The 57,671-nt window shown below is 62.7% G+C and carries 50 protein-coding genes and 1 tRNA gene (1 of these 51 only partly in view); 24 read left to right on the forward strand and 27 right to left on the reverse strand.

Features of this window, described 5'->3' with window-relative positions:
- The first annotated feature begins 25 nt into the window (after positions 1-25).
- Positions 26-313, forward strand: coding sequence for a DUF7344 domain-containing protein (locus Hhyl2_RS18390; RefSeq protein WP_483552253.1), 288 nt, complete (start codon positions 26-28; stop codon positions 311-313).
- A gap of 165 nt (positions 314-478) precedes the next feature.
- Here Hhyl2_RS18390 and Hhyl2_RS18395 read toward each other — a convergent pair whose 3' ends face one another.
- Together Hhyl2_RS18395 and Hhyl2_RS18400 are read right to left on the reverse strand one after the other, a co-directional pair.
- Entirely contained in the window at positions 479-709 is a 231-nt protein-coding gene (locus Hhyl2_RS18395) for a HalOD1 output domain-containing protein (protein ID WP_483552254.1), read from the reverse strand.
- Between the two features lie 636 nt (positions 710-1,345).
- Positions 1,346-2,548 carry an alpha-amylase domain-containing protein gene (locus Hhyl2_RS18400; protein ID WP_483552255.1) on the reverse strand — a complete coding sequence of 401 codons (1,203 nt, stop codon included), beginning with the start codon at positions 2,546-2,548 and terminating at the stop codon, positions 1,346-1,348.
- A 133-nt stretch (positions 2,549-2,681) separates the two neighbouring features.
- On the opposite strand from Hhyl2_RS18400, the gene Hhyl2_RS18405 reads away from it, so the two are divergent.
- Entirely contained in the window at positions 2,682-3,383 is a 702-nt protein-coding gene (locus tag Hhyl2_RS18405) for a YqjF family protein (protein WP_483552256.1), read from the forward strand.
- A gap of 48 nt (positions 3,384-3,431) precedes the next feature.
- Here Hhyl2_RS18405 and Hhyl2_RS18410 read toward each other — a convergent pair.
- Positions 3,432-3,501 (reverse strand) — tRNA-Gly (locus tag Hhyl2_RS18410).
- A gap of 204 nt (positions 3,502-3,705) precedes the next feature.
- On the opposite strand from Hhyl2_RS18410, the gene Hhyl2_RS18415 reads away from it, so the two are divergent.
- Entirely contained in the window at positions 3,706-4,590 is an 885-nt protein-coding gene (locus tag Hhyl2_RS18415) for an aldo/keto reductase (protein WP_483552257.1), read from the forward strand.
- 4 nt (positions 4,591-4,594) lie between these two features.
- Positions 4,595-5,308: a class I SAM-dependent methyltransferase gene (locus tag Hhyl2_RS18420; RefSeq protein WP_483552258.1), complete on the forward strand. Its 714-nt coding sequence runs from the start codon at positions 4,595-4,597 to the stop codon at positions 5,306-5,308.
- 42 nt (positions 5,309-5,350) lie between these two features.
- On the opposite strand, the gene Hhyl2_RS18425 is transcribed toward Hhyl2_RS18420, so the two are convergent.
- Positions 5,351-6,079 (reverse strand): DUF7260 family protein, encoded by a 729-nt coding sequence (locus Hhyl2_RS18425; RefSeq protein WP_483552259.1) that lies wholly within the window; start codon positions 6,077-6,079, stop codon positions 5,351-5,353.
- A 275-nt stretch (positions 6,080-6,354) separates the two neighbouring features.
- On the opposite strand from Hhyl2_RS18425, the gene Hhyl2_RS18430 reads away from it, so the two are divergent.
- Positions 6,355-7,752, forward strand: coding sequence for a PQQ-dependent sugar dehydrogenase (locus Hhyl2_RS18430; RefSeq protein WP_483552260.1), 1,398 nt, complete (start codon positions 6,355-6,357; stop codon positions 7,750-7,752).
- On the opposite strand, the gene Hhyl2_RS18435 is transcribed toward Hhyl2_RS18430, so the two are convergent.
- Entirely contained in the window at positions 7,753-9,081 is a 1,329-nt protein-coding gene (locus Hhyl2_RS18435) for a M28 family peptidase (RefSeq protein WP_483552261.1), read from the reverse strand.
- A gap of 79 nt (positions 9,082-9,160) precedes the next feature.
- Between Hhyl2_RS18435 and Hhyl2_RS18440 the strand changes: the two genes are divergently transcribed.
- From Hhyl2_RS18440 to Hhyl2_RS18475, 8 genes are all read left to right on the forward strand, one after another.
- Entirely contained in the window at positions 9,161-9,637 is a 477-nt protein-coding gene (locus tag Hhyl2_RS18440) for an N-acetyltransferase family protein (RefSeq protein WP_483552262.1), read from the forward strand.
- 42 nt (positions 9,638-9,679) lie between these two features.
- Positions 9,680-11,479 carry an acyl-CoA dehydrogenase family protein gene (locus Hhyl2_RS18445; RefSeq protein WP_483552263.1) on the forward strand — a complete coding sequence of 600 codons (1,800 nt, stop codon included), beginning with the start codon at positions 9,680-9,682 and terminating at the stop codon, positions 11,477-11,479.
- Positions 11,480-11,560: 81 nt separating this feature from the next.
- Entirely contained in the window at positions 11,561-12,451 is an 891-nt protein-coding gene (locus Hhyl2_RS18450; protein WP_483552264.1) for a DUF4129 domain-containing protein, read from the forward strand.
- Positions 12,448-14,376: a DUF7269 family protein gene (locus Hhyl2_RS18455; protein WP_483552265.1), complete on the forward strand. Its 1,929-nt coding sequence runs from the start codon at positions 12,448-12,450 to the stop codon at positions 14,374-14,376. Before Hhyl2_RS18450 ends, Hhyl2_RS18455 begins: the two co-directional genes overlap by 4 nt.
- Positions 14,376-14,891 (forward strand): DUF7519 family protein, encoded by a 516-nt coding sequence (locus Hhyl2_RS18460; RefSeq protein WP_483552266.1) that lies wholly within the window; start codon positions 14,376-14,378, stop codon positions 14,889-14,891. The genes Hhyl2_RS18455 and Hhyl2_RS18460 overlap by 1 nt, the downstream gene beginning before the upstream one ends.
- A 45-nt stretch (positions 14,892-14,936) precedes the next feature.
- Entirely contained in the window at positions 14,937-15,068 is a 132-nt protein-coding gene (locus Hhyl2_RS18465) for a hypothetical protein (protein WP_483552267.1), read from the forward strand.
- A 289-nt stretch (positions 15,069-15,357) separates the two neighbouring features.
- The gene (locus Hhyl2_RS18470) at positions 15,358-15,504 is read left to right on the forward strand and encodes a DUF7512 family protein (RefSeq protein WP_483552268.1); all 147 of its coding nucleotides are present in this window, start codon (positions 15,358-15,360) and stop codon (positions 15,502-15,504) included.
- Between the two features lie 4 nt (positions 15,505-15,508).
- Entirely contained in the window at positions 15,509-16,537 is a 1,029-nt protein-coding gene (locus Hhyl2_RS18475; RefSeq protein ID WP_483552269.1) for a sulfite exporter TauE/SafE family protein, read from the forward strand.
- A gap of 105 nt (positions 16,538-16,642) precedes the next feature.
- Here the strand turns inward: Hhyl2_RS18475 and Hhyl2_RS18480 are convergent, their stop codons facing one another.
- Complete coding sequence (locus Hhyl2_RS18480; RefSeq protein WP_483552270.1) at positions 16,643-16,873, reverse strand: hypothetical protein; 231 nt, start codon at positions 16,871-16,873, stop codon at positions 16,643-16,645.
- Between the two features lie 161 nt (positions 16,874-17,034).
- Between Hhyl2_RS18480 and Hhyl2_RS18485 the strand changes: the two genes are divergently transcribed.
- Positions 17,035-21,264, forward strand: a complete 4,230-nt coding sequence (locus tag Hhyl2_RS18485) for a pentapeptide repeat-containing protein (protein WP_483552271.1) — start codon at positions 17,035-17,037, stop codon at positions 21,262-21,264.
- A 22-nt stretch (positions 21,265-21,286) separates the two neighbouring features.
- Here the strand turns inward: Hhyl2_RS18485 and Hhyl2_RS18490 are convergent, their stop codons facing one another.
- Positions 21,287-21,820 carry a phosphate-starvation-inducible PsiE family protein gene (locus Hhyl2_RS18490; RefSeq protein ID WP_483552272.1) on the reverse strand — a complete coding sequence of 178 codons (534 nt, stop codon included), beginning with the start codon at positions 21,818-21,820 and terminating at the stop codon, positions 21,287-21,289.
- A 178-nt stretch (positions 21,821-21,998) separates the two neighbouring features.
- On the opposite strand from Hhyl2_RS18490, the gene Hhyl2_RS18495 reads away from it, so the two are divergent.
- From Hhyl2_RS18495 to Hhyl2_RS18515, 5 genes are read left to right on the forward strand one after another with little or no spacing between them, the layout of a single operon-like run.
- On the forward strand, positions 21,999-23,111 hold the full coding sequence (locus tag Hhyl2_RS18495) for a hypothetical protein (protein ID WP_483552273.1): 1,113 nt from the start codon (positions 21,999-22,001) through the stop codon (positions 23,109-23,111).
- A 5-nt stretch (positions 23,112-23,116) separates the two neighbouring features.
- Positions 23,117-24,181 (forward strand): hypothetical protein, encoded by a 1,065-nt coding sequence (locus tag Hhyl2_RS18500; RefSeq protein ID WP_483552274.1) that lies wholly within the window; start codon positions 23,117-23,119, stop codon positions 24,179-24,181.
- 3 nt (positions 24,182-24,184) lie between these two features.
- A complete protein-coding gene (locus Hhyl2_RS18505; RefSeq protein WP_483552275.1) occupies positions 24,185-24,814 on the forward strand; it encodes a hypothetical protein in 630 nt (209 codons plus the stop codon).
- Entirely contained in the window at positions 24,811-26,442 is a 1,632-nt protein-coding gene (locus Hhyl2_RS18510) for an ATP-binding protein (protein ID WP_483552276.1), read from the forward strand. Before Hhyl2_RS18505 ends, Hhyl2_RS18510 begins: the two co-directional genes overlap by 4 nt.
- A gap of 6 nt (positions 26,443-26,448) precedes the next feature.
- Entirely contained in the window at positions 26,449-29,322 is a 2,874-nt protein-coding gene (locus Hhyl2_RS18515) for a hypothetical protein (protein ID WP_483552277.1), read from the forward strand.
- Here Hhyl2_RS18515 and Hhyl2_RS18520 read toward each other — a convergent pair.
- The 14 genes from Hhyl2_RS18520 to Hhyl2_RS18585 all read right to left on the reverse strand — a co-directional run bounded on the left by Hhyl2_RS18520 (position 29,285) and on the right by Hhyl2_RS18585 (position 51,142).
- Positions 29,285-31,972, reverse strand: coding sequence for a COG1361 family protein (locus Hhyl2_RS18520; RefSeq protein WP_483552278.1), 2,688 nt, complete (start codon positions 31,970-31,972; stop codon positions 29,285-29,287). The genes Hhyl2_RS18515 and Hhyl2_RS18520 overlap by 38 nt on opposite strands.
- Complete coding sequence (locus Hhyl2_RS18525; protein ID WP_483552279.1) at positions 31,965-33,011, reverse strand: hypothetical protein; 1,047 nt, start codon at positions 33,009-33,011, stop codon at positions 31,965-31,967. The genes Hhyl2_RS18520 and Hhyl2_RS18525 overlap by 8 nt, the downstream gene beginning before the upstream one ends.
- Before the next feature lie 2 nt (positions 33,012-33,013).
- Positions 33,014-36,190, reverse strand: a complete 3,177-nt coding sequence (locus Hhyl2_RS18530) for a hypothetical protein (protein WP_483552280.1) — start codon at positions 36,188-36,190, stop codon at positions 33,014-33,016.
- Positions 36,191-36,195: 5 nt separating this feature from the next.
- Positions 36,196-37,425: an FtsZ/tubulin family protein gene (locus tag Hhyl2_RS18535; RefSeq protein WP_483552281.1), complete on the reverse strand. Its 1,230-nt coding sequence runs from the start codon at positions 37,423-37,425 to the stop codon at positions 36,196-36,198.
- A 2-nt stretch (positions 37,426-37,427) separates the two neighbouring features.
- Entirely contained in the window at positions 37,428-39,506 is a 2,079-nt protein-coding gene (locus Hhyl2_RS18540) for a hypothetical protein (protein WP_483552282.1), read from the reverse strand.
- Positions 39,503-40,573, reverse strand: a complete 1,071-nt coding sequence (locus Hhyl2_RS18545) for a hypothetical protein (protein ID WP_483552283.1) — start codon at positions 40,571-40,573, stop codon at positions 39,503-39,505. The genes Hhyl2_RS18540 and Hhyl2_RS18545 overlap by 4 nt, the downstream gene beginning before the upstream one ends.
- Complete coding sequence (locus tag Hhyl2_RS18550) at positions 40,570-40,821, reverse strand: hypothetical protein (RefSeq protein ID WP_483552284.1); 252 nt, start codon at positions 40,819-40,821, stop codon at positions 40,570-40,572. Before Hhyl2_RS18550 ends, Hhyl2_RS18545 begins: the two co-directional genes overlap by 4 nt.
- Positions 40,818-42,011, reverse strand: coding sequence for a cell division protein FtsZ (locus Hhyl2_RS18555; protein ID WP_483552285.1), 1,194 nt, complete (start codon positions 42,009-42,011; stop codon positions 40,818-40,820). Before Hhyl2_RS18555 ends, Hhyl2_RS18550 begins: the two co-directional genes overlap by 4 nt.
- Before the next feature lie 247 nt (positions 42,012-42,258).
- Positions 42,259-43,842, reverse strand: coding sequence for a hypothetical protein (locus tag Hhyl2_RS18560; RefSeq protein ID WP_483552286.1), 1,584 nt, complete (start codon positions 43,840-43,842; stop codon positions 42,259-42,261).
- 5 nt (positions 43,843-43,847) lie between these two features.
- Positions 43,848-45,548 (reverse strand): cell division protein FtsZ, encoded by a 1,701-nt coding sequence (locus tag Hhyl2_RS18565; RefSeq protein ID WP_483552287.1) that lies wholly within the window; start codon positions 45,546-45,548, stop codon positions 43,848-43,850.
- 12 nt (positions 45,549-45,560) lie between these two features.
- Positions 45,561-47,417 carry a hypothetical protein gene (locus tag Hhyl2_RS18570; RefSeq protein WP_483552288.1) on the reverse strand — a complete coding sequence of 619 codons (1,857 nt, stop codon included), beginning with the start codon at positions 47,415-47,417 and terminating at the stop codon, positions 45,561-45,563.
- A gap of 125 nt (positions 47,418-47,542) precedes the next feature.
- Positions 47,543-48,667 (reverse strand): hypothetical protein, encoded by a 1,125-nt coding sequence (locus Hhyl2_RS18575; RefSeq protein WP_483552289.1) that lies wholly within the window; start codon positions 48,665-48,667, stop codon positions 47,543-47,545.
- Positions 48,668-48,669: 2 nt separating this feature from the next.
- Positions 48,670-49,602 carry a hypothetical protein gene (locus Hhyl2_RS18580; RefSeq protein ID WP_483552290.1) on the reverse strand — a complete coding sequence of 311 codons (933 nt, stop codon included), beginning with the start codon at positions 49,600-49,602 and terminating at the stop codon, positions 48,670-48,672.
- A gap of 1 nt (position 49,603) precedes the next feature.
- On the reverse strand, positions 49,604-51,142 hold the full coding sequence (locus Hhyl2_RS18585) for a hypothetical protein (RefSeq protein ID WP_483552291.1): 1,539 nt from the start codon (positions 51,140-51,142) through the stop codon (positions 49,604-49,606).
- Positions 51,143-51,334: 192 nt separating this feature from the next.
- Here Hhyl2_RS18585 and Hhyl2_RS18590 point away from each other — a divergent pair, with 192 nt between their 5' ends.
- Positions 51,335-51,586: a hypothetical protein gene (locus Hhyl2_RS18590; protein ID WP_483552292.1), complete on the forward strand. Its 252-nt coding sequence runs from the start codon at positions 51,335-51,337 to the stop codon at positions 51,584-51,586.
- 130 nt (positions 51,587-51,716) lie between these two features.
- Here the strand turns inward: Hhyl2_RS18590 and Hhyl2_RS18595 are convergent, their stop codons facing one another.
- On the reverse strand, positions 51,717-52,055 hold the full coding sequence (locus Hhyl2_RS18595; RefSeq protein ID WP_483552293.1) for a DMT family transporter: 339 nt from the start codon (positions 52,053-52,055) through the stop codon (positions 51,717-51,719).
- A 126-nt stretch (positions 52,056-52,181) separates the two neighbouring features.
- Between Hhyl2_RS18595 and Hhyl2_RS18600 the strand changes: the two genes are divergently transcribed.
- Entirely contained in the window at positions 52,182-52,979 is a 798-nt protein-coding gene (locus Hhyl2_RS18600) for a TrmB family transcriptional regulator (RefSeq protein ID WP_483552294.1), read from the forward strand.
- Between the two features lie 29 nt (positions 52,980-53,008).
- Here Hhyl2_RS18600 and Hhyl2_RS18605 read toward each other — a convergent pair whose 3' ends face one another.
- On the reverse strand, positions 53,009-53,932 hold the full coding sequence (locus Hhyl2_RS18605) for a hypothetical protein (protein WP_483552295.1): 924 nt from the start codon (positions 53,930-53,932) through the stop codon (positions 53,009-53,011).
- A gap of 267 nt (positions 53,933-54,199) precedes the next feature.
- Here Hhyl2_RS18605 and cutA point away from each other — a divergent pair, with 267 nt between their 5' ends.
- From cutA to Hhyl2_RS18620, 3 genes are all read left to right on the forward strand, one after another.
- Positions 54,200-54,505 carry a divalent-cation tolerance protein CutA gene (cutA, locus tag Hhyl2_RS18610; protein WP_483552296.1) on the forward strand — a complete coding sequence of 102 codons (306 nt, stop codon included), beginning with the start codon at positions 54,200-54,202 and terminating at the stop codon, positions 54,503-54,505.
- Positions 54,502-54,663 carry a hypothetical protein gene (locus Hhyl2_RS18615; protein ID WP_483552297.1) on the forward strand — a complete coding sequence of 54 codons (162 nt, stop codon included), beginning with the start codon at positions 54,502-54,504 and terminating at the stop codon, positions 54,661-54,663. Before cutA ends, Hhyl2_RS18615 begins: the two co-directional genes overlap by 4 nt.
- Before the next feature lie 70 nt (positions 54,664-54,733).
- Positions 54,734-55,171: a DUF302 domain-containing protein gene (locus tag Hhyl2_RS18620; RefSeq protein WP_483552298.1), complete on the forward strand. Its 438-nt coding sequence runs from the start codon at positions 54,734-54,736 to the stop codon at positions 55,169-55,171.
- Between the two features lie 41 nt (positions 55,172-55,212).
- Here the strand turns inward: Hhyl2_RS18620 and trxA are convergent, their stop codons facing one another.
- The 4 genes from trxA to Hhyl2_RS18640 form a co-directional block, all read right to left on the reverse strand.
- Positions 55,213-55,617 (reverse strand): thioredoxin, encoded by a 405-nt coding sequence (gene trxA, locus Hhyl2_RS18625; protein ID WP_483552299.1) that lies wholly within the window; start codon positions 55,615-55,617, stop codon positions 55,213-55,215.
- 113 nt (positions 55,618-55,730) lie between these two features.
- A complete protein-coding gene (locus Hhyl2_RS18630; protein ID WP_483552428.1) occupies positions 55,731-56,990 on the reverse strand; it encodes a M20 family metallopeptidase in 1,260 nt (419 codons plus the stop codon).
- Positions 56,987-57,385, reverse strand: coding sequence for a helix-turn-helix domain-containing protein (locus tag Hhyl2_RS18635; RefSeq protein ID WP_483552300.1), 399 nt, complete (start codon positions 57,383-57,385; stop codon positions 56,987-56,989). The genes Hhyl2_RS18630 and Hhyl2_RS18635 overlap by 4 nt, the downstream gene beginning before the upstream one ends.
- Before the next feature lie 87 nt (positions 57,386-57,472).
- On the reverse strand, positions 57,473-57,671 hold the end of the coding sequence (locus Hhyl2_RS18640; protein ID WP_483552301.1) for an anion permease. Its footprint extends 971 nt past the window's final position; only the last 199 of its 1,170 coding nucleotides appear in the window; the start codon falls outside the window, past its right edge; its stop codon occupies positions 57,473-57,475.

Here is a 57,671-nt window from a genome sequence, read left to right on the forward strand (position 1 = left end):
CGATACCGCAGTTCCGACTGATTGGATGGATAGCATCCCCAAAGCCGACCGTCACAGGCTGTTGGCGGTCGACCGGCGACGGACAGTGCTGCGCATCCTCAGTCGTCGAGCGCTCCCGCTCGATCTCGAACAGCTGGCCACTGCCGTCGCAACACGGGAACTGGAGACGGACACGCCCTCCGACGCTGCCGTCGAACGAATCTCTATCTCGCTGCATCACTGTCACCTGCCACTGCTGACTGCCAATTCGCTCGTCGAGTACGACGGGGACACACAGCGAGTGACCGTCTGCAAGAACCACAGTAGCCGTTGAAAATCACTGCACACCCGCTCGCACGACGGTAGTGCGCTCGGTGTATCCATCGTTTCAATTGGTACTATCGGCCGTCCCACCACGGCGGCGTCGTATTCGGTCTCGATACTGACGCGGGTCTCACATCGTTACCGTCGACCAACGACAGTTGTTCTCAAGCGGGAGCTACGGCGTCTTCGGGTCGACGTCCACCGACCCTGTGCTGTCGACGGTGACCCAGTGGTCCTCGACTGTGAATCTGAGAACCCACTGGCTACTGTCGTGATTGTCGAGGGCCGCAAGCGCGTTCGTGTCGACGTAGTCGTACAGCGGGTTCGGCAGTTCCAGTGGGTCGAGACCCTTCGCCCTCGCTATCGCCTCGACGACCTCGACGATTATCGACTCGTCACCGGGCATCGAATGGACGTATAACTGCCAGCCGGATACGGTTTCGACCGAAACAGTTAGGTTGTCTGACAGAGGGTAACGTAGCAGTCCGGAGATGTCTTCCGTGAGACCGAATTCCGACACCGGACCGGAGGGCTCGATTCCTCCGGTCGGCTACGGTACTCCCTATGAACTGTCCTCGCGAGATACCGACTCATCTCTCCCGTCTCACCCACGGCTACAGGTCACTGACCACCATCACGATTCGTCGCCGCTGTCTCGATGTAGACGACCCGATCGGACGGGAACTGGCAGCTGACGTCGGGCCCCCTCGTCCGTCTCGAGGGGTACCTCCCACATCTGTGTCGCATCGTCGTACCCGTACGCCGCCGGATGGTACTCTCTGATACCGTTCGCTGCACTTGGGTCCTCGACGACTATAGTAGCCATTGAAAATCAATGCACACTCGATCGCACGACGGTAGTGCGATCGGTATGTACATCGTTTCAATTGGTACTATCGCTTCACGTGTGGATGTGGGTGTATGCAGTGTTATCTCTGGGGGGTCGAGCGCAGTCCGTTGCGGCCTCCCGATGCAGGCAGGATGGCAGTCTCGGCACACACGTCGCTGTCGGATACGAAGACGAGTGTGCTGGTAGTCGCCTTCACGGCACGTAACAGACCCACCCGGTCGGTGGGATCCGAAGCTGAACTCGTCCCTGTCTATCGGTCACGAGTTCGGTACCTCGGTCGGTCACGGGATTGAGCGTCTGCGAGACCCAGGACGTCTCGACCTCGACCGACGCCCACGCCGAACTCCGATTGAGTCCGACCAGCAACGTTCCCTGCCGTTCGAAGACGTACTGGTCGCGCTCGGCGTGGCGTGTCTTTGCCGGACCGCTCGCGTGGGTGCGACGGATCTCCAGCAGCGTCCGGAGGAGGTCGTCGTCGACCCCGATCCGGGCGCTGTAGACCCGTGGCACTCCCTCGTTCAAGAGCACGTAGACGTACGCCAGCCGCTCGTACTCGGGCGGAGGGCTGTCGTGGTTCGAGACGAACGTCACCGTCTGCCGGGGGTGTCTGGCGACGAGTCCAGCCCCGTCGAGGACTCCGAGATCACCACCGTCTGTGAAGGCCTGTTCGCGCATGATGAAGTACAGCGGGTAGTCCATGACGGTCATCCCCGTTTCGAGGTATCGTTCGCAGTAGGCCACCGAGCCGTGCAGGACCTCGCCGATCGTATAGAGGCCCCGCGAGGCGGCCCAGGGGTTCGCGTACTCCTCGAAGAACCACGGCGGCATATGTTTGACCGCGTCCCAGCGGAGTCCGTCGACGCCCACGTCGGCGTACTTCTGGACGTATGCTTCGAGGTGGCGCCGGACGTGCTCGGACTCCTGTCGGAGGTCCGGCAGCCCCTCCAGATCACGGTTCTCCAGTTCCCAGTCGTCCTCGTCGTCTCTGATCGGGCCACCGTGATGGAAATCGCCCCAGCCGAAATGTGGGAACGCGTCGAAATCGACCGACGCGGCCATGTGATTGAGGACGGCGTCGCCGACGACGTCCAGTCCGTGGTCGTGGGCCGTCTCGATGAGGGCCCGGAACTCCTGCTCGGTCCCGAAGACGCTGTCGAAATCCAGGTGGTCGATCGGTTGATACCCCCGCGGTGCTGGATCGTCCCAGGTTCGCTTGCTCCGCTGTGCCGGCGGGACCTGTATCGCGTCGTAGCCCGCGGCGGCGATGGTCTCGATGGACTCACGGATTGCCACCCAGGGGGTATGGTAGTACTGATAGATGGCACCGGCGCCGATGTCGACGGCGTCGTCACTCGGTGGTCCGCCCCCGACTGCGTCGGCCCCGTAGCTCGGCATCGTACCTCGGACTGTGCGGGCGAGCACCGAATCAGTTCCGGCGCTGTGGCTGCTACCGAACGCCCTGTCGAGACTGTCCGCCGCCACCCGGTACCGGCCGAAGCGATTTCCGTCACCGACACCGAGACATCGTATGGTCCTTCCGCTGGAGATGGGGTGGCGGCATCTGTTGTTCGAGAACTGGCCCGTCGATCCCGACGTGATGGACGCACACCTCCCGCCCCGTCTCTCCCCGGACGTCTACGACGGGACCGCGTGGCTCTCTGTCGTGCCGTTCACAAACGTCGCGGTCCGACCGAAGGGCGTCCCCGAGCGGCTGGGAGTCCGGCTCCCCGAACTCAATCTCAGGACGTACGTCACCTACGACGGGGTCCCGAGCGTCTACTTCTTCAGTCTCGACGCGCAGGGAATCGCCGCGGTGCTCGGCGCGCGCGTGTTCCACCATCTCCCGTACTTCTACGCACGTGTCTCGCTGGACTGGCACGATGGGCGCGTGCGGTTCCGCAGTCGACGACTGCATCCCGGCGCTCGTCCCGCCGAGTTCACTGGTTCGTACTGGCCTACAGGAGCACCATTCGACGCACCCACCGACACCTTCGGGGAATTCATCGCCGAGCGCTATCGGTTCTACACCGAGGCCCAGGATGGGTCGTTGCGATACACCGACGTCGAACATCCTCCGTGGACGCTGTATCCCGCAGCGGCCGACGTGGAGACGAACACGCTCCTGTCGGCACACGGGTTCTCGGTCCCTGCGACCGAGCCGACCTACCTCTACAGTCCGGGGCTCGACGTCGTCGCGTCGAAGAGCAAGCGGGTCCGGTCCCGGCAGTGACGGCTCGCCGCTCGTGGGAATGAACAGCCGACGAGAACCGGACGGGAGTGCGCTGGGCAGGATTCGAACCTGCGGTACAGCCCTGGCGGGACTGTGTGTTACGCTACACCACCAGCGCGTATTGTGAGACCACTCGGAGAGATAGTATTGTTACCAGTGCATTACCGGCACGTAGCGGTCTGCTACTCGCTCCTGGCGAGTGGAACCACTCACCAGGACCACGGTTCCGGATAGGCTTCCAATCCCCGACAGTGCGTCTCCAGGACGACCTTGGCACGTCACGGCCCGGTGGCTTATGGTTGCAGCGACGGACCGACTAACTATGGAGACCCGACCGCTCGGCGACACGGGACAGGAGAGCAGTGTCATGACGTTCGGCGCCATCGCGCTCAACTGGCTCGAACAGGAGGGCGCGGACCAGCTGGTCGAACTGGTGCTGGACCACGGCGTCGACCACTTCGACGTCGCGCCGACCTACGGCGACGCGGAACTGAAACTCGGACCGAAACTCAGACAGTATCGTGACGACATCTTCCTCGGTTGCAAGACCCAGGAACGGGACTACGACGGTGCGAAACGGAAGCTCCAGCGCTCGCTCGACAGGCTCGGTGTGGAGACGATCGACCTCTACCAGATCCACGGGCTCGAATACGAGTCGGAACTCGACGAGATCACTGGCGAGGACGGTGCACTGGCCGCCATCCGCGAGGCCAGGGAGACTGGCCGGATCGATCACATCGGGCTGACGAGCCACGGGAACCCCCAGTTGATCATGGACGCCATCGACCGCATCGACGATCTGGAGACGCTGATGCTCCCGATGAATCCGGTCGTTGTCGGGAAGGACGACGCCGAGCACGACTATCAGGCTGTGCTGGACCGCGCAGACGAGAAGGGAATCGGGACGCTCGGGATCAAGGCCTTCGCGAAGGGGCGGTGGCCCCCGACCGAGGAACTCCCGGAGGCCGACAGACCGTACGCAAACTGGTACGAACCGGTGGACACGCCGGCCGAGATCACCGAGCGGTTCGACTTCGCGGCCTCGCGTGGCCTGACGAGCGTCGTCAGCCCGGGCGATCCGAAACTGGTGGCGATGGTGCTCCACGCCGCCAGTCAGTACGACGGCATGGACGGGGCCGCCCAGCGCTCGCTCGTCGAGCGACTTCGGCACGAGGAGAGCCCGGTCCCGGAACAGCTCCACCACTGAGCACATGGACGTTCCGGAGACTGTCACCGCTGCACTCGAGGACGTCCCGGTGTCGGGCCGGACCTGCCTGGAAGCCGGCGCTGGCGTCGGGAACATGACTGCGGGGCTCCTGGCGGCGGGTGCCGAGCGCGTCGTCGCGGTGACGAACGACCCCGACCACGCGCGGTCGGTCCGGGAACGGTTCGACGAGTCATCCCGTCTCCTGGTCCTCGAAGCGGACGTTCGTACGTTGCCACTCGCGACGGCGAGCATCGACGTCGTCACCGCACACGCTCTCTGTAACGTCCTCTCGCCGGCCGCGCTCGACGCGGCAGTAACCGAACTCACGCGAGTGGCGCGGCCCGACGGTCACCTCGTCGTCGACGATTACGACCCAGTTCCGTCGGATGCAGCCGTGCGATCACTCTTCGCTCTGGAGAACGCCACAGCCCAGATCGCGACGGGACGACCCGCTCTCTCGTTCTATCCTGCACGTGGACTCCGTCGGTGGTTCGAGGGGGCTGGCTGGCAGTGCCAGCGTGAGCGGACCGTACTGGAGCCGGTTCCATGGACGCGACAGCACCTGCAGGCCCACGCTGCAGTGGTCGAGGAACACGCCGCCGACGTCTCCGGGGCGCTGGGGGACTCGTTTACAGACATGGCGGAGGACCTCGTAGAGGAGATCAGCAGCGAATCGACCGGGCGGATGTACTCGCTGTGGTTCGCGCGTGGGCTGTGATTTTCAATGGCCGCTATAGATCACTGCCGTCCGCACGTCCGGTCAGTCGACGACGACGGCGTCGTGGAGTCGCGCGACCGCTGTCAGAACCGGGAACGTCCACGGCTGGTCGGCGTAGATGTGGGTACAGAGCGACCGCCCCTCGACCGACGACGAGAGTCTGCCGTGGACGACCGTCTGTCGCTCCCGGACGATGTCGTTCAGTTCGGCTTCGAACTCGGCCCGGTACCAGTCCTGGATGACGACGTCGTCCAGCGAATCGATGATTTCCTCGATGGCACTGGTCGCCGCCGAGAGCGAGGTGTCTTCGGCTTCGAGAACGCCGATATAGGAGCTCCTGTCCTCGATGGCACGCTCGATAGCGGCCAGCAGGGCGGACTTCTGTACCTGCGTAACCGTCGTCGAGGTCGAGTGGACGATGGCGGCAGCGGGGTCGCCGAGTTCCGCGAGCATGTTGCGGGGCAGTGACTCCGCGTACACCTCCTCGTAGTGAGGGACGCTCATGACCGTCGATCGGTACGCGTCCTCCAGCAACGTGACCTGATCCGGTCGGTCGGTGACGCCGACCGGCGACCGCGTGGCAGACGACGCCGGAACTGGGCGGACGTCGGCGACCGCGGCTTGGAAATCCCGGAAGGCCTCCCGCTCGGCCTCGACCTCCTCGCGCTCTCTCGTCAGACGAGCCTGTGCGTCCGACAGCGGGTCCAGAACGTGGTGTCTGAACACCCTCAGGTACTGTCGGGGACCGCCTGGGAGGGTGGTTTCGACCATAAATGTGACATGGGGTAGCACATGACTAAAATGTTTGTTTTACATATCGGCCCAAGAATTAATATTACTTATAATAGCAGACTAAAAACAATATTATTACAGCTAAGATATATATCGTCCGGCGTTTCTCCTGGGTCGGATGGCCCACACATACGACTACCTCTCCGGGGCTCTCCGAACCGGACGATACCCGATTCGACGGATGAACCGCCGGGCTGTTGAGCAGCGTGCGACGATGCCTCACCGTATTTCTGTGTGCGCTCCTAACGTGATACATGGTCGACTCCACTCGCCGACGAGTCCTCGCACTACTCGGCGCCGGTCTCGGGAGCGGTCTGGCAGGGTGTACGACGTCGCCGTCGTCCGAGACGCCGGCGGACGGGGAGACACCCACCTCGATATCGACACCCTCCCCCACTGACGATCACTCAGACGACGGGTCGAGCGGTTCCGAGCCAACAGACACGACAGCCGTTACTGCCGAACCGCCGGCGGCCGTCGCGCTGGAACCGATCTCGACTGCGCTCGACGCGCCGCTGGACGTGGTCTTCGCCCCGGAGCAGGACTATCGGTACATCGCACAGCAGGGTGGCGTCGTCGCGAGACACGGGCCCGACGGCCTGGCGTCGGAACCGTTCCTCGACCTCCGGAACACGGTCTCTGCAGGCGGTGAGAAGGGGTTGCTCGGCCTGGCGCTCCATCCCAACTTCACCGAGAACCGACGCTTCTACGTCCGATACAGTACGACCGACCGGCCCGGACTCCCGTCCGGGTACAGTCACACGTTCGTCCTCTCTGAATTCCGTGCCACGGGGGACGGAACCCGCGCACGGCGGGCCTCGGAGCGGACGCTTCTGGAGATTCCCCAGCCACAGAGCAACCACAACGCCGGCGCTATCGCGTTCGGGCCGGAGGGATACCTCTACGTCGGTGTCGGCGACGGCGGCGCAGGTAACGATCAGGGTCGTGGCCACGTCGACGACTGGTACGATGCCGTCGGCGGCGGCAACGGCCAGGACGTCGCGGAGAACCTCCTCGGCAGTATCCTCCGGATCGACGTCGACGGACGGGACGGTGAGAGGGCGTATGCCATCCCCGACGACAACCCGCTCGTCGGGCGCGCGGGCCTGGACGAACACTACGCATGGGGACTGCGCAACCCCTGGCGGTTCTCCTTCGACGACAGACAGTTTTTCGTCGGCGACGTGGGCCAGGGACGCTACGAGGAGGTCAACCTCGTCGAGCGCGGCGGGAACTACGGCTGGAACGTCAGGGAGGGGCGCCACTGTTTCCAGGCGTCGGAATGCCCCGCACGCACCCCCGACTCTGTTCGGGGTGGCGAACGGCTACGTGCCCCCATCATCGAGTACCCACATCAGGGAGCATCGGTCAGTGGCTACTCCGTCATCGGGGGCTACGTCTACCGCGGTACCGCCCTGCCGGGATTGCGAGGGCGGTACGTCTTCGGCGACTACGTGGCGCAGGGACGGCTCTTCCTGGCAGAGCGGCGAGCGGATGGTGAGCAGTGGGACGCCTCGACCCTGCCGGTTGCCTCCGAGGATACCGGGCGACTCGGCCGCCTGCGGTCGTTCGGCCGCGGGCCCGACGGTGAACTGTACGTCCTGACAAACGGCGGTTCACAGACGGGGTTCCACAAGATCGTCCCGGCCTGACTACGTGTCGTAGGGCCAGTCACCCGTCAGGCGCATCCCCGGCGCGGTGTCTTCGGCGTCGAGACGAGCGGCCACCGCCGATGGGTCGCGCCGGGCCGGGCTGAACCCGTCGTCGGCGAATCTGACAGCCACCTCGGTCAGGAAGACTGCCTGTTCGCGGAGCGTCCGGACGTCGAGTTTCTCCAGCGTGTCGGCGTGGGTGTGTGCCCATCCACGGCCAACCCCGTCCGTCTCGCTCATGACGTGACAGCCGGGGACTCCCCACTGGACGAACGGCCAGTGATCGCTGTGTGGCCCCTGTCTAGGTGTCTTCGCGACCTGGTGGCGGAGGTCGTCGCTGACCTCGTCGACTGCGTCGGCGATGGCGTCGAAATCGTGGGTGTGGAACTCCAGCGTCCGCCCTCTGACGACGCCGTCGAAGTTCAGAACCGCCCGGACCGTATCGAGGTCGATGCTGGCTGCGAGCTCTTCTGACCCCTGGAGACCGACCTCTTCGGCCCCGAACGCGACCAGTTCCACCCGCGTATCGAGTTCGTCTTCCCGGGCGGCCAGGGCGCGGGCTACTTCGACGACCATCGCGGTGCCCGCCCCGTTGTCGAGCGCACCCTCCGCGATGTCGTGGGCGTCGACGTGGCTGGTCACCAGGACTCGGTCGTCCGTCTCCGGGCCGAGTGCTGCGTGGACGTTCTGGCTCGTCGCGCTGGGCGTCTCGCAGTCGACTCGCACCGAGAGGGGTCCCCCATCGTATCGCCGCGAGAGTGTCGCTCCGGTCTCGCTTGCGACACCGACTGCGGGAATGGCCCCCAGCGGGTCCGCCCTGGTCCCGACGCTCCCTGTCGGTGGGAGCATCCCCTCGACGTGGTTCCGGTAGACGAACGCGGCGGCACCGGCCTCGACGGCGCGATAGTACTTCTCACGTCGATGGATGTACCGGTCGAACCAGTCGGGGACGTCAGAGCGGGTCATCACGACCTTCCCTGCACAGTCGGTCTTCGTGAAGTCCTCCGGGAGCCCGTACCCGAGGTCGACGAGTTCGCCGCTGGCGTCGCCGGCGGGTGAGCGGGGGAGCGCGATGACCTCCCTGTCCGCACTGGCAACCGTCGACCCGTCGGCGACGATCTCGCTCGTCCCCCTCTCCCATCCCTGGATGTCGAACGGCTCTACCCGTGCGTTCCGGCCGTACTCGGCCAGCGTGTCGCGTGTGGCCTCGGCTGCCGCTCGCTCCCCGTCGGTCCCGGCCATCCGGTTTCCGATGTCGACCAGGCGTTCGAGGTGGGACCATCCCACGTCGCTCGTTATCGTCTCGCCGATCCAGGTCGTGTCGGCCATGGCTGGTCGTGCGGTCCCTGCGTGTATCAAACCACTGGGCGGGCCAACGGTTTTCCCGACCGCAACCCACTGCCGTCGTATGATCCGACCGTATCGCGACGGCGACGACATCTGGGCGCTGAAACGCCGGTTCGAACTGGAACTGGGCAGTGGCACCGGCGACGAGGGGAAAGCGGCGCGATATCGGCAGAAACTCGACGATGGCTACAGGGAATCGTACGAGCAGTGGGTGACCCGGTGTGTCGAGGAGAACCCGCGCACCGTCCAGGTCGCGGTCGACGGGGACACACTGCTGGGCTACGTCTTCGTCCTTCCGGCGTCGTTGGCGCACGTCTGGGACGCGGCCGTGCTCAACGAACTGTACGTCGTCGACGAGGCGAGAGGCACCGGTGTCGTCGACGACCTGCTCGAGACGGCCCTGGACGTCGCGCGCGGGCAGGATCTCCCACTCGACCGTCTCGTCCTCGACGTCGACCCGGACAACGACCGTGCCCGGGCCGTCTACGACCGGTGGGGGTTCTCCGAGTGGGGAATGATGGTCGCACGGGACCTCTAGGGCCACCCAGTTGTTTACCCCTCGGCTGTGTATCGGTCACGTATGCCACGCGATCCCATCGACTACGGCACCCTCGACGCCGGTCGGGAGTGCAACTACTGGGCGTACGACCCGACGCTCCGGTTCGAGGCGCGGCGGGTCTATCCAGACACGGAGTTCGAGTGGGCCAGCGACCTCCTGGGCGACTACGGCGAGATTGTCGGGACCACCATCGCCGACAACGCAGATACCATCGACCGGCATCCCCCGGAACTGCACACCTACGACGCCGACGGGGAGAGACAGAACCACGTCGAGTACCACCCGCTCCAGTTCGAGAACGAGCGACTCACTTACGAGCAGTTCCGCCTGACACACGACGCCTTCCACGCGCCGCCGGATCGGGCAGAGCCCGTCGGGTTGCTCCATCCATTGACGATGCAGACGCTGCTGTGTTTCGCCGACGTGGGGTTCGCCTGTCCGGCGTCGATGACGGTCGGCGCCGCGCTGGTACTGGAGACGTTCGACGACGGCCGTCTGGACGACTACTTCGAGGGGCTGACAAGCGCGTCGCTGGACTCGCATCTGGAGGGCGCGATGTTCCTCACCGAGAGACAGGGTGGGTCAGACGTGGGCGCGACGGAGACGACTGCCCGCCACGTCGCGGACGACCGGTACGAACTCACGGGCGAGAAGTGGTTCTGTTCGAACATCGATGCACAGGGGGCACTCGCACTTGCGCGGACCCCCGACGCGCCGGAAGGGACAGCGGGTCTCTCGCTGTTTCTGGTCCCGCGTGAACTCCCGGACGGGTCGCTCAACGACACGCATTTCCGGCGGCTGAAGGACAAACTGGGCACCCTCTCTGTGCCGACGGGCGAACTGGAATTCGAGGGGGCGACTGGGTTCCTCGTCGGCGACGAAACTGAGGGCTTCCGTCAGATGACGGCGATGCTCAACTACGAGCGGCTGACGAACGCGACCGGCGCGACGGGTGTGATGGGCCGGGCCCTGCTGGAGGCGAAGGTCCACGCCGCGAACCGGGAGGCGTTCGGCGCCCCGATCCAGGAGTATCCACTCCTGCGACGGGACCTCGTCGAGTTGACGGTCGACTACGAGGCCGCAGCGGCGTTCGCCTTCGAAGCAGCCCGGTGGTACGACCGCAGAGAGCGCGCTGCCAGAGGCGTCGCAGAGTCCGCCGTCCAGGGAGATATCGACGAACGCCAGGCCTTCCAGCTCATGCGCCTGTTGGTTCCGATCGCGAAGTACAAGACCGGCGAGCTGGTCGTGGACATCTGCTCGTACGCGATGGAGGTCCTGGGGGGCAACGGCTACGTTCGCGAGCACGTCACACCGCGTCTGCTCCGTGACGCACAGGTACTGCCGATCTGGGAGGGGACCTCGAATATCCTCTCGCTGGACGTCCTCCGGGCGCTGGAGCGTGCGGACGCCCACGAGGCGCTGTTGCCGTTCGTCTGCGACCGACTCGACCGGATCGACGACGACCCCCTGCTCGTGCTCGCTGAGACTGTCCGCGGGCGGTTCCACGCACTCCAGGACGCCCTTGCGACGCTGGCCGGAACCGACACAGACACCGCGCAGTACCACGCCAAACGGCTGGCCGACCTCGTCTTCGACGTGGTCACCGCGACGGTCCTGCTCACCGAAGCCCAGTGGGCCATCACCGAACGGGACGACGCGAGGAAGGCCCTGGTCGCGTGGTGGTTCGTCCGGACGCGGTTCGAAGCCGACGACGCGTACGGCATCACTGACGCGTCACCCGCCGACGAGCAGTTCGATGTCGTGGCACGCTACGCGGGACTTGAACCGGACAGGCTGGAGACGCTGCTCGGGGCCGACTGAGATGAGTGACCATGGGCGGGAAAAGCGGCACCACGTGTGTCTGAACAGTAGTATTTAGGCGTCGCTCCCGGAGCGCCAACCATGGAGCAGTCGCGCGTCGGCACCGGTGTCCTGGCCGTCCTCTGTGTCCTCGCGGTCAGTCTGACGGGTGTGACGCTGCCGGCAACGGTGCAGACCAACCCCGGCACGGGTGACGGTGCGGGACTCGCCGGGCCCGGCGACGGTGAGGGTATCGGCGTCGCCCAGTCCGGTGGTCGGTCCGGTGGACCCTCCGTCGACATCCCGGGGGTAGAGTGGATCCTCTCGCTGCTCGCGGTACTCGCGCTCGTCCTGGTCGTCCTCTACGTCCTCGTCTACTGGCGTCGCGCCTTCCCTGTCCTGTTCGGGGTGCTCGGGTTCGTCGGCCTCGCCTGGCTCTTCGCCCAGTTGCTGTCGGGCAGGGGTCGTGACTCGGGGTTCGGAGGCGGGGCAGTGGCAGGAACTCTCTCGACCGTGAACGGTGGGGGTGGCGGTACCGGCTACGCTGTCCCGACGGTGCTCGCGACGGCTATCGCCGGCCTGACCCTCCTGGCACTGGTGGCGGTCGCCGTCGTCGTCCTCCGGGACGAGACAGCGTCGGGTACGACCGACGCCCCCTCGGAACCCACACAGGAGGACCTCGCTGCAGTGGGCGCCGCGGCTGGGCGGGCCGCTCGCTCTATCGAGCGGGAGGCGTCCCTCGACAACGCCATCTACCGGGCCTGGAACGACATGACACGGCTGCTGGACGTCCGGGAGCCAGCCAGTTCGACGCCTCGCGAGTTCGAGCGCGCAGCGATGGACGCCGGGATGGACCACCGGGACGTCAGCGAACTCACGACCCTCTTTCGCCGCGTTCGCTACGGTGGCGAGCCACCCGACGAACAGGCCGAACAGCAGGCGATCGACCTACTGGAGACGATCGAGTCCCGGTACGGGAGTGACCAGTCGTGAACTGGCAGCGACTGCTGGCGGCGAGCGGGATCGTCGCGTTCTGTCTGGGCCTGCTCACGATCGTCGCCCCTGGCGTGTTCAGCGTCGGCCTCAGACGGTACGTCGTCGCGCTGGGTGGGCTCGCCGCGCTGTGGCAACTCTTCCGGCTCGCTCGTCGGCGACTCCAGAACCGCGCCGAGAGCACGCCGGTTCCTGCTGTCGCCGAGTCACCTCCTGTCGAACCGCCCGGACAGACCTTCGAGGACGTCTTCGACCGGTACAGTGGGGCGCCCGCTGGTCTGGGTGTCCGTGCGCGGCTCCAGGACAGAATCGAGCGGCTTGTGCTCGATACACTCTCGCTGTACGGGACGGCAGACGACGCCCGCCAGGCGGTGCGCGAGGGAACCTGGACGGACGACCCTGCGGCGGCGACGTTCCTGGCCGACACAGACGAGGACCCGCCGCGGTTGGGAGCGCAGATGCGAGACAGGGTTCGAGGACACAGCCGATTTCAGCGACGGCTCACCAGGACGGTGAGCGCGCTGGCGGCGCTGGCTGGTGTCGAGGACGCCCGTGGAGAGCGCCGGCCGACCGAACGTGGCCTCGGGGACCGTCTGGTCGAGTGGTTACGGCCGGACCGGGAGGTACGGTCGTGGACGACCACCGATCGGGAGCCGGAACGGCGACCCACGGAGAACTGGCACGGTGCGGTCGCGGTCGCCATGGCTGCCGTCGGTATCGGTGTACTGACGGACAGCCCGTCGGTCCTGCTCGTCGGTGCTGTCGCGGTCGGCTACGCGGGCTACGCGCGGGTCTCCGCGGTCGAGGAGCCACAGCTCACGGTGGAACGCACAGTGGACACGACGTCGCCGGCGCCGGGCGAGGAGGTGGCAGTCACGGTCACCGTGACGAACGCCGCCGACAGCGTGGTCCCGGACCTGCGCGCGATCGACGGCGTTCCGAGGGCCCTCTCGGTATCGTCCGGGACGGTCGACACGGGGACCGTTCTCCGTGGTGGCGAGTCGGTCACACTGGAGTATACGGTCACTGCTCGCAGAGGTGTCCACGAGTTCGGTCCGGTGCTGACAATCGCACGTGACCTGGCAGGGACGACGGAAGTCGTATCCACAGTCGAAGCGACGAGGCCGGCGACACTGACCTGTCGGCCCGGGTTCGGGTCGCTGTCCGAGCCGGTGCCACTCCGTGTCCATCCCAACGGGCAGGCGGGTCTCGTCGAGACGGCGAGTGGCGGTGCTGGCACGGAGTTCTTCGGGCTGCGTCGGTACGAACGGGGCGACCCACTGGCCTGGATCGACTGGAACCGGTTCGCGAGGACAGGCGAGTTCGCGACGCTCCAGTTCCGTGAGCAACGAGCGACAACGGTCGTCTTCGTCGTGGACGCGACTGCGAGCAGTGCGGTCGGGCCACCAGCAGCCGATCGCCGTGCTATCGATCGGCTGGTCGCTGCCACAGGGCAGCTCTTCGACACCTGTCTCGACGGCGGCAATCGCGCGGGAATCGCGGCGATCGGCGACGAGACGGCGTGGCTGGCGCCGGGTGCGGGACGATCACATCGTGGTGCAGCCCGTGAGTTCCTCGCGGCGGAGTCCACACTGGCGCCGGGTCGAGAGGGAGGTGAGCCGCCATCCTCGTGGGTCGACAGGCTTCGACACCGGCTGCCTGCGGACACACAGCTGGTGCTCCTCTCGCCCCTCTGTGACGACCGCATCAGTGCTGGCGCCCGTCGCTTGCAGGCTTGTGGCTATCCGGTGACGGCGGTGACGCTTGACCCCGCTGCACGTGAGACGAATCAGCAGTGGGTCGCAGCTGTGACCCGTCAGCTTCGAATCACGCGGCTCCGTGCTGGCGACGTTCCGGTCGTCGAGTGGGACTGGGGTGTGTCGCTCGGGACGGCGATCGCAGACCACCCACGGAGGTGGGACTGATGTCGGCCGAGGGATTCCCGACGGTCCGGATGAGTGCGGTGTTGTCCGCCGTCGCTTCGCTACTCGTCACCGTCGTCTGCGGTCGGTATTCGCTGGTGGGGTTCGGAAGCGGTCTCCTCGGAGTTGTACTGGTCGCTACCGGGGTCGGGTTCGGTCGTCGAAGAGTACTCTCGGCGGGGTGGAGCGCCATCGTGGTGACGGTCGTCGCTGCCGGTACCGGACAGGCGCCGCTCCCAATCGTACTCGGGGGTGCGGTCACGACTGCGGTCGGGTGGAACAGTGGTCGGACTGCCATCGACCTCGCCGAGCAACTGACAGCGTCCGCGGACACTGTCCGGCTGGAACTGGTGTCGTTCGCATCGACAGTCGCGGTCGGCATGCTGATCGCTGTTCCCGTCTGGGGTATCACGCAGGTCGATCTGGGCGCTGTCCCTTCGCTCGCCCCACTGTTTCTCCTGGCTGCGACCCTGGCTATCGGGCTGGTTCTGTATCACCGGGCCGACGTCGAACGATAGCAGTTCGACCACAGGAACCACTATCCCGCCCGTCCAAGTGACGGTATGAGCGATGCCTCTCCGACCGGCGACTCCGAGGGACTCCCCTGGTATCTGAAAGTGATCATCCTCGTCGCACTGCTCGTCATCCTCTTCGTCATCGTCATCGACCTGATCACGTTCGCCGGCGCGCTGTAACCCCCATTCTTCGGTCGTCCGGGCGGACGCCTCGTCACGGCCAGTGCAATTCCTCTCCGCTTGGTCGGTGTCTGAGATACGCTCCGCGAATTGCCCCCGTGGACAGCGTGTCTCGTGGCTACCTGAACGTGCCGATATCCGGATATCATCTCCGTAACTTACGGGTGGTGACCCGTTGGTTACTGCGATATAGTATTGTGTGTCGGCAACAAAACCGTTATTACCCCGACTCTGTTACGTGAAATTGCGATGGATTCCCACGGATACACACAGCTATACGGTGATTCGAATGTTCGGGATTGAGACACTCGGCGGCTGGTCCCAGGCTGTCGTGCTCGTCGGACTCGTTCTCGTCGAGGCGATCGTGTTGTACGTCGGCTACGGCGAACTGGAACGCGTGTTCGGCCCGGCGCTCTTGCGGGCCGTCAGCGAGTGAGATGATGGAACTGTTCGGGATGAGCGTACTGTTGCTCGCGTTGTTCGTCGGCTTCGGACTGCTCATCGGTATCCTGTTCGGCTTCTTCGGGATGGGCGGGTCCTTCCTCGTGACGCCGGCGCTGCTGGTGATGGGCTACCCGACCCGTGTCGCCGTCGGAAGCGGTCTCGCCTTCGTCTTCGGGACCTCGGTCATCGCGACGCTGAAACATCGCGATCTGGGCCAGGTCGATTACAAACTCGGCATCTCGATGATCGTCGGCACGACAGCCGGAATCGAGGTCGGCAAGGAGATCGTACTCCATCTGGAGGATCTCGGGCTCGCGGGTGGCATCATCAGCGTCACCTACGTGGTCCTCCTCGGTGGCATCGGCGCCTTCGTTACCTACGAAGCCCTGAAGGGCGGTGGCAGCGGTGGCGTCGGGCACGACGCCGACGAGGATGGGGACCACGATATCCCCGAGATTGCGAAGAAGATACAATCATACCGGATCCCACCGATGATCACGCTCCGCGGGGATATCACGGCGTCCCTGTGGATCATCCTCGGCGTCGCGTTCGCGACGGGGCTGCTCTCGGGCTTTCTCGGTGTCGGTGGTGGCTTCATCCGGATGCCAGCCCTGTTCTACCTGATCGGGGTCCCGGTCCCGGTGGCAGTCGGGACCGACCTGTTCGAGATCGTGTTCTCCGGCGGCCTGGGCTCGCTGCTGTACGCCCAGTCAGGCGGCGTCGATCTCAGCATCGTCGCACCACTGCTCGCCGGGAGCGCACTCGGTGCCCGACTCGGCTCCGCCGCGACGGAACTGGTCGACGAGGACGGCATCAAGATCTACTTCGGTGTCATGCTCCTGCTCGGGGCGGTCGCGGTCGGCCTCCGTCAGATCGGTGAATCGGTCGGCATCGAGGTGCTGAACACCGTGAGCTTCGTCATCATCATCGGTGCGGCGCTGCTGGTCAGTGGCGCTGTCGTCTACAGTAGCCTCACCGCGCTCAGAGAGGAGACCGCGACTGCTCGGTCCGCTAGTGCGGATTGAGCGGGGCTAGCGGTCCACGAGTCGCCGTGCGTATCGTCGGTCACGTCCGAGTTGATGCCGACCGCAAAGGGCGGGCCCACTCAGAGGTCGGTACGACAGTCAGGGTCAGGCTTTCGCGAGTGTCCCGACGTTGCCACAGACCGGACATTTCGCCTTGATTTTGTCGGCCCGGATCAAATGTCCCTCTTTCTTGAGGAGTCCGTTGCGTTTGAGACAGTCGATGTGGATGATACAGTTGTTACAGTCTGTACAGTGAGCCGCGTTCTCCCCACTGATCGCCTTCCCATCGCAGAAGTAACACTGTCCCTTTGGTGTCGAGGAGCCGAACAGTCCCATGGGTGATGATTATATTACTGCTTTGTAAAATTTATCGAGAAATCTGACTGTTCGGCCGGTAGAACTTTATTCCACAAGTAGAGTTGCTATTTTACATTTTGAAGACTGGTAACTCACCACAGGTATAAATTCATCCGAACGGACACGTACGAACGTTCCACATGCCGGGTGAGTGTCAATTCCGACTGGAGGAACAGGACGTTCAGTCCACTTCTGGGAGTGATGGACTGAATGGCGGGTGGAGCTGTCACCGCGAGGCCCATCCCGACCAACCGTTCTGTTTCTTTCACCTTCCAGTCGACACACGGGCCGAGCTAGATATCGATCCCTCTACCGTCTCGGATCGGTTCCGAGCAGTCGCGGAGGCGTCGGGTGAACGAGCCAAACAGCTGATCGGGGCACGTTTCGACACGGTCCACCTGGGCAACGAGATTCTGGAGGCGGCCGACAAACACCCACTCGATCTCCGACACGCGACGTTCGATGGAACACTCGATCTGACCAACGCGGAGGTACAACAGCAGCTAGACCTTCGGGGTGCGACGATCCAATCGTTGGCCCTCTCGGAAGCGACTCTTTGTCAGCCCTCGGATTTTTCCGGGGTGACGATCCACGGCGAAACGAACCTCGTGGGGACTGTCTTCGAGAGTGACGTCGACTTCGTCGGCGCCCAGTTCGACGGTGAGGTCGATTTCCGTGAGGCCCGGTTCCACGGCGATACGTGTCTCAGGCGGACCCGGTTCGGCGCCGTCGCCACGTTTGACGGGGTCGAGTTCAGCGGCGATGCTAACCTCATGGACGACGACGCCTGCTTCGAATACGCCACTTTCACCCACTCCGTCTCCTTTACTAAGGCGTCGTTCCGATACGCGGACTTCGTCGGCTGTGAGTTCCAGTCGGACGCGAACTTCGACGAGGCCGAGTTCACCAGTGATGCCGAGTTCGCGGAGGCGGTGTTCCGGAGTAAAGCGTCCTTCCGCGGGAGCGAGTTCGTCGGCGGTGCCAACGTTCTCATGGACGACGCCGATTTCGAGAACGCTGTCTTCGAGGGAGATGTCGACTTCGAATCGGCCGAGTTCTCGCATGCCAACTTCGGAGACACACGGTTCGAATCCACTGCGAAGTTCGATGGTGTCTCGTTTACAGAAGCCACCGAGTTCCCCGGTGCTCACTTCCAGGCGGACGCCGTGTTCTCCGAGGTCCGCTTCGACCACGACGCCGATTTCTCGGACGTGACCATCGACGGGGCTGCTCGGTTCCCCGGCGCGGAGTTCACGGGGGGAGATAACATCAAATCCGAGGATGCAAACTTCGAAGCTGCTGTCTTTGGAGGGCATCTGAATCTCAGGAACGCGGTGTTCCGGGCGGTCCGATTCGAAGCGGTGGCGTTCGACACTGTCGACTTCCACTCCACACGGTTCGGTCGTGATGCCGTCTTCGACAGTGCGACGTTCTCCGGGTTCTCGGAGTTCGACGAGGCGCGGTTCGACGGCGATACGTCGTTCGAGGGGGTCGAATTCGCTGCGGACGTCTCATTCGATGGTGTCGAGTTCAGCGGCCAGGACAACGTCGCCGACGAGGACATCACGTTCGCTGACGCGACGTTCGGGGGGTCCGCTACCTTCCAGCGCGCCGAATTCGGCTTTGCCGATATCCGGCGACTCTCCGCGGCAGGGCCAATGACCTTCGAGGACTGCCGATTCCACGAAGAGGTTCACTTCGACGCGTCGACGGTCGAATCCGTTTCCTTCTCCGAGTCCCGTTTCGGTGACGACGTCTCGTTCACGGACGTCTCCTTCGAAGGCGAAGCGGTCTTCCGGGGTGTGGAGTTTGAGGGGGGTGACAACGTCGACGACGAGGACGTCACCTTCCGTGGGAGTCGGTTCGAGGAGCCTGTGGATTTCCTAGGTGGGGAGTTCAGGTATTGTGACCTCTCGGGCGTGACGTTCGAATCCCCTGTCTCGTTCGAGCGGACTGCCTTCTCGGGCGACGCCGTGTTCAGCGAGGTTGCCTTCGAGGACGATGCTGCATTCATAGAGAGCGTGTTCGACGACGACGCTCTCTTCGACGAGACTGTCTTCGAATCGGATGTCAGTTTCCGGGGGGCGGAGTTCAATGGTGGGGCCAACGTAGAGACGGACGACCTGACCTTCGAGGCGGCCTCTTTCAAAGGGGAGGCGGAGTTCGAACACGTGTGGTTCCAGTACGCGAATTTCCGGGACGTCGTCTTCCGTGACGATGCGGTGTTCTCCGAGACCACGTTCAGAGCCGAAGCAGTGTTCGAACTCACGACCTTCGAAGGCAGATGTGTCTTCGACGAAGGTCGGTTCCAGGACGATACGACGTTCGAGGGCTGTACGTTCGACGGTGCGGCCAGTTTCCGTGGTGTCGAGTTCCACGGTGGTGACAACATCAGGGACGACGACGTGACCTTCGCGGAATCGAATTTCGGTGCCACCGTCGACTTCGAACGCGCGGTGTTCGAGTACGCGAACTTCTCCTCGGCTACCTTCGAGGGAACTGCAAACTTCGAGGCCGCACAGTTCAATCGAGAAGGTAACTTTACCGACTGTGTGTTCGATTCGTCGGCCCAGTTCGTCGAGGTCCGGTTCGAGCACGACGCCGATTTCTTGCGCACCGTGTTCAGAGACGACGTCTCCTTCATCGGTGTCGAATTCGAGGGAGGCTATCACGAGGACGACGATGCCGCGTTCGGGTCCGTGGTCTTCGAAGGGCCGGCGGACTTCTCCGAAATCGAATTCCGCCAGGCGGGATTCGACGACGCGCACTTCGAGGACTCGGCAACCTTCCACCGCTCAGAATTCGGAACCGCACACTTCGAGAACGCCCGCTGGGAGTCCACGCTAGACATCTCGTATACGCGGTTCTACGAACCGGCCACCTTCGAAGGTGCGACCTTCGACGGCCCGGTCGATGCTGACGAGATTCGATTCGAGAGTGACGCCTGTTTCGAAGATACCGAGTTCGCCGAGAGCGCCTCCTTTCGCGGCGCCGAGTTCGAGGGCGGTGCACATACTGTCGACGACGCGGATTTCGAAGCCGCGTCGTTTGGCGGCAGTGTGGACTTCAAGATGGCGGAGTTCCGGTTCGCGAACTTCATGAGCTGTACCTTCGCAGAGAACGTCCTCTTCCAGCGGGCGATATTCCGCGACAAGGGGATGTTCCAGAACGCGTCCTTTCACTCTTCGGCCGTGTTCTCACGGGCCAGGTTCAGCGAAGAGGCGGACTTCTCTAGCTGCCGGTTCGACGACGAGGCTCACTTCGACGAGATCAAGTTCACGAAAGACACGACGTTCGCCGACGCCACGTTCTGTGGCGATGCGACCTTCCGGGCGACTGAGTTCGAGGGCAGTGCGAATATGCACAACGACGACGCGAGTTTCGAGGGTGCTCAGTTCCTCCAGGCGGCGGATTTCGACAAGGCGTCGTTCCTCTACGCGAACTTCAGTGACACCACGTTCGGGGAGTGTGGGATCTTCACCGGTGTCGAGTTCGCCAATTCTGTGGTCTTCCGTCCACAGCCCGCGGATACCGAGACACTCGTCGATTTCAGTGCGGCGTGTATCCACGGCGGCACCCTGGCCCAACCACAGGATGGTGACGTCTTCTACGACTGCACTCGGGCGGAGGTCCACGACGTCAGTTTAGACGATAGCTACTGTACCCATGGCCTGTTCAATCACTTCCTGTTCTGTAATACCGACTTCCACGAGTTCGACTTCACCGCTCACAAGGAGTATCTCGCCCGGAACAACTGGCAGATCCACACCTTCGCCGCGAACGAGTACGGCGAGACGGATTACGAGACCACGAACTTCAGCCCCGCGACACTGGAGAACACGTATCTGAAAGCGAAAAACTGTGCCAGCGACTTCGGTGATCGGAAGGCGGCAGCCGAGTTCTTCATCAAGGAGATGCTCTACCGACGGCACAAGAACTGGGAGGCTGCGTTCACTCGCGAGGAGTCTGTCTCGGTCCCCAATCGCGTACGAGCACTGGGCAAGTGGTTCGGCAACAACGTCCTCCATCAGACCTGTGGTTACGGCGAGCGGTTGTGGCGTGTCGTCTACGTCTCCGCTGTCGCAGTCGTTCTCTGGGGACTCCTCTATGCCTTCGTCTCGAAAGGTACCACCGAGAGCAACGGCCTCGCCTCGGCAGGGACCAATATGTCGACCCTGCTCTCACCCGAGGGATTGCTCATCCTCGGTCAGAATATGTACTTCAGTATGGTAACGTTCACGACGTTGGGATACGGTGACATCCAGCCAGTCGGTGCCACCGCCCGAACCCTCGCTGGGCTAGAAGCGTTCTTCGGAGCGCTTCTGGTAGCGCTCGTGGTCTTCGTGCTAGGCCGACGTGTCGCGTGGTGACCGGATTCCCATCTCGGTGGTCTCATCCACCACCGCTGATGTCGTCGGGTTCTTCTTCGCCGGCGGAAAAGATATTGAACGCCGTCTCTTGCTGTATCCGGTGGATGAGATAGAAAGAGAGGACGACGATGAGGAGCAGGAAGCCGTAGGCGAGGGCACTGATCAGTGCGTCGCCCTGGGTCGCGTATTTGCCTGTCCTGAAACTGATTATCTTCCGCGCCATCGCGATGATTCCGACGTTCAGGACTATCGGCAGGATGTTGAGATCCTCGACGTACGCGATGACCGTTCGATAGATCTCGACGATGATCATCAACAACAGGGCCGTATCGATGAGTTTGATGACGACGTCCGGGTCGGTGTAGGTGCCGGTGACGATCATCTGGTACATCTTCAGTGCGAGGTCGTAGACACCGATGGTGAACAACCCGACCATGATGAAGGCTGTCAGGAGTTCGAGGACGTCCATCAGCAGTTCCGAGCCCGAGCCCGCCCGGATGAGAAGATCCTCGAACGACGTCTCCCTCTGTGACGACTCTGTCTCGTCGTTTGACATTGACAGGCGCAGTTTTATGACAGATGTGTAAAAGGGCTTGTGCCGGGTACCGATAGCTCTCACACCGCCGCGGATCGGGCGGTCGAAACCCCTGGCTACGCCGGTTCTATCGAGTAATATCAGATTCGTCATCCGTTTACGGGACAACATTTACTATCCAACGCGTCGATTACCAGATATGATTCGATCCGTGGATGAGGAGGCCTTACAGGACATCTGTCGAGACTTGGCACTCGACAACTACGGGTTTCTCTACGTCAACGACCACAAGGAGGAGATCAAGACCGAGTACGAGGGGGCGGATACCGGCTTGACCTCGGCGAGTAGCCTCTCGCAATCGGACATCGAAGAGGCGCTGGAGTCGGTCGCTGACGACGATATCTCCGTGTTCCAGCGGCTTCGGAGTGGTGTCTACTACTACGACCCCTTCGAGACTCGGGATGGCAGCAAGGTGAGCGACGAACTCAAGAGCATCTTCACGTACGATCTGGTGGTCAACAAACAGACTATCGAGTCGCGGTTCGATATCGCACCGACAGACGTGGAGTTCTTCGCCGAGGAGTTCGAGAGCGAGGACTACATCAGACGTATCACCGCCGGAGAACGGGATTACTACGTCAGCGGTCCCCGACTGAAAGACGAGACGTCGGGTGATGCGAGTGTCGATACCAGACTCCAGGAAGAGGCCAAACACGGGACGATATCGCATGCTGACCTCGAAACAGTCATCGACGTCGCGGCGACGAACGACGTCATCAGGTTCCTGGAAAAGAACGACTTCATCGTGGATCTGGACGGTGAGTATCTCGTCAAGAGTGCGATGGACGCCTACGCGGCACACCTGGCGGCAGCGGTCGCGGACGACGCCGTCGCGGAGTTCGGCGACTTCGGTGTCCTCCCGCTGTCGGAGTTCGATCAGATCCTCGAGAACGAGATCACGGAACGGTTCGACGTGCTCGTCCACCTCGACCGATCGGATACGAGTACGTTCCTGGATCTGATCCGGGACGCTGTCGTCGAGGACAAGAACCTCGACCGCCGACGGGACCTCGTCATCCACCCGGAACTGTTCGATCCGTTCGTCGACCGGCAAGCCGAACAGCTACGGACGGATCTGGAGAGCGACCACGAACTCCCGACCCCGAGTTCGTATCACTCGAAAGGCGATCCGCAGATCGAAGAGATCACCGTCAGCGATTCCGATCGGGTCAACCAGCACGTCAGAGATGCCGTCGAAACTCGCTTCGACGAACTCGTCTCGGAACGGTTCGATATCGACACTGATAGCTAACAGCCATGCCACAGACATACACCGATTTCAGTCCAGTCGAGCAGGACGGCCAGCGCTACATCATCGGACAGCCCACGAACCAACACGACGAACCAGTCAGGTTCTCCGGGGAGCTAGAGGAGACGAGCGGGCTGGATGCGACGTTCAGGGACGTGATCAAGGCACTCATACAGCAAGACCTCTCTGACGCCCTCAATCTCGAAGCCGACAGTGGTGGAAGTATCTCTCGACAAGAGGCTATCCGGACGCTCCTGGATGCAGAGAACTCGCCAGTCGTCGTCGAGTCCGAGGCACAGGCTGAGGCGATCATCGACTACTTCATCGAGAACGGTATCCTGAACGAGAACGGGTCCGAGGTGGTCATCCTCTCGGACCCGGAATCGCTGGCCGATATCGCGGCAGAAGGGGGTGATTCCGACGAGGATACGGCGATGTTGCTGAACTGGATGTCGGCTATCGAAGGCTGTACCACGAAGATCCAGGAGACGATCGATACCGTCGAGGAGGTCGAAGATGAGCTCCGCCAGCAGATGGGCCAGATAGACGTCTCTCAGAAGATGGAGGAGTACGAACGCAAGCAAAAGGAGGTGGCCCAGCGGATCATGAATCTCACGAACGGTGGTGAAATCGACCAGTCCGACCTGAGTCAGTCCGAGCAAGCCGAGTACGAGCGTCTGGAACACCGGCTGTTCCACCTGGAATCGATGATCGACTCTGTTAGCAGCGGGAGTGATCTCGACCAGGAGATACAGAAGATGACCAACGAGCTTTCGATGCACGTCCAGAACCTGGACGATACGCAGGGCTCGCTCGAAGTCCAGCTCGAACGGCTCAGGAAGGTCTACCAGGTCAACGAGCACATCAACTACGAGGACGCCAAGGAGATGGCCGAACACCTCTCCAGTGTCGCATCGGCCGTCGCCGGGGTCGCAGACGCACAGGAGCGAGCCGAAAACGAAGACACCATCGGGCTGGCATCGTCGCTCGTCGAAGGGCTGGGAGAGTCGGAGTCGCTGCAGCAGGAGTCCAGTCCAGACGTCGAATCGACCGGCTACGAACAGGGTACTTGAGGGATGCACGCCCAGTCGCTCGTGGGGAGCGTCCGGACCCTAGATCGTCGCGCGGATCGTGTCCTCGACCAGCGGAGTCTCGAACCCGCGTGGCTGCGTCGGGTCGGCTTGGCGCAACTCTCGACACTGGGTGCCATCGACACGCTCGTCAACGTCGGGGTCCCGCTCCCCGTGACCGAGTCGGCGGCTCATCCGGCCGACGACCTTCTGGAGACGCTCCTGGAGACGCTCTACGAGGACGGGGCGATCGAACTCTCGATGCTCGATCACCGAACGCGTGAGCGGGTGACCGACACCGAGCGGGTCACCGTTGTGGGGTCGTACCTGCTGATCCCGCTCGAGGACGGCTACAACTGGCAGCAGGTCTGTTCCCATCTGATCGAGCGGTTCGACCTGACGGCCTCGAGGTGCGAGCGCGTACTCGCCAGAGCAGAGACGATGTCCGGAGCCCCCGTCGCGAGGCGAACCTGGCAGAGCACGGTCGAAACGATCGCGGAGACACGTGCGCTACTCGAGACCCAGTTGGCCCGACAGGAACGGTTGCGGCGTCTCTACACGCGGCCGGCCGACGGGCCGGTCGAGTTCGCGGACTGGACGTTAGACCAACTCGCCAACGTGAGGACCGAACCATGAGTATGTTGAACCTCGATCCGATAACCAAGTCAGACCGACCGACCTCCCACATCACAATCCAGAAGCGGAAAGTTGGGTCGTCGACGATACTGGCCGCGGAGCATCAGAACACGAAGGCCTACTTCTACCCCGATGCCCAGCAGGAGGTGATGAGCAGCGACCTCCAGAACACAGTCTACCTCCACGAGAACGCGGCGGAGGTGTTCGGGGGGATCAGTCACGGGGTTCCATTCCGGATCCAGACCGACGTCGACGTGAGTGAGGTACCTGTCTGTGAGTCGGCGACACTGCACGTCGACAACGGGGCGACGGACCGACTCCGGACCCACCTCAAGAGGAATCGGTTCCTCCTCCACAGGGGCATCGAGGAGGTTGCGGACCTCGGCGGGTCGCTCGTCTCGTTCGACGTCGTCGAACTGGAGCCGTACAACTACACGACGCTGGTGGTGACCGACGGGACAGACATCGAATTCGTCGACGCGAGCGAGGCCGAGAAACGGTCGACACCCGACGGCCCTGGAGGGAGTGGCATGCCGGGTACTGGCGGCGGGCGGCCGGGCGGTGGCCAACCGGGCGAGGCCGGCGAGATGGACGTCGATATCGACGTCTCGCCGGAGAAACCGACCGTGAGCTTCGAGGACGACGTCGCGGGGCTGGACTCGGTCAAGGAGACGGCACGGATGCTCCTGGCGCTGTTCGACCCCGACACGAAAGAGCGCGTGACAGAGCTCTACGGCGAGCGGTTCGCTGCTCGTGGCGGCAGTATGCTTCTCTACGGCCCGCCTGGCTGTGGGAAGACGCTGGTCTCGGAGGCTATCGCCTACGAAGCGGCCAACAACACCAACATCGAGGAGGAGTACGGCGAAGTCCAGTTCCTCCCGGTCAAAGGTGGCGACATCCTCTCTCGGTACCCCGGTGAAGCGGAACGGCGTGTCGAGGCCGTCTTCGACGAAGCACACAGCGTCGCACAGAACGGTTTCGCGGTCCTGTTCTTCGACGAGATCGAGACACTGATCCCGGATCGGAGTGACGACGACCTGCAGCGACACGAACGGTCGCTGACGAACGCCTTCCTCCAGGAGATGGGGACCGACAAGATCGAGGACAACCTCCTGGTCATCGGTGCGACGAACATGCCGTTCACTATCGACCCGGCGGCCAGTCGGCGGTTCCCGGTCCAACAGTTCATCCCGCAACCGGACGAGGATGTAATGGCGCAGGTCTGGGAGAAGGAACTCGCCGAACTCGAGACGGCCAACGGCGGGATAGATATCGATTACGAACGATTGGCGGCGGAGTCGGTCGGCTACACCCCGGCGGAGATCGCCGATCGCGTTCTCGGGACAGAGCTTCAGCGTGACCTGGTTCGAAGTGTGATCGACGACGACAGAGAGCCCGTCACACCCGATAACGACTACTTCCTCGAACGGCTCTCCGAACAGCACCCGAAGACGGTCAGACAGTTCGTCACGAGTGTCAGAGACGAGGCCGACGCGCTGGAGGGGTACCCGGAGATGCGTGACTACGTCCACGAACAGGCCGACCGTCTGGATATCCGCATGGGATCGCTGTTCCAGGACCTCCAGGCGTTCGACGGCGACTCCGACGACGGGGACCCGGAGGCGTAGGTGCAGATGGGGCTGGTGGAAGACACCGACACGTTCGTCGAGGCGCGCACGTTCTCGCTGGGACCGTCCGTCCTCTTGACGGCAGACGAATCTGTCGTCGTCGTCGGGACACCGAAGGGCCGTATCGAAGTGGTGTCGAGTGACGGGGAGTCGACGACCTTCTCGACCGCAGGAACGCTCTCCGGAATCGCGGTCGACCAGTACGTGTTCTGCCTCGTCGACGAAGCGGTGATCGCGTACACGACGAGCGGTATCGAACTGTGGACCACGCCGGTCGGGGCCGTTGAGGCGATGGCAGCGGTCGGGGCGGCCGGTATCGTAGCCTGTTTCATGACGGACGGACGGATCGTCGGGCTCGATACAGAGACCGGGTCGGAGCTGTTCGACGTCGACCGTCCCCACAGCGACGTCGGATCGATCGAAGCGGTCGACGGCGGCACGGACCGAATGGCGGTTGCCGCGTGGTCGTTCGTGACCGTCCTGGACGGCAGTGGCTCGGTCGTGCTCGACGAGAACATGCACGGCGCAGTCGAGTCGGTCGCTGTCGTCGGGGAGGGTATCGGTGTGCTGTTACAGGACGGTTCGATCAACTACGTCTCGATCCCCGAGGGGGAGGTCGTCTGGGCTGATTCTGACCGGGTGAACGACTTCACGTCACTGGGGAGCGATGCACTGGTCACGACCGATGGGGAACGCCTCCAGCACGTGGACGAACACGGTGGCGTCGACCCGCTCTCCGTACCGGGTGGCGACGCCGTGGTTGCGTCGGGTGATCGGAACCTGCTCGTGACCGCGACCGAGGAGTCACAGACACTCTACAGGAAGGGACAACCTCCGGCCGAGGCCCTGGCGGTCACACTCGGGGATACCGAGATCGCTGCCGGCGAGTCACTGACTCTCGACGTGGAGAACACCGGTCCGGTCCCGGTCGAAACGCAGGTCGAACTCCGCCTGTCACCTGCAGATGCCATCCGGTTGGCGGGGACCGCCGAACAAGTCTCTCTCTCTCCCGGCGACTCGGTCGAGACAGCCTACCCGGTTCGGGAGGTGTCCAGCGAGGACCCCGTCACCGTCGAGGTGCTGGTCGATTCGGCGGTCGTTCTCTCGGGTCGGATCACCCCTCTCTCCCCACCCGATCCCGACCAACTTGTGGACGTCTCGGCGTCGGTCGAGACGGTCCGAGACGGGACAGCGGTCGTCGCCGTCGAGATAGCGAACGCCGGGGACTCCGCAACGACTGTCAGTTCTGCGGGCGAACAGGTAACAGTCCCGCCGGGCGGGAGTGAGACGATCGAACGAGACCTCTCTCTGGATGGGGACCCCGAACTCACGTTCGAAGCGACGGTTGAGGACGAGTCATTCGAGATGACAGTTACGCCCTCGCTCCCGGACTCGCTCCCGTCAATCGAACTGACGACGACTGACGGGGACCGACCGTACCTGGACGTGATCGTCGAGAACACGGTCGATGCCGGACTGGAAGACACGCTGGAGGTCGCTACGTCCGACGGCGCGGTGGAACTGGAACGGTCCATCTCACTCGACCCGGGGGCCGTGCTCAAACTGGCCGTCCCCCTCGCAGGTCCGCAGGTCGACGGTGGTATCGAAGTCATCGCGGGACTCGAGGGGCTGGGTGTCTCTAGCAGACGTGACGTTCCGGCGTCAGCCTGGGACTACTCCCCGGAGGATGCCACGTCCCGTCCACAGGCACCGGTGGGCAGCACAGTCGAGCGGTCGTCGTCCTCACCGGTGGCAGGGACGGACTCGGCGACGGCCGACACCACCGACGACCAGCGACTCCGGATCGAGAGAACCGTTCCGGAGTCCGTGCGGCGGGGCGAACGGTTCACGGAAGAGATCAGCCTGCACAACGACGGTGCGACTCCGCTCACCGATCTCACTGTCTCGTTCGACGAGTCGACCGAACGTATCGAGCAACTCCACCCGGACGAACGCATCGTCCTCGACCGGCACCACGCTGTCTTCGAGGACGGGTCAGTGACCCTCGATGGCGGGACAGTCTCGACGGCAGAGGCGACACAGCAACTCCCCGAGCGAACGGTCGCTGTCGAACCCCCGACACTCGGTCTCGAAGTCGGTCTCGACCCTGCCGACCCGGAGAGCCGCGCACTGTTTCGCTGTCACAACGAGAGCGACGGGCCGGTGACAATCGAGGTCCTCGCTCTCACGCCCGATGGCGAGGAGGCACGCGTCTGGAAACAAGATACTCCTCGGACACTCGACCCGGGGGAGTCCGGGACCTTCGAGGAGACACTCGAGGTGACTCCGGACGGAATCGACACACCCGTGACTGCCGGTGTTCGGGTGCGAACCCGAGATGGTGGCACGGACCGTTTCGTCACATTGGCCGCTGGGTCCCCGACTGCGCAGGCGGCAGCATCGGCCGAGAGCACCGGCGGTGACGTCATCTCACTGGCAGCAGAGACACAGTCCCCGCCAGTCGTCGACCGACACAGTGCGGTGGAGTGTTCACTCACTGCCGGAGCCGATATCCAAGACGTGACGATCGAAGCCCACGGTGACCTCCTCTCGTCGCTCCTCTCGACCGGTCAGCGGAACGTCGGGACGGTCCAGGCGGGCGAGACGTTCGACTACGTCGTCGATATCGAACCGACGTCTGCGGGGTCAGCGTCGTTCAGACTCGACGTCGCTGGGCGGGGTCCGAGCGGTCAGATCGACCGTAGTTACGAGGTCAGCGGTTCGGTGTCTACTGGTACGGAGTCGGCTGCTCCGGCGGAATGGCAAGTCCAGCGTGCTGACGACGGGGCAGAGACCGACAGGCCTGCAGACGAGGGTGGGCCGAAACACCCTCGCCACCTCGTCACGACGTTTCACCGGACAGCAGGAAGTCCCCGCTGACCGCTGCCGTCGATTCCTGTATGTAGGTGTAGATGGCACGGGCCTCGAAGACCACCAGGAGTACGAACAGGAGTCCGATCACGCCTGCCAGGGCGCGCGAGAGGAGTCGTGCCCTGTCCATGGTCTGTGTGAACGCCGCCCGTTCGGACCTGGCTGCCGCCGCTTGACTCGCTGCACCCGCCTGTGCGAACTGCCGATCGGCATCGGAGTACGCCTGGGTCACACTCGCCCGGCGGGACTCGATCCGATCACGGGATCCGATCCAGTAGACCGGCTGGCCACCGATCGTGAGCAGCGTCGACGAGGTGAGGTTAGCCTCGGCCTGCCGAGCACGCTGGAGGTTCGCGTTCCCGTCACTGACGAGTGTCGAGTACTCCTCGAACGCGGTCTCCGATCGGTTCTCTAACGTGGCCGCCTCCTGGCGGTTGCCGGCCAGCGCAGCCAGTTGTGAGAGCTGTCTGAGTGTCTGTGCACGTTCGAGCTTAGTCGTCTCGTTCGCGGCTAGCCGCTCGCGATAGTATGATCGCTGTTCGTCCAGTAGCGCTGTCAGTATCTCGTTGGACGCGCTCGCCGACCGCCGTATCTGGTCACGGATACCGGGTGTCTGGACCCGCTGGGATGCGATCTCGATCGTGTTGTAGGTAGCGGCAGCCCGGGTCAGCGATCGCTGTGCAGCGCTGTGGTTCCCGGCCTCCATCTGTGTCCGGGCGGCAGAGGCTTCCTGCAGGAACAGGACTGTACTGCGCCCGGCGGCGCTGACTGTCGTCACGTCCTGTTTGGCCTGCTGGGAACTGTTGGATCGAAGTCTCGACGCGAGGCCCTCCATCACACGCGCCATGTTGCTCGCCGCGACCGTCCGCCGATCAGATCCCTGACTTTCGACCGAACCCAGCGAGTCGACGGTCGCACTGAAATCTATTGGCCGCGGCGTCGCGGTGATGGTGAGGACCTCCGAATCGATGTTCGATCCGGAGATGCGGTATCGCCAGGTGTACTGCGTGAAGAACTCGGCCCGCGTGTCGAACGTGACCACTGTGACGAACGGGGCGGACTCGCCGGCCGAGAGCGACGACGGTTGCTCCGTGACGGTGAGCCACCCTTCGTCGGGTCCTTCGACCCGTTCGATCTGGAGATCCTGTACGTCCTTGTAGCCCAGTCGCTCGCTGATATCTGTGCTTCGTGTGACCGACCGGGTCGCGACCACTCTGCCGAACGAGATGTCGGTCCGGTCGACAGCGAGTTCGGTATCGTGCGTGACGGAGACGGTCGACGAGACCGACTCCCGACCAGGCTGGCGAGCCTTGACGGAGACGTCGAGCGTTCTGTCACCCTCGCTCGCACTCGCGTCTGCGGTCACCGTCACCTGGATCGTTGCGGTCGACTGCGGAGGAATCTCGTTGGGGATATCCGTGGTCCGGGCCTGCAGGCTCCCGTCGGCTATCGACGCCGTGGCACCGGTGATCTCCATCGATCTGTCGCCGCCGTTCCGGACCTCCACAGGGACGGTGTGGGTAAACTCCTGGGCCTGTGTCCGTGGCTCGTCGAAGTTGATATTGCTATCCGGAGCGTCGATCGACTCGTAGTATGGCGGATAGATAACGCGGGCCTCGAAATCGATCGTGGTCCCGACTCCGTTTGCATTCTGTGGCTGGAACTCCGCTTCCCACTCCAGTTCCTCGTGTTGATCAGCGTTGTCGTCGGCAGTTATGGTCACGGTTCCATCCGATGACCCACCGGCGTTGATGTACCCGCTCAGACCATTGAGGGCGATTTCTCCTTCGGTATCCCGGTCGTCGAACCGGACGTTGATCCCCTGAACGTCGGAGTACCCCCCGTCCTCCTCGATCGTGTACGTGGTTCTGACCGACTCACCGACCATGACGTCGCCGAGGTCTATCGACTGCTCGGGCGAACCCAGGACCGGCGGTTTGAACACGTCGACGGTCACCTGGATGGTCTGGCTCTTGCCGGTCGAATCCGTGACGACGACGCCGAACCTGTGTGTGCCCGCGGAGATCGAGTCCGTGGCGGAGATCTCCATAGCGATCGCGTCGCTGTCGTCTGCCCCGATCTGATCGGGGACATCCATGCTGACCGAGAGGTCGTTCGGCACGTTCGCGGTCCGTGCCGAGATGCCGGTCATCCGGCCATCACCGGTGTTCTCGATCTCGATGTCCAGGTCGGTCGATTCGGTCCGGTCACCGCGGAACGTCAGGTCGGTCTGTTCGGAGGGCAAAGGCCCGAACCGCGGTTCCAGGACGGCCACGTCGACTCGTAATTGCTCCGAGTGGGTAGTTCCCGGTCCACGGATGGTCGGCCGAACGTAGTACGACCCTTCGGGCGTCCCGTCCTGTGCCGTCACCTCGTATCTGACGGTGTACGTCTGCCCGGCGGTTACTGTCCGGGAAGACCTGGTCTCTAACCTGAAGGTGAGGTCACCGCCAGCCTGCACGTCCCTGGTCGGTGTCACTCTGGCGACGCCGTTCCCCTGGGCCGTGTAGGTGAACGCGAGGGTCGTCGAGTCGCTGTCGCTCTCTGCGGCCTGTAGCTCGAGCGACCCACTGGTGGCTGCCGTCGCGACACCGGTTGCCAGCAACAAACCGAGAACGAGGACGAGACGGGCGGCCGTTCGACGGGACGGTCTACTCATGGAGCATCGCCCCCAGTAGGATCGAGTCACCGTGTGCAGCCGCTTCAATGTCCCGTCGCCAGATGCTCAACCGCCACGCGACGACTGCACCCAACAGCCCGACGATGACGGTGTACCCTACGATGACGACGGCGCTGGCGACGGCCAGTCGTGACTGTGTCGTCGCCACTTCGGACTGGAGTTCCGTGAGTTGCGTCGACCGCTCCTGGAGACCATGCTTGTTCGCGAGCGAGAGTGCTTCTCGCGTCCGCCGTTCGGCGTCCCGGGACGCTTGGTACTGCGTGAAGAGACTGAGTTTGTACGTCGAGATAGCACTCCCGAGCGCTCCACAGCCGTCGCAATCCTCGAGGAACGACTCCGCGGCCGTCGCCGAATCGTTGAGGTCCTCGACGTCGCTCTCGTAGGTCTTCTCGACGCTGTCGACGCGGATCAGAACCTGTGAGTACCGATCTGTGACACCGGCGCGTTTGTACGATCGCGCTGCCTTCCGGAGTGTCGCGATTCGCCGTGGGGTCTTCGACTGTGACTCGGCTGCCGACTGAAGCCGCTGGCCAGTTCTAGCGTAGAACCGCTCCAACGCCACGTCGGCCAGGACCGCGTACTGTTCACCCCGGTCGACCGTCCGGAGCCTCCGGCTGATGGCGCTCGTCTCGTTGGCCCGCTCTATCGCAGCGTCGTAGGACCCGTTCTGGTTCTGGGCGTAGCCCGACCGGAAGGTCACAAGCAACCGGTACACCAACTCCATCCGGCGTCGCTCTGTCTGACTGAACGTACCGATCTGGACGGCCTGAACCGCCTGAGATCGGATTATCTCGAACTCGCTGTATTGGGTGAAGGCCTCGGTCCCGTTCAATCCGCGCAACGCAGTGAGGAACTCCGTGGCGGACTCGGGCGTGGGTGCCCCCTCCGTCTGTGCTGCCGTCGGTCCCTGACCCGTGATCGCCGAGTCGGCTGTCCCGGTCGACGTGTCCGCAGCCCCCACGACCGGAACTGCCAGTACCAGCGCGGCTATCGCCACCGTAGTGATCTGTGCGTTCATGCTTAGTAGACGGTCTCCTCCATCCGTGCTCTGAGTTGATCGTGTTCGAACAGCCCCTCGACGGCGTCGAGTAACGCCTCGGCGATTGCGATCAGTGTCGCCTGTTCGACTGCCGAGACACCGCTGCTATCCCTGACCATCGTTCGAACTCCTTCCCACATCTCCCGGGCTGGACTGACCTCGGAGACCTGACTGACGCCCGCGGAGATCCGCTCGTCGACTGCGTCCAACCGATCGACGATGACGCCACGCTGTTGACCGACGTCCTGTCGTGCGAGCGTCGCGATGCGCTCGACACTGATCTCTCCCTGCCACTCGACCCTGGTCTCTTCGAGCGTCGCACACGCAGAGAACAGGTCAACGTTCCGTTTGGAGGCCATGACCTCGTCGACGGTCGCGCTGGCAGTCTCGGTGGCTTCCAGTAGACCGGCGACGACATCGGCCGCGTCGGCGGACGCAGTGAACACCTCGTAGCCGGAGTCGGGAACGGACTCGACCGTGTTCACCGCCGACGTGAGGACACTGGCGTAATATTTCGGGATCGCAACGTCGCGGCGCTTGACCGCGCCTATGTCGTCGATCCGTGACCGGACGGAACGCATCCGCTCTCTGTCCGCCGACGAGAGGTCGTACGAGAACTCGATCGGGACCGTCTCACGTGTTGTCTCCCCATCTCGGATCTGGACCCGGACAGGCGTCGCCTGGAACTGCTCGGGTCGATCCGCCAGGTCGACCGTGAGTTCGTATTCCCCGATGGGGACGTCTTCGAAGACCACGCTGCCATCCGCGTCGGTCTCGGCTCGGAAGCGCTCCGAGTCCCCCTGGCGGGCGAGTCTCGTGGACACACCGTCGACACCCTGCCCGTCGACTGTGACAGTCGCTGCGACGGTACCGACGAGTCGTCGGAGCCGCAATTTCGTGCCCTCGTTGCCCGCGAGGTCCGTCTCCCAGGTCTCCTCCTCGTACTCTGGGTGACTCGCCGTGATACGGAGGGTAGATGCTGTGAGGGGTACTTGTTCGCTCCACTCCCCGTTCGCGTCGGTCGAGGCAGACTCGCCCTGCCCATCGACTCGGACCGACAGATCGACCCCGCTAATGGGGTCACCGGAGTCCTGATCGACAGTCTCGATTTCGACACTCCTCGCCGGGAACGTCAGAGTGGTACTGTCACCACTCCTGGACTGATTTCTGTCCAGACGCTGTTTGCTAGTGACCTGCAACCTACCCCTCGCGGTTTCACCAGCGAACGACGCCGTTGCAGTCCAGGCACCGTCGGGAAGGCTGACCGTTCCATTGCCCCCCGTTATCTGGGCGATCTCTTGCTCTCCACGGTTGTTTTGGAGTCTGACATCAATCGTCTCGGTGATTGGTGCCCCCGTCTTATCGGCGATGCTGATGTTACAGGTAAACGTCGGATTGGTGTAGGTGTACCCGTCCGTCTGTCCGCTGCCTGCTGTGCTTGGTCCGGCACTGATGATGTAGGCACCCACGACAGACATCGCAGCCAGGAACCCATAGAGGAAGGGGGACAGCGACGCTGGATTCTGGGTAATCGGAGCCGCCAGGGCTGACAAATCCCCCTCTGACAGTACGGATTGTCCGACAAGATATAGCACGATGACCAACACCTCCATCGCCACAGCGAACGCGATGGGTATCGGACTCGTGATCGATTCGCGTTTCATGGCTTGGTCCCATACGACGAACGTCACCAATCCACTCACAATTGTAAAGACGACGAACACCAGAAACTCGGAAGTGTTCTGACTGATCCCCCATCCGAAGAACCCGCCGAAGGGAATAGCGGCAATCAATAGCGCGAGTGCAGTCGGTGCTGGCGATTCCAGATGGGTTTTCCCTACATACCAACTCACGCCAAAGGTCGTGACTCCGAGAACACCTGCCAGAATGAACACGATGTTGTCGGTGAGGACGCCCCCAGAACTGCCAGAGCCGCTGTCATCCAGTTGACCGGCAGAACTGTTCTGGACCGCTCCGTCCCCACCACTACCGTTCGCCGTGACTTCGATCACACGCGCGTCTTCCCCTGTCACGACGACCGCAGTGAACGACGCCGCTGTCTGGAGCGGCGTCCCACTGACGTTCAACTGCCCGCCCTGGAGGATTTCGGACCCGTATCTGGTCAGGTTCCCGTCTCGCTGGACCCACACCGCTGTGGCACTCGCGGGGAATCCCGTCGCGGTCTCTACGACACCCGTCGATCTGTTCAGACTGCCAGTAGTGGTCGTCTCCCCAGCATCCCGCTGCAGGTGGTGGTCGTCGTTGGAACTGTTGAACACCACCTTGCCGTCCGGTGTCCGGAGGACCACCGCCGGTTCGGATGCGTGGAGCAGTTCGCCCGGCAGCGTCAGCGCACTGCTCCCGTCGACACGCGTGGCCGGGAGCGTATTCCCGAAGGTTCCGGTCGGCGCCGTCGTTCTGACGACGACGGAGTACCGGTCTTCCGGGACGAGCAACGGGTGTCTGAGACGTACCGCCTCCGACCCCAGGACGAGCGTCGCGTTCACTCCCTCGCGAGGATCGACAGTATAGGTCGCCATCGTATTGTCCGGCAGGACCCTGAACTCTATCTTACCGTAGACCGACACGTTCGTCCGGAAGTCCGACAGCGGAACGCGGACGCTGCTATCGTTGTAGGTCCCGGGTACCCTCTCGCCGGCGTCCGAACCCCCGACGAAGACCGGGACCGTCGAACCGTTCGGAACGCCCGTGACGGTCCCACTATCGACCGGTAACACCACGTCGGTCCCGTCCAACGTGCCCGTACCGGCGGCTTCGAGGTATCTGAGGTCGGCACTTCTTCCGGTTCCGTTTCCGGTGACGGTAACGACGACCCGTGCGTTCGTGAGGTTACTGGTCCGAGCACTGAGGTCGCCAGCATCTATCGTCCTCTCGATACTGTCACCCTCCTCGAACTGGTGCTTGAAGTCGGCTACTTCGACCCCGTTGATAGACACGGTCACCGTCTGGTTGCCGGTAACGTTGTACGGCCCGCTCTCGACAGTCACTGCCCCCGTCGTCGCGTTCTGCTGGACGGAGACCGAGGGCGCCGCTGTAGCCGACCCTGCGACGACGGACAGGCAGAGCACAGTCACCACGACGAGGGCGACTCTGTAGAGGAGGGCGCTGGGATACCCATGGTGTGTTGGCTCCGGCATCCGAGTCAGCCCCCGTTGTCAGAGAGGTATTCGTCGAGATTTCGCTGGATGGTCCTGAACTTCTCCGCGGTGAACTCCTCGGCGGAACTATCCAGATCCGTCGAGAGTCCGTACTCCGTCGCCTGGTCCATGATCTTCTCGAACTTGGGACGGGACTGCTCTAACAACGGTTCGAGGTCGAAGCCGCCGAACAGCAGCAGGACGTCGACTGTCTCTTCCTGGCGCTGGACACCGGTCAACGTGGGCATCCGATGGACGACGTCGTTGTATCCGTTCTCGGCCAGCCAACCCTGGAGCGCTTCCTCGACTTTCGCCTCCGTGTACTGGTCCGTGTCGATGAGACGCTCTGGTGCTCTGACGACCGCATAGACCACTTTCGACGTCGTCGGATCCGCGGGGACGAAAGTGTTGTCCGCGGCCTTGTCGAACATCAGGTCCAGGTCGAACATCGACGGCTGTTCCATCGCGACCGCCGGTGTGAAATGATACGAGTCGAGTCGTGACGGCCAGGTTATCAGGTCCGACACGTCGACGACACTGTGTGTCTGGCGGCCGGCGCCGATTATCATGTCTACCGCCTGGATTGCGTTTCTGTTGACCGTCTCGTGTCTATCCTCGGCGTTCTCGGCCAGGTCCTCGTCGTTGATGATGTGTGAGTTCGAGATCAGGAGGACCATGTCCGCGTTCTGTGTGCCATCGTACCATCGCAGCAGCCGTGAGAGGCCACTGACAGCGTTGAAGTGCCGCTGTCCCCCCTCGAAATCGTACGGCCAGGCCGCGAGAGCGACGTGGATGGTGTTCTCGAGGGCGGCAGTCGGTGGATTGTCCTTGATGCTCTTGATGAGGTAGGGGACAGATCCGTTCCCGGTGCCGCCTCCGAGGGTCGTCATGTAGAGGAACGAGTCGGCGACGTCGATACCACTCTGGGTGATCATCTCCAAGATGCGGTCCTCGTCCTCCTGTGCACACTGTTCGCCCCCCGGAAAGTAGTTCCCGACGCCATCCAGTGTGCCAAAGAGGTGGGTGTGGTCGCTCCGGATGTCCTCGATATCGTACTGGCTCTGTTCGATCCGATTGATCGTGTTCCGGATGTCGGCCCTGTTCGTGTTCAGGACCATCACCCGGTCCTCGATGCCAGGGTTCTCCGCCCTAGTGAAGTACGTCGATGCGATACGTCCACCACCCTCACCGGAGGCGAGGACGGCCCAGCGAGTGAATTTGTTCGATTCAGACATAGCTAATGTTTCTCAAGCGTCGTTTCGGTTGCCGTTGCGGCGTGCAGTTCCTCGGCGGCGATAGCCGCAAGCACAGGGTCGGGGACTGGTGTCGACAGGAACTTCTCGCGAACTTCCTCGAAGGGGATCGAGTCACCGGCCTCGAGGTTGTACTCGACGATGTTCTCGAGTTCCGCCACCACCGTCGCGCTGTCGTAGACGAGGACCGTTCCATCGTCCAACTGCGTCGCGTTGTGACTGTTCTCCTCGGCCCAGAGCACGAGCAAGCAGGGTGCGTAGGAGTCGTCGAACCGGTAGGAGAACTCCGAACTGAGGTATCCTTCCTTCTCGAACCGCTCCCGGAGTCGCTGTTCGAGGTCATCGAGATACTCCCTGGCCTCCCGCTCGATACCGTCACACACCTGCTCTCGGAGCGTGACCTCGAGGAGCGTGAGGCTCGCGTCTACGTCCCGATCGACCTGCAGGGTCTCGGTCGCGGAGCCGAACTCGTCCGGGGCTGGCACGGCGGTCACCTCGTACTCCCCGAAGGCCACCTCGGGGAACGTGACGGACGCTGCGACGGGTGTGGTCACGGACCGTGACTCCTCGTACCCGTCACCGCTGAGCGTCACGGTCACGTCCCGATCAGGGCCGCCGCGTTCGAACTTGACGGTCACCTCGACATCGAACGTCTCGGATCCGCCGGGAACCGTGAGTTTCGGTGCGTCCATATCGAACTCCACGGAGTCCGGGTTCTCGCGGTAGTAGAGTCCGAGGAACTGATCCTGATGTTTCCGGACCGGGAGATCCTCTCCGTGGACGGCTCCGTTCGCCCGGAGCGTCGATTCGATGCGGTCCCTGATCTGGTCGTAGCCGTCGACGACGTCGGCCTTGGGTTCCAGTTCGTCGAGCGCCTGCATGAGGTCCGCGACCGCGTCGCACCACGCTGTCTCGAAGGTCTGTAGATTCTCGATCCGTTGCAGGTCGTCGACGTAGCGGTGGTCGGCCGCCTCTGGCACCGTGTAGTAGCCCGGTGGAATATCCGCCCCGTCAAGACGAGTGACGATCGAATCGAGGTCACGCTCCAGCGCGTCGACGATGTCGAGGCTGATCGAGAGCACCTCGGAGCGATGCTCGGAGAGTGCCGACAGTTCCATCGCGTCGTCCAGTTCGTCGATCGACGCGCGCACGTGGCTCACGTCGGCAGTCGTGCCATCGACGAGGTACTCCTCGACGTCGCTGGCCTCGATCGCATCGAGTAGCGACCGGAGGTCCTGCTGGGCGGCATTGAACGTCCGATCGCCCTCCCTGCGGACAGCGTCCCGTCCGGCGAGGAGAGACGAGACGGCCGCACTGAACTCGTGGTCGCTGGCGGCCGCACGTGCGTCAGCCAGTTCGTCTTCGACTTGGATCCGGTCGGCGTCGCCAGCGGCAGTGATGGCCCCCTGGATCCGGTCGGCGGCGCTGTCGACCCGTTCGATGGCCTGCTCGCGAGTGTCTTCCAGTTCTGCGCCAGCGCTCTCCCAGTCCTCGTCGCCGAGGCCCCCGCTGGTCGTTGGTGGTCCCGACTCGACGATATCGTCCAGGCGAGCCATCTCGGACCTGATCTCAGCCCGTCTGTCTTCGACCGCCTCGACGAACGCCTCGGCGAGTTCGGTCCCGCGTTCCTCGCATCTGCTCCCGAGTGTGTTGATCGTCTCGAGGTCCGCCACACCGTCGAGCGAAAACGCGCCCGTCTCACGGTCGAAATCGATGCCGGCGTCTCTCAGGTCGGCATGAAGCGAGTCGATACCGATCCCGAGACCGTCTCCGACGACGGATGGGTACTCTCGCTCCATCCGCTGGTGGCGGTCCCAGAGGTCGGAGAACGATTCCCCGACCTCCCGTGCCCGGCGTCTCGTGTATTTTGCTTGGTCTGTCCCCGTCGAGATCACTCGCTGTCTAACCCAGAGGCCCCCGACGACAGCCATCATCGGGACGATAGCGATAGCCGCGTAGATAGCGAGCTGTGACCCGAACAGGACGAATACACCTGCGCTTATCGCCCCGCCGAGGACGACAAGTCCGAAGACCCCGAGTGCGGCCTTGAGAGAGGCTTTCACAGCAGCGCACCCCCGATACCGAGGACGGCGATAGCACCGATAGCCAGCAGCGCGAGCGCGCCACCGATACCGAGCGGGAGGTGCAGGAGCGAGGCGTCGAAATCCCCACCGCCGAAGTCACTGAAGTCCTGTGTCTTCTTACCGTACCGCCAGATCCGATAGCCACCACCGATAGCCCCGAGCAGGAGTCCCAGGAGAACCCCGATACCCGTATTCGCTCGCACAGACGACTGTGCGTCCCGTTCGACCGTATCCAGTGCGCTGTTGTACCGTTCGAGAGTGTCAGCGGTCACAGTATCTATCCTCCGTTCTCTTGTATGGAGTGCTTCGAGCGCCGCAGCGGCGTCACCTGGTGGGAGTCCTGCCACCTGGGTTCGGTTGTACAGGAGGCCCCGGAGTGATCGTGCGTGTCGATCAGCGAGCCGACGCGAACGGTTCAGCCGCTGGAGAGCCCCACGGGCAGTGGCGAACTGCTGTTCACTGATCGGCTGGCCGGCCTCGGCGTTGTCCTCCATCGTCACGGCGGTCTCGTTCAACGTCTCAGCCGCTGCGGATACGTTCCGGGTCGCAGTGAGGTACGCCGTTTCGGCAGTCCGGTACCGCTGTCGATTCGTCGTTCCGGCCCGGAACGTCAGCGCTGTTCCGGTGAGATTCGACCGGACGGTCGGCCCCCCCTGGACCGATATCGTCACGCTGTTTGTCGGAACCTTCTGGCTGATGGCGTCGGCGTCGAGTGTGATCGACGATCTGTTTCCTCCGACGACGGCACTGTAGGCTTCGTCGCCTTCTGTGACGTCACGAAGCCCGGCCGTCTGCACGTCCCACACCGTACTCCCCTGTACCGGGTCTACGGCGTCACCACCCTCACAGTAGACGACGAATATTCTCGTCTCGGGATAGAGCGTCGTCGTGTCGGTCGTGACCTGACTGGTCCCGTCCACGAGTACGGCGACCGTCTGTGATTTGTTCGAACAGGCATCCTGTGGACCGACTGTCGGCTCTGCCGCCACCCCTGGCGGGACGAGCAACACCGCGAGTACCACCAGCAGGACGATCTCGATCCTCATTGGAGTTTCGTATCCCAGTACTTGTAGGTCGCCACACTCCCCACGACGGCACCGATACCCGCACCGAGAATCACGCCGGAGAGGAGCTGTGGTACCGTTCGGTGCTGTTGGTCGAGCGTCTGTACGACCGCCGTCGTCCGGCGCTCGGTGTCGGTCACACTAGGGCTGTCACTCTGTCCAGCGACCAGCCCAGCAGACAGGACGGCAAACAGCATCCCCATGAGCACGACTGTCCGTCGACCGGTCATGAAACCACGGCCTCCGATTCGCGTTCGTACTCCGTGGCCAGTGATTCTATCTCGTCGAGGCGGTCGATATCACCACGTCTGTAGGTGAAAAGCGTCGTGAACGAGACCAGGTTTCGATTCGTCAGTGTCGCCCCGAGGTTGACCTCGTCACATCTCGCCGTCAGGAACGACCGTAATTTCGACGTGTCGATCTGGTAGCTCGTATCGGCGATATAGTTCGACGGTGCCCTGAGAAGCCCGATCGCTTTCCTGGATTCCGTCGTCTCGATACCGTCTACCGTCTGCTTCAACTCCGCGATGTGGGACAGTGCGGCAGCGTCGATCTCTTTCTTGCCGATCAACGGCACCAGATACCCCGGCAAAGACTGGGTCATCTCCACCGCTCGCCCCATCGAGGCGTAGCCCGTCTCACCGTCTGTGGCTCCCAGTCCGAACGAGAGACTCGTGACGATGTCCTGGATGTCGATGATGGGGGGGTCGACGTCGTAGGCGCTGCGGTCGATCCGTTCGAGGACAGTTCCCGATATCAGATCGACGATAGACGAGGCGACGTACTCGTTGAGATCCGTGAACTGTCCTTCGGCGGCCTCGTGGTAGGACAACCGCTCGTTGTCGACCAGGATGATCCCGTTGACGACATCTTCGAGTCGGTCGAGCCCGTACCGTGCGTTCCAGGCCTGCCTGCTGGGCGAGGTATCCCCCTCTGCGTCCCCACCGACGGGTCCCTGGGTGTTCGGGAGCACACAGACGGCGATCGTCTTGCAGTTCCCGTCGCTGTACTGATCGATGGCCTCGACGATATGCGGACTGATCCCACATCCGGTTCCGCCACCGACACCACAGAATACGAACGCGAAGGGGACGTTCGTCTCGGAAGTCGTCACCCGCCCTTCCTCGTCGTCTCCCTCGTCCTCTCCGACATCGGTTAGGACACTATTCAACGTCCCTTGCAGGACGCTCCGGTTGTCAGCCATCACTTCGTCTGCGCGGACCGGATTCCGTCCGAACCCGCCAGTGACCTGTTCCTCGAACCCATCGGTCGTCCCCGGAACGATTCCCGACCCCTCGGCGATCCCGTACCAGTTGTCTCGACCGACGTTGGAAAGGTTCTGGAGGTCCCGAATCGTGGAATTGAACACGAGCGGCGTCGCGATCTGCTCCATGTTCTTGTGCGCGAATATCTCGTCCACGATCGAGCTTCCCGCCTGTCCAGCACCCACAAAAAGATATGGCATTCGTGTAGTTCCAAAACAGTAATTCCACGAGTATAAATATATGGACGACGACAACAGTTCACTCGGAAAATTTATTTTATATATTGGGTCCGGATAACCATAGTAACTCCCACTAACGACAAATACAGGCCGTTCCGTAACTGGGATAAATATGTGTATCTACTTGTACGAAATTAAAAAATCGGAAATCATACACTCGGAATCACCCCCGGAGCTGTTCCAGCAACACGCTGTAGGCGTGTCGCTCGTACAGTTCGACGATCCAGTCCAGGGTTCGGTCGGCGGCTTGGAGATACCCGAGTGCACGGTCCTGATGGCCACTCGCTCTGGCATCGTCTGCGTCCTCTTGTAGTGTGCTGACGAGTTCGAGGAAGTGGATCGGGATACTGTGATCGTGTTGGGGATATTCCGAAGGGTACTGGGTCCGGATCGTCGACCTGCGTTGCTCGACGTCCGTACGCAGCGCCTCCAGATCCGTTTCAGGTTCGACCGTTCGCCCGGCATCCCGAAGTTCGGGGATCAGTTTGCGGTCGTAGAACCTGAGTTCCTGGCGCGCCGCATACACCGTCGGTAGGTCGGCGGCATCTGCCTGCTCGACGACGGATCGTAACTCCGATGCCCGCCCTTCCAGGACCGAGGTAACGTCCGAATCCAGTTTCGTGAACTCGGCCGCGACCTCGTCCGCGAGTCGCGACACTGCCGGTACCTCCACACCGTCGAGTCTGGCGGTGGTGGTCTCGGCGCTGTCGACGGCTTCGATGACGTCCTCAAAGGTCTCCTTGCAATCGGTCGGGTTCACGGGCGAGGTGGTCAACACGTCGACGAACTCCCGACCGAGATTGCTCTCCGGGAGCGTCTCGAGTTCCCCCGCGATCCGCGGGGTCGCCGTCTCGCGTTCGACGAGTCGTAACTCGCCACTGTCGAGTCGTTTCGCCAGTGTCGTGAGCCACTGGGCGGTACTTCCGGCACTGTCGAAGCGCACTGCTGTCTGGTCGTTCGCTGCGGTACATATCCGCTCTGCCTCTTTCAGAAGTCGATCCCGCTCTGTCCGTAGTTCGTCGTGCTGTTCGATGGCCGATGCGAACTCCCGTCCGATGTCCGAGACCGCCGCGCCCAACTTTCCGCCGATCTCGTCACCACTATCCTCGAGACGCCGGGCGATCTCTCGGGCATCGACGGTCGTGCTTATCGGCTCGACCGTCGATTCGATCGCCTCCGTACGGTTGAGCGACTCGATGACCGCGGTCAGGGTCTCCGCCAGTTTGGACGCGTCTGTCTCCGCCGGTGCCTCGAGATAGTCGAGTAACCGCTGGCCGTCACGGGTCTCGGCTGTCACTCGTGGTCGGACGGAACTCACCGCTTCGGCCACTGGTTCTACCGTCGTCTCGACCGACCGATCACCCGTGACATCCGTCGGGTCGTTCGCTGGGCCACTCGCTTCTCCCTCTGTCCCCTGCTGGGTTTCCTTCACGAGTCGTCCCCGCTCTGCCACTCGCTGGACCGACTGTGCCCTCGAGACGGGCCCGTCGTCGTCGTGAATCAGTCCCCGGTCTATCAACGACCGTGACTCGACCACAGCGTCGACTGCCTCTGTCAGAGAATCTACGGCTCTGGTGACGTCCCGCTCTCTCGGTTCCTGGTGTAGTTTCGCTGCAAGTTGCTCGACAGCGGCACTTCCTTGGTCCGGTTCGCTCGAACTCGTCCGTTTTCCAGCGACGAACCCACCGCCCGTGCCGAGTATCAGGGTCACGAGAGCGACACCCGCTGTGACTACCAGTTCGACCATCGTTCTCAGCCCATGTTCTCCCGACCGAGACATCCGAACAGCGGTTCGACGGTGTCCCAGATCTCCCGTAACTCGTTTGCCTCGCGACTCTCGCTCTGTTCGACCAGTTCACGGGCGTGGTTGTACATCCGTTCGAGTGTCGGCATCTTGGGGTTCCAGAGTAGCCCCCAGAGGTAGACGTCGTCGACGTGTGGGACGACCAACTGGTTCACGTAGACGTCGATCGAGCCCGGGCCGTCGAACTGGTCACGGGCGAGGAAGTCATCGCCACCGAGAATCTCGGTCAGTTCGTTGTTCCGCAACAGCGGGGCGAGATTCTCCATCTTCGACTCCGGGCCGTACACCATGAAGGTCCCACCCCAGGCCGTCTGCGGTTCGCAGTCGACGAGGCGGCCCTGGAGAACGGCGGAACGCGCCAGCGTGTCTAGTCGGGACCGGTTGAACGACGACGTACTGGTCCGGCCGATCACAGGGGCCATCACGACGGCTGGCTGGAACTCGAGGTCGTCACTCTGGCTGTATTTGCGCTGTACAGGGCGGAAACTGTCGGGGACGTCGAAGACCTCGCCCCGAATCCGTTCTGTCCCTGCGGTGTCGGCAGATTGGGGTGTCGACGACATGGTGAACGCTTCCAGGAACGTCACCAGGAGCCGATTGATGTTCCTGTAGTTCGGTGGATTGTATCTGTGCAGCAGGTCGTCGTCGATGTCGACGGCCAGTTCTGCCGGCGGATCGGCCAGTTTACTGTTGTCGAAGGGGATGATCCCGTCGACAGCTCTCGAGAGATACGACATGCCCACCACACCTCTGACCATCTCGCTCGTCCCGAACTCGTCGTCGGACGGGAGCACCACCGAACTGAGGATCGGTTTCGAGAGCGCGATCGTCTCCTCGGCGCCCGTCCCCTCCGTCACTAACTCACGGACGTTCTCCGCCAGCACCGGGGTCGAGCCACACCCGGTGCCCTTGGTGACACTATGGATCAGCATGACTGCTTGGGACGCTTCCATATCTCTGAGGTCGAGGTCGAGCCTGTCCCTGATGGCGTTTTGCTCGCCCTCGAAGTCCTTCTGCATCAGCGTTCGACCGACTTGCCAGTCCCGCCCGGCCCCCGAGTAGTTGTGGTGGCGGTAGCCGATCATACAGTTGTTCACGAGTGCTTCCTCACTGAACCCCCGGTCCTCCTGGGCGTAGTAGGTCTGCCCGAGTTCGGTATTGTTGGTGTTTAGTCCACCGTAGTCGGCCAGGCCACCCTCCCAGACGTTCGCCAGTCCGCTGCTGTGGTTGCGGAGGGTATCTCGTCGCATCAGGACGGCGTCGAGGATGTGGTTTCCAGCCCCGCCCACACCGATCATCATCCACTTGTTCCCGGTCGAACCGCTCAACGGCGACGAACTCCCGGCGGTTTCATCGGTTTCCGGTTCCGGACCGTCGGTCCCCGTGGGTCCCCGAGATCGAGTTGGTCCATCCGCGACCGACTCGCTGTCGTCCGTTTCCATCTCTGTCGTGGCGTTCTCTGGTTCCCTGGCCGACTCCGTGGTCCGGAAGCGTGGTTTCAGAGACCCGTCAGTTTCGAACACGTTGTCGTACCGGTCCGGATACATCTGCTCTACGGATTCCGGTGTATTCGCGTGCCGTTCGGCGATGTGGTCCTCGATGGTCGGTTCGTCGGTCTCTTCGAGACATATCTTGCAGGTGTCAGTCATGATTCGGGATGCTCATTGTCGTGCACTCGCGTACTCGTCTTGCAGTTCACTCAAGACACGCTGAGGACTCACGTCGTCGGCGACGTGAACCTCGACGTAGCCCGGGGTCTCGTCGTCGACGTCTACCTCGTCGATATCTCGCTGGCGTTCGGCGAACGACTTCATCTCGTTCAGTACTTCCTCCTGGACGAACTTCTCAGGGAGTTGGTTCTTCTGGAGCGCGACGGCGTCGTCGGAGGTCGTCGCCGCCGCTGCTGAAGTCAGTTCCCGCAACAGGTACAACACGTCGTCGGGGGCCGCCTCGGTCGTGTCGGGAGTCGACGTTACCGACCGTGTCCGGTTGTCGTGGGTGGTCGCGTCGCCCTCTGTATCGATCCTGAGTGTCGACCCGTCGACGACGTAGCTGATGCCGTAGGTGTCCGTGAACGGGACCCTGAGATTCTCCACCAGTGTCGTCCCAACCGTCTCCGATATCGGGATCGTTCCGGACCCGTGCTCGACAGTCGCGACGACGCTCTCCCCGAAGAACTCGGCGATGGCACGGATATCCTGCGCCTCCTGCGCAGCGTCCGTCGCTTCCCGCTTGGCTTCGGTGAACCTGCCGTCGTGGAGGGCCTCGAGTGCGTCCTGTCGATGTGATCGGACGGTAGGCCGAGTCGGTACCGTCGGACCGTCCGTAGGGGCCCGTCCTTCGAACAGGTACTGTTCGAGCCGCGTTCTCGCCCCACCGTCCAGCGAGTCGAGGTGATCGTCGGCCACATCGAGTGCCTCGGCAGCATTGGAGAGTTCCGTGGCGATCTCGTCCTCTCGCTCGTCTAGGAACCGCTCCAGTTCGTCGAGCGTGGTCTGTACCCGCTGGATCGAGCGTGCCGTCCTATCGAGACCTTCTTCCTCGATGGCGGAGACGAGGCGACTGTCCAGTTCGTGTCTGGGGCCACCGATCTGGATTGGGGGACCGTCCAGCATCGGCACTGATATCTCGTTGAACTGCCGGAGGTTCCGTATCTCGTAGGCTTCACCGAACTGTGAAACGTAGTGCAGGTCGCCGAACGTCTCGTGAATCTCGTCGACGACCGTCCCTCTGAGTGTCCCTTCGAGTCGTTCCACACGCTGTTCTGGATCGAGTGCTTCCGCGTCGGCCAGGACCTGCTCCGCACGCTCGGATCGCTCACGGCTCGACACCGATCCGTTCTCGACGAGGCGATCAGTCCGGTCGATAACCGCCTCACACTGATCGCGGAACTCGTCACACTCGGACTCGAACGTCGATACAGCCTTCGGGACGAACTGTTGTAGGGCGCCGCGTGTCTGTTCGTCGGCCGCTCGCTCGATGCCGGACTCGAACGTCTCTCTGGCTTCACGTGCCAGATCCCGGGCCGTAGAGAGCTTCTCGGCGGCCTCGTTGTCGAGGGTCACGTCCCATTCGAAAACGAGTGTCGCGCTCCAGATAGCTACCCCACTCGCCACCGGCAGCAGGAAGAACCCGGCCACCTGGGAGGTTCCGACACCCGACGACAACAGTGGTCTGTACACCAACACGAAGAGGACGAGAAACAGTGTTACGAACCCCGTCGCGCCGAGCGTGAAGGTCTGATGTCGGAGTGCGAAGAGTCCGATACCCTGGGCTATCCAGGCGACCGTGATCAGGACGAACAGGAGCAACACCACCGTGGAACTGGACCGGAACACTGTTCCGGCCGCTTCGAAGACCGGAATCGACTGGAGTAGTCGTTTCAGACCCCCGAAGATGGGAATCCCACTTGCGGACGTCCCGAGCAGCGCCACGGCGGCCTGCACGAACGACGCCAGTATCGGCACCCCGGCGACACCCCAGCAGATCGACGAGAGCCGCCGTCGGTTCTCGAACATCTGGTGTGAATTGATCAACCAACGCTAAAATACCTAGCGTCGGTTCCAGGATATGATACTGGGATACTAGCTCCGGTCAGGGGTTTTTGTCCAGTCTTCATCCGCCGAAACAACAGAATACCGGTCTACGGGTCCTCGTCGCTCTCTGCAGTCTCATCACTGAGAGCATCGAAGATATCCCGCTCCGTGCTGTCGGAGGCCGTCTCCTCGTCGTCCGAATCGGCCAGCGCATCCAGTATCGGGTCGGATGGGTCATGCTCCTGGGTACCGTCGTATTCGGATTTGTCGTCCTGTTCGGTACGTATCCTGTCTGGCTCCTGGGTCTCTGTCCCGGTACTTTCGTCTGGACTGTGGGACTCCCCGGCGGTGTCCCCACTGTCGCTCTTGTCGGTTTCGGGGTTCTCTGGGACGCCATCGCTCTTGCCCTGGGCTTGGGGATCCGGGTCCGCCGCCACCGCCGACTCGTCGACTGTCTTCGCGGCGGGGATATCTTGAATCTCCAACGCTTCGAATCCAGTGTCGCCGGTTCCACTCCCCTCGATAACCACCTGTTTGAGTTCGGACTGGAGTGTCTCCAACCGTTCTTCGACGGCCTCGATGTCCAGCAAGCGTGGTGCGAGCGTGAGATACTGGGTTCCCTCGTCCGTGACGAGGTCTGCACGGGTCAGTTCGACGGGGCCCTCGGTGCCGGTTTCGAACCCCTGGCCGGCACCGAAACCACGAACCTCGACCGGACTCTTCAACTGGACGCTCTCGTTCGCGATGGCCTGTGGCAACACGATCGAGACGTCACGTAACACGGCTTCTGTCTGCGATTTGAATGTGTGACACGTCGTCGAATCGAGGGCCACCTTTCGCGTTCCACTGACGATTCCCAGGACCGTGCAGTCCGAGAGTCGAACCTCGCTTCCGACCACGTTCCCGCGCACGATACACCCCGACAATTCCACGAATTCGCCGGTGACGGTTCCGTGCACGTGCGCATCCTTCCCCTTTACACTGCCGGGCGTCCCGACGTCGCCGTCTATCTCACAGTCCCGCATCTTGACTTCCTGACTCGCCATCACCGAGGCGCCGATCAGTGACTCGGGGTGGAGGGTCACACGCTCGCCGTAGATTCCCCCGGTCACGACCGCTCCGGCACCGACCCGGACCGGTCGGGCGATTTCGGCCCGATCGGTCGGGAGTACTTGCCCTCGATACGTCTCACCGCTGTCGATGATCGCTCTCTCCTGTTCGATAGTTGCCATCGTCACGCCTCCTCTTCTCTGACCGTCAGTGGACCGTCTACGGCGGCGTCGAACGCGTCAGCATACGTGACGGTCCCGAACAACGCCCCGTCGCCGAACTGGTCGATAGCCTCCTCGACCTGGTCCGTGTTGACCTGTCGTCGTCTGGTCTCACCGTCGGTCGGTGTCTGAGCGACCGACTGGGTGGTACTCTCGAACCCCTCGATAGGCTCCAGGGTCGCACTGAACCACGGCTCGTCGGTCTGTTCGACCACCGACGGTGCGACGACCGTCTCCTCGTAGACACCGTCACGTTCGACACCGACGACGTAGAACGGTACGTGGAGCGGTTGGGCACGCTCGACGTCGGTCAACACGTCGGTTCGATGTGCTTCGATGGACTCTAAAAGGTCGTGCCTATCCGCGACGAACTTGTCGATGGCTGTCGTCGCCGCATCGAGGGCCGACTCGACACGTGAACGTCTGGTCTCGGCCGTCCGCTCCGTGTGTCCCCTGAGATCACTCCACGTCTGGGATATCTGCTCGGCGAACGGGCGTTCGATGTTGTCCTCGAACTCGCGTTCGTCGATCTCGAAGATGTGTTCGCCGAGGTCGCGGATACGCTCCTCCGCGCGCTCGTCGAGTTCGTCGTGTTTCGTCTCGAATCGCTCCCTGATCCTGTCGAGTTGCTCGTCTAGCTCGGCGCGCTCTTGGTCGATCTGTTCGTGTTCGGCCTCGATCTGTGGTTTGATACTCGCCACATCGGCCATATGCTCCATCAGTTTCAACTCCGCCTGTGCCTGGGTGTTCTTGTCTATCGCTTCCTGGACGCTTTTGAACCCCTGTTTGAGTGTCTCGATCACCTCGTCGATCCGACCGGTGATCGATCTCGCTTCCTCGATGAGCGTTCCCAATCGACTCGCTATCTTGCGGTCGTAGGCGTTTTCGTCGGCCATCCTATCGCTCCTGCATCCGCTTTTTCATCTCAGTCTGTTCGTGGATCTGTTCCGCGACCATCGCGGTCGCCTTCGCGTTCATCATCTCGGCTGCGATCTGGTCCTGGTGTCGACGTTCCTCCTCTATTCGCCGCAGTTCGGCCGCCTTCTGGACCTCCGCCTCGGCCTCCTCCAACTTCTGTTGGTTCAAATTCCTGGTCTGTTCGATTATCTCCTCGGTTCGCTCGCGTATCTGAGCCCGTTCGGACTCGACATCGTCGAGGAACTGGTTCCGACGAGATCGACCGAGATGCTCGTACTCGACCATCTTCTCCGAAATCGCGTCGATCGACCCCTCTCCTGCTTTCGCCTGTGTCTGGAGATCACGGATCTTCGATCGGATGTCCTTGACCCTGTTCCACGCAGTCCGGATCTCCTCGCGGCGCTGTTCGAACTCCCGTTCTTTCAGGTCTGCTTTCTGGTCCTCGATGTTCTCGTAGATCTTGCGACGTTGATCGTCCTTCTCTATCCAGAGCGCGTCACAGATATCTTCCACCAGATCGTCACGAATACGATGCTCGGCGATAACTGCCGTCTCCTCGAACTCGTTTCGACACGTCGAACAGGCCCACGTCAGCGGCGTCTCGTGTCGAATATCGAGTTTCGATTCGATGTCCTCCTCCGCACAGGTGGGGCAGTAGAACGTGTACGTCGGGAGCGAGAGCGTGTTACTGGCGACACGGATGTGCTCGTCCAGGAGATCGACGGCGTTGGACTGTGCTGTGGTGAGTGTCTCGACAGCCTCTTCGGATGTCGTCTTCACCTCGTCCAGCACTCCTTCGATATCGTCCTTTACGACGGCCTGTTCGAGTGTCCGTAACTGCTCTACCTCGGCAGCACTCACACTGTCGACGGTCCCCTCACTCGTGTCCGGTTGTACGTACGGTTCGAGTCGATCGAGTCCCTCTGCGAGGGGGTTTTGCTGTTCGACGAGCGGTGCAGTGACCTCGGTCTCGTCGGCGTTTTCGATGGTCTCGGCGAGTCCGTCGAGTTCGGACCGAACTGCCGCTTCGACGCTATCGTCTTGGGACATCACCATCGGTAGCTGGTCGGAGATAGTCAGATTTTTTTCGGTAGTCTCGAGGGGACGTCTGTCCCGGATGGTCCGCAGTTCGAACGTCGAATCGGCCACTGTCCCCTTGCTGTCGTAGATTACCGTCCCGTCCGCTGCTGGGAACATGTATCCCGTCCAGTACCGGCGGTCGACAGACTCTACCGAGACATCCGGTTCCCGCTGGGTGCCGTATCCAACGACGGCGCCTCCGACGACGATCCCCGACAAGGCTACCCCGAGAGCTACAGTCCCCACACCAGCCACGAACAGCACTCCGCCCAGTGCCAGTCCCACTGCTGCGATACTGCTACCGATCGTGTAGAGGCGACGAACAGCAAAGAGATGGTCTCTGAGGTCGTCTGCGATCGCCGTCCCGACCGCTACACCGACAGCAGAATCTTGGTCTAACTCACCCCGATCGGTGAAAACCGTCCCAGATACTTTCATCTGTACTCTGAAACCTGCGAATGTGTGCCAATAAATGTACTGCTGAGGGATAATTTGCGTGCTATTGTCATTCTCTGCTGAAATAACCCCTCGCAGGGACTACTGTGGGATACTATCTCTGGACGGGCTCAAAGAATTTTAGCTTTTGACAGAGACTGAATGTTTTTATCACTCGAAACGGGTAGTATCAATATGCCTGCAAAATCGGGCGCCTCCCACGCCTTCGCCTCCTTTCTGAGTATCATCATCGGTTCCCTCCTGAGCGCCTATCTCACTACCCATTCCGTCACCATCCGAGAGGCAACCTCGTTCGTCGGGCACCGTATCGCAGCACTCACTGGACTGCAAGTATCGGAGTTTCTAGTCGGGATACTGGGTATCGCGACGGTCCTCTCGTTCTGTTGGGGTGTGGCATATCACTACTCACGGCACGGGACAGAGTGACCCTTCGCCCTCGTGTGCCATGATATTTCCCCACACGAATGTGTCATCGAAAGGCCGTGACGACCAATGGAGTATTCATGTCTCGGTTTCACCGTCGACGAAGAGTCAGATTTGTACGAGGAGTCTGCTATCAGTGACTCGGCGAGTACGCGCCGGAGACGATATTCAGCACGGCGACCCCGGCGACGATCAGCCCGATACCGACGATGCCGGCGATGTCGAGGGGTTCGTCGAACACCGTCACACCGACCAGCGCCGTCAGAACGATGCCCAGCGCTGCCCACGTCGCGTAGACGATACTGACCGGGAGTTCCTCCAGAACGAGGCCAAGCAGATAGAACGAGGACAGGTACCCACCGAGGACGACGACGCTCGGGGCGAGTTCGGTGAAGCCGTCACTGAGTTTGAGGGCGGTCGTGCCGGTCACTTCTGTGCCGATTGCCAGTGCCAGGAGGAGATACGAGCGCATCGGCTGATCGAACTGGCACCGCACGAAAGTGCCTTGCCGAACGGCGTGCCACTTACCATCTGTTTTCTGACAGATTTCTCGGCGTGGATAGCAGGATTTTTGCATCGGTTCACACCACCCCACTTCATGTCCAAACTCGGGGAACTGGGTCTCTCGGGCTACGAGGAGAAGGTCTATCGGTCGCTCCTGGGGCTCGGTGCGGGTACCGCCAGCGAGATTGCCGACGCGAGCGGCGTCCCCGATGGCAGGATCTACGACGTGCTCAACGGGCTGGAAGCCAGAGAGCTCGTCCGAACCCGCGAGACGGAGCCGACGACCTACGTCGCGGTCAACCCCGAGACGGCAGTCGCTCGCTTGCTTACCGAGCGGGAACGCGAACTCGAATCCCGGGCGGAGCGATACGAGCGTCTCGCCGGGGAGGTGTCTACCGAACTCGCCGGGAGTGTGCCCGCCGACAGCCAGTTCTGGACGGCACCGCTTGGGAGCGAGACGGCGGTCTCGCTGGCGACCGCACTGTACGACGCGGCCGACGGGACGATACGGTCCGCTATGAGCGTCCCGTACGAAGGTGTCGAGTGGGTGCGGTATGCCGCAGAGATCGACGCCTCGCTGGACGGCGTCGCCGGCACACCGACGGCTCGCATCCTCGTTACGCCCGGTGTCCTCGACGGCGTGCCGGACTCGGTTCGGGCGACCTACGCGGACGCGGGAGACACCGTCGAGGTTCGTGTGACGAGGGCGCTCTCGATCACCTTCGACGTCGTCGACGAGCGGCGCGTGTGTTTCCACGTACCCCATCCCACGTCACAGACCGAGCGATTCGGCGTGATCGACCTGCGAGACGGGTCGCTCGCCGACCGGCTGGTCACCCTGTTCGACGACATCTGGGCGGCGGCGGAGCCGCTCACGGCGCCGTCCACGTAACTGAACCCCTTCGCGGGTGGACTCGACCGCTACCGGGCGAGGTGCGAGAAGTACCACTGGCCGTCGTACTGCACGAGTCTCCCCAGGCTGCCGTCCGCAGTCGATATCCGGTTTTGGAGTTCACCGAATGCCTCCGAGTAGGGAGCACACTCGCTGTAGCCGTCCTCGATCGCCTGCGTAATGATCTCCCGCTCGCGGTCCGTGAGCGAATCGAGAACGACGCCGTGCTCGCGTCCGTAGTAGTCCCGGAAGTCGGTCAGCGAGTCGGCGACCCGGGTCACCGTGACCGTGGTCGTGGCTATCTCGACGGACCGTCGCTCGGTGGACGTCAGTCGTAGTCGTCTGTCGTCCCAGTTCAGGAAGAATTTCTCCCGGTTCGGAACGAACACGGAACGGGCCTGGCTGTCCGCGTCTTCGTAGGCGAACGTGACACTGAACGAATCGTAGTGTGGTGCGCCGAGGAGATGCTGGTTCCCGATGGCGGCCCGAAGCGATTCGCGGTCGTGGGGCGGCAACTCCTCGAAGGAGTGGACTGTCGCGTCCGCCGGGACCGCGGAGTCATCGATTCCGATGTCGACTGTGTACTCGTATCCGGTCGCGTTGCTCCGGTCGGTGTGGGTGGTCTCGGTCCGGTAATACGCTTCTGCTTGGCCGGCAACGACGTACTCTGTACGCATCTCCGGGCCATAGTAGCCGCGTGTGCTGGCGTTCTCGGTGTCGTTCCGGATTGCTGCCGCGACAGCGCCTTCGGTCGCATGGTCGAGACTATCGACCGGTGTACTGAACTCGTTCGAGACGCCTCCCGCGGACGCCTCGTCGAGAGACAGCCGTGCGCTGTCGGAACACGAGTCCGCGTCGGGAAGTCCGTCCAGACAGCCGGCGAGCGTCGCGAGCCCTGTCGTCGTGATGGCCTGCAAGGCACGACGGCGGGAGGGGTGGGGAGGGCATGGCATACCCGAAGCTGTCGGCTACTCGACGGATAAAGTCGTCCATCGCGGGCGGACGGGTTCGACGAATCGCTACGTCGTCACTGCGTAGAGTTTCTCGGACGGGACGTACGCGACACCGTCGACGATAGCCGGGCAGTGGTCGCCCGAACCCGTCCCGTCTCGCCTTCGTGAACCGGTCATGGTAGCATCTCACTCGATACCCACTAGTAATTTCCCATCCACGTTGCGTGGACCGATTGGTCTTTGGCCCGTCGCGGACTACGGCCACGTATGCCCACGGCCTACATCACGGCGCCACCGGACGAGGCCGATTCGATAGCTCGTTCACTCGTAGCAGAACGGCTTGCAGCCTGTGTGAACCGAGTCGACTGTCAGTCGACGTACCGCTGGAACGACGAGATCCACGACGACGAGGAGGTGATCCTGCTCGCGAAGACGACCGAGACGAACTATCCGGATCTGGTCGACCACGTCGAACAGGTCCATCCCTACGACGTCCCGTGTATCGAGCGGTTCGACGAGAGTCACGTGTTCGCCCCGTTCGAACGCTGGCGGGCCGACGCGACCGGCCAATGACGGAGTACGAGATCGTCGAGACCGGACAGCGACTCAACGGGGTCGAACTGGACTGTCAGCTGTTCTTCGGCGCCTGGGGCGTCCGTGACCGTGTTGGGGAGACCTGGCACGTTCGAACCCGTTCCGGTGCGGAGCTCACTGTCCAGCCAGTCGAGTAGCCCTCGGGCCGAGCGACCGCCGTAGTCACCGAAGCGGTTTTGTGTCACACGCCCACAGTTGTTAGCGGAGATGTTACCTATCGACCCCGACACCGTCGACCCGGAAGACATCGGTGAGAAACGAGCTACCCTGGAGATGGACCACGAGGAAGCCGTCGAACACGTCCGCGAGGTGTTCGCCGACGCCGGCTTCGGGTTCCCGGTGGAGTTCTCTCCGTCGGAACTCCTCAACGAGAAGGTCGACGCCGACCGTGATCCCTACTACGTCCTGGGAGCTTGCAACCCGGCCGTGGCCGACAGGGCGCTCGACGCATCGGACAACAGAATCGGCGGCCTGTTCCCGTGTAACGTCGTCATCTGGCAGGACGAACCCGGCGTCCAGACCGTGTATCACGTCAGCATCATGCGGATCGCCAGGTTGACCGGGATGGCGCCCGACGACGAGACGATGTCGGATATCATTGCCGATACCGGCGAACTCGTCGAGGAGGCCTACTCGAACCTGTAGGGAGTGCTACGCGGATCGGCGAGATCGGATTCACGTTCGATTCAGGATCTGTACTGCTCGATCTGCCGAACGAGCGCGTCCTTCTGCTGGACGCCGACCATCTTCTCGACCGCCTCGCCGTCGGCGAACAGTACCAGGGTCGGGACGCCCCGCACGCCGTATTCGGCCGCCAGTTGCTGGTTCGCGTCGACGTCGACCTTCGCGACTGCGGCAGCCGTCTCGGCGGCAATCTCCTCGACGATCGGGGCGATCATCTGACACGGCCCACACCAGTCCGCGTAGAAGTCCGCGAGCACGACGTCGTAGGACGCGACGGCGTCGGCCAGTTCCTCGCTCGACCCGATCGCGATCGGGTCGGCAGGCCCGGCACCGTCGTTGCTCTCCTGGGACTGCAGTTCTTCGATCTTCTGTGCCCGGATGTCCTCGATTGACTCGTTGTCGCTCATCATCGGTGTTACGGGGTAAGGGCGCTTAACTGTTTTGCACTAATAGAGAAATACTGTCTGTCCGGGCCCACACAATCCGTTGGTGATCGACTGGGGTACAGCGGAAACGAGCTTCAGAGTTCTACACGGTCAGCGAACGCGTACGGCAACCGGGAGTAGACGAGCGCGTTCGTCCGCAGCGCCGACACGGTCGTGTACTCGTCGACTGCGTGTGCCGTGTCGGTCCCCACGCCGAACTCGACGGTCGAGATGCCCTCGTTGCGGAACATCTTTGCGTCGCCACCACCGGTCGCACTCCGTCGATAGACGTGCTCGTCGATGGCTGTCTCTGCTGTTTCCGCCACTGCGGAGACGAGCGGGCCGTCGACGGGTTCGAACGTCCCCAGCGACCACGTCGCATCGTCGATAGCGACGCCCGGACAACCTTCCACGCAATCCCGGATCTGCGAGAGGACGCTGTGGGTATCGACACTGGCAGTCAGCCTGATATCGACCCTCGCCGTCGCTCGCTGTGGCACGCTGTTGATGCTCTCGCCGCCCTCGATGACACCAAGGTTGACCGTCGGCGTCGTGAACAGGTCGCTGGCCGTCGCGGCGCCCATCACCGGTTCGTAGTAGTCGACGGACTCCTCGATGATCGGGTCGAGCGCGGGGTCCAGTTCCAGCCGTTCGCTTCCGAACTGTCGTCTGATCCGTTCGATTGCCTCGTACAGCCGATCGATGGCGTTCTCCCCGAGGATCGGTCGGGATCCATGGGCGCCCTCGCCGGTCGCAGAGAGGCTCAGCCAGATACTGCCGCGGTCGGCGACCGTCACCGAATAACGCCCTCGCTCGCAGGTCGTCTCACCGATCACACAGCCGTTGGCGTCGATGGACTGCCGATCGAACACCGCTTCGATACCGGCCGGCCCACCGGTTTCTTCGTCGCTGACGAGGAGGAACTGCAGCGTGAGCGGCGGTGTCGTCTCCGTCTCGGCGTAGGCAGCCGCCGTCGTGAGCATCGCGGCGACAGCACCTTTCATGTCGGTCGCACCGCGTCCGTAGATCCGCTCGCCGTCGCGCTCACCGAGCGGGTCGTGTTCCCAGTCCGTCTCGTCGAACGGGACCGTATCGAAGTGGCCGTTATACAGGAGTGTCGCCTCGCGCTGGCCCGGTATCGTCGCCAGCACGTTCGGCTTTGCGGGGTCGACCGTTATTCGCTCGGTGGTCACACCGAGCTCCTCGAAGAACGCTGTCGTGTAGTCGGCCAGTGACTCAGTCGCCCCGGGTGGATTCTGTGTATCGGCGGCCAGCAGATCCAGTGTCGTCTCGACGAGGCGACCCTCCGCCGCTTCGAGGAACCGGTCAAGCTGGTCCAGAGACTCGGTCACTATTGCTCGGCGGTGGCGGTCTCGGGTTGCTCGTATTTCTCGCGGAACTCCTGGATGAGTTGGCCCATCTTGGCGTACCAGTCGTTGAGCATCCGCTGCATGTCCTCGGCCATCTGGTCGGGGTCGGTCGGATGGTAGACGTGGTAGTAGCCACCGTGGTCGTAGTTGACCTGCTCTTTCTGGATGAACCCCGCCTGCAGGAGTCGTTGCACCGACCGGTACGCGGTCGAGTGGTCCCTGTCGACGGTGTCGGCGATCTCCTCGACCGTCATCGACTCCTCCGCCGACGTGATGAGTCCGAATATCTCGCGGTCGAGTTGCTTCAGTCCGTGGAAACACTCCAGCAGCCCCTCACATTCCATGTCCTGCTGGAGGTACTCGCTCATTGATTCTGGCATCTATGTCTCTACGTACTTCTCTGGTAAGTATAAATGTGTGGTTCTACTGCATAACTGCCCGCGCCCCGGCCGTGGACGTTCGCCCGGCTACGTGACCACGAAGAAGCCGTAGCCGAGCCCGAACGCGAGCAGGAACGAGCCGGTCCAGGCACCGACCGTTCGACCCAGTTTCGCGGTACTGATGCCGCCGTCTCCGCCGACCGCCGCGCCGCTGCCGATGATCGCCGTGACGATAGCCTGGTTGAACGAGATGGGGACGCCCAGAAACACGGCGAGCTGTGCCAGC

It is taken from the genome of Haloarcula sp. H-hyl2 (assembly GCF_056934385.1).

Excerpts from the sequence above, each read along its gene's own strand:
- Hhyl2_RS18390 (WP_483552253.1), top strand. The coding sequence starts at position 26 with ATGGATAGCATCCCCAAAGCCGACCGTCACAGGCTGTTGGCGGTCGAC.
- Hhyl2_RS18395 (WP_483552254.1), bottom strand. The coding sequence starts at position 709 with ATGCCCGGTGACGAGTCGATAATCGTCGAGGTCGTCGAGGCGATAGCG.
- Hhyl2_RS18400 (WP_483552255.1), bottom strand. The coding sequence starts at position 2,548 with ATGCCGAGCTACGGGGCCGACGCAGTCGGGGGCGGACCACCGAGTGAC.
- Hhyl2_RS18405 (WP_483552256.1), top strand. The coding sequence starts at position 2,682 with ATGGTCCTTCCGCTGGAGATGGGGTGGCGGCATCTGTTGTTCGAGAAC.
- Hhyl2_RS18415 (WP_483552257.1), top strand. The coding sequence starts at position 3,706 with ATGGAGACCCGACCGCTCGGCGACACGGGACAGGAGAGCAGTGTCATG.
- Hhyl2_RS18420 (WP_483552258.1), top strand. The coding sequence starts at position 4,595 with ATGGACGTTCCGGAGACTGTCACCGCTGCACTCGAGGACGTCCCGGTG.
- Hhyl2_RS18425 (WP_483552259.1), bottom strand. The coding sequence starts at position 6,079 with ATGGTCGAAACCACCCTCCCAGGCGGTCCCCGACAGTACCTGAGGGTG.
- Hhyl2_RS18430 (WP_483552260.1), top strand. The coding sequence starts at position 6,355 with ATGGTCGACTCCACTCGCCGACGAGTCCTCGCACTACTCGGCGCCGGT.
- Hhyl2_RS18435 (WP_483552261.1), bottom strand. The coding sequence starts at position 9,081 with ATGGCCGACACGACCTGGATCGGCGAGACGATAACGAGCGACGTGGGA.
- Hhyl2_RS18440 (WP_483552262.1), top strand. The coding sequence starts at position 9,161 with ATGATCCGACCGTATCGCGACGGCGACGACATCTGGGCGCTGAAACGC.
- Hhyl2_RS18445 (WP_483552263.1), top strand. The coding sequence starts at position 9,680 with ATGCCACGCGATCCCATCGACTACGGCACCCTCGACGCCGGTCGGGAG.
- Hhyl2_RS18450 (WP_483552264.1), top strand. The coding sequence starts at position 11,561 with ATGGAGCAGTCGCGCGTCGGCACCGGTGTCCTGGCCGTCCTCTGTGTC.
- Hhyl2_RS18460 (WP_483552266.1), top strand. The coding sequence starts at position 14,376 with ATGTCGGCCGAGGGATTCCCGACGGTCCGGATGAGTGCGGTGTTGTCC.
- Hhyl2_RS18465 (WP_483552267.1), top strand. The coding sequence starts at position 14,937 with ATGAGCGATGCCTCTCCGACCGGCGACTCCGAGGGACTCCCCTGGTAT.
- Hhyl2_RS18470 (WP_483552268.1), top strand. The coding sequence starts at position 15,358 with ATGTTCGGGATTGAGACACTCGGCGGCTGGTCCCAGGCTGTCGTGCTC.
- Hhyl2_RS18475 (WP_483552269.1), top strand. The coding sequence starts at position 15,509 with ATGGAACTGTTCGGGATGAGCGTACTGTTGCTCGCGTTGTTCGTCGGC.
- Hhyl2_RS18480 (WP_483552270.1), bottom strand. The coding sequence starts at position 16,873 with ATGGGACTGTTCGGCTCCTCGACACCAAAGGGACAGTGTTACTTCTGC.
- Hhyl2_RS18485 (WP_483552271.1), top strand. The coding sequence starts at position 17,035 with ATGCCGGGTGAGTGTCAATTCCGACTGGAGGAACAGGACGTTCAGTCC.
- Hhyl2_RS18490 (WP_483552272.1), bottom strand. The coding sequence starts at position 21,820 with ATGTCAAACGACGAGACAGAGTCGTCACAGAGGGAGACGTCGTTCGAG.
- Hhyl2_RS18495 (WP_483552273.1), top strand. The coding sequence starts at position 21,999 with ATGATTCGATCCGTGGATGAGGAGGCCTTACAGGACATCTGTCGAGAC.
- Hhyl2_RS18500 (WP_483552274.1), top strand. The coding sequence starts at position 23,117 with ATGCCACAGACATACACCGATTTCAGTCCAGTCGAGCAGGACGGCCAG.
- Hhyl2_RS18505 (WP_483552275.1), top strand. The coding sequence starts at position 24,185 with ATGCACGCCCAGTCGCTCGTGGGGAGCGTCCGGACCCTAGATCGTCGC.
- Hhyl2_RS18510 (WP_483552276.1), top strand. The coding sequence starts at position 24,811 with ATGAGTATGTTGAACCTCGATCCGATAACCAAGTCAGACCGACCGACC.
- Hhyl2_RS18515 (WP_483552277.1), top strand. The coding sequence starts at position 26,449 with ATGGGGCTGGTGGAAGACACCGACACGTTCGTCGAGGCGCGCACGTTC.
- Hhyl2_RS18520 (WP_483552278.1), bottom strand. The coding sequence starts at position 31,972 with ATGAGTAGACCGTCCCGTCGAACGGCCGCCCGTCTCGTCCTCGTTCTC.
- Hhyl2_RS18525 (WP_483552279.1), bottom strand. The coding sequence starts at position 33,011 with ATGAACGCACAGATCACTACGGTGGCGATAGCCGCGCTGGTACTGGCA.
- Hhyl2_RS18530 (WP_483552280.1), bottom strand. The coding sequence starts at position 36,190 with ATGCCGGAGCCAACACACCATGGGTATCCCAGCGCCCTCCTCTACAGA.
- Hhyl2_RS18535 (WP_483552281.1), bottom strand. The coding sequence starts at position 37,425 with ATGTCTGAATCGAACAAATTCACTCGCTGGGCCGTCCTCGCCTCCGGT.
- Hhyl2_RS18545 (WP_483552283.1), bottom strand. The coding sequence starts at position 40,573 with ATGAGGATCGAGATCGTCCTGCTGGTGGTACTCGCGGTGTTGCTCGTC.
- Hhyl2_RS18550 (WP_483552284.1), bottom strand. The coding sequence starts at position 40,821 with ATGACCGGTCGACGGACAGTCGTGCTCATGGGGATGCTGTTTGCCGTC.
- Hhyl2_RS18560 (WP_483552286.1), bottom strand. The coding sequence starts at position 43,842 with ATGGTCGAACTGGTAGTCACAGCGGGTGTCGCTCTCGTGACCCTGATA.
- Hhyl2_RS18565 (WP_483552287.1), bottom strand. The coding sequence starts at position 45,548 with ATGACTGACACCTGCAAGATATGTCTCGAAGAGACCGACGAACCGACC.
- Hhyl2_RS18570 (WP_483552288.1), bottom strand. The coding sequence starts at position 47,417 with ATGTTCGAGAACCGACGGCGGCTCTCGTCGATCTGCTGGGGTGTCGCC.
- Hhyl2_RS18575 (WP_483552289.1), bottom strand. The coding sequence starts at position 48,667 with ATGGCAACTATCGAACAGGAGAGAGCGATCATCGACAGCGGTGAGACG.
- Hhyl2_RS18580 (WP_483552290.1), bottom strand. The coding sequence starts at position 49,602 with ATGGCCGACGAAAACGCCTACGACCGCAAGATAGCGAGTCGATTGGGA.
- Hhyl2_RS18585 (WP_483552291.1), bottom strand. The coding sequence starts at position 51,142 with ATGAAAGTATCTGGGACGGTTTTCACCGATCGGGGTGAGTTAGACCAA.
- Hhyl2_RS18590 (WP_483552292.1), top strand. The coding sequence starts at position 51,335 with ATGCCTGCAAAATCGGGCGCCTCCCACGCCTTCGCCTCCTTTCTGAGT.
- Hhyl2_RS18595 (WP_483552293.1), bottom strand. The coding sequence starts at position 52,055 with ATGCGCTCGTATCTCCTCCTGGCACTGGCAATCGGCACAGAAGTGACC.
- Hhyl2_RS18600 (WP_483552294.1), top strand. The coding sequence starts at position 52,182 with ATGTCCAAACTCGGGGAACTGGGTCTCTCGGGCTACGAGGAGAAGGTC.
- Hhyl2_RS18605 (WP_483552295.1), bottom strand. The coding sequence starts at position 53,932 with ATGCCATGCCCTCCCCACCCCTCCCGCCGTCGTGCCTTGCAGGCCATC.
- cutA (WP_483552296.1), top strand. The coding sequence starts at position 54,200 with ATGCCCACGGCCTACATCACGGCGCCACCGGACGAGGCCGATTCGATA.
- Hhyl2_RS18615 (WP_483552297.1), top strand. The coding sequence starts at position 54,502 with ATGACGGAGTACGAGATCGTCGAGACCGGACAGCGACTCAACGGGGTC.
- Hhyl2_RS18620 (WP_483552298.1), top strand. The coding sequence starts at position 54,734 with ATGTTACCTATCGACCCCGACACCGTCGACCCGGAAGACATCGGTGAG.
- trxA (WP_483552299.1), bottom strand. The coding sequence starts at position 55,617 with ATGAGCGACAACGAGTCAATCGAGGACATCCGGGCACAGAAGATCGAA.
- Hhyl2_RS18635 (WP_483552300.1), bottom strand. The coding sequence starts at position 57,385 with ATGCCAGAATCAATGAGCGAGTACCTCCAGCAGGACATGGAATGTGAG.